This is a genomic window from Endozoicomonas sp. Z74 (assembly GCF_057680865.1).
Genome location: NZ_JBLYZI010000021.1, coordinates 1 through 57,671 on the forward strand (window position 1 = coordinate 1; position 57,671 = coordinate 57,671).

Consider the following 57,671-nt stretch of genomic DNA (forward strand, 5'->3'; position numbering starts at 1 on the left):
TGAGTGGAAACAGGGGTATGGGTTTGATGACCCGCAACCGGTTGAGTCTGGGAGGCAGGAGTCACCGGCGGTTGAACCCTTTGAGTGGAAACAGGGGTATGGGATTGATGACCCGCAACCGGTTGTGCCTGGGTGGCTGGAGTCACCGGCGGTTGAACCCTTTGAGTGGAAACAGGGGTATGGGATTGATGACCCGCAACCGGTTGAGTCTGGGTGGCTGGAGTCACCGGTGGTTGAACCCTTTGAGTGGTAACAGGGGTATGGGTTTGATGACCCGCAACCGGTTGAGTCTGGGTGGCTGGAGTCACCGGTGGTTGAACTCTTTGAGTGGAAACAGGGGTATGGGTTTGATGACCCGCAACCGGTTGAGTCTGGGAGGCAGGAGTCACCGGCGGTTGAACCCTTTGAGTGGAAACAGGGGTATGGGATTGATGACCCGCAACCGGTTGTGTTTGATGAGAACCGGCTTGCTGGCTAACCGGCTGATTTTGTTCTGTCACTGTCGTAGTTGTTGGGCTTTTGCTTAAAGGCGTTTGATCTGATTGGATCGTGGTTGGCACAGGTGGTTTAAGAGGTGTAGGAAGAGTGTTCTGTTTTAATGGATAGGGTGATCCTGTGGACTTAACCGGTTCGGTAATTATTTTAGAGTGGGTTTCAGTATTTTTCTGAGTAACTTGCTCCGTTTTATTGCCCACATTATGCGGTTCAATAGTCTGGGGGATTTTTGAATCGGCTGATGTTGCTTGAACAGTACCAAGTAATACAATGGTACTAATTGAAAGAGCTAGTTTATTTTTCTTGAATGAAGAGGTTATGGTTTGTTTCATTTCCATTTCCTGTTGATCTATTGATTTGGGACTCGGACTAAGACAGTTTTTTTTTTGAATAGTTCGTTCTCAGGAAAATTGATTGAAAGCTGGTTGGAGGAGGAGAGTTTGAAAAACTGAATTACACAATATTTTTTTATCAAAGTGTCCTTTATAAAAAATGAAGGCCGCACTGTTGTGTGCGGCCTTTTTTTAATGAAGCGTTACAGACAGAAAACGTCAGAACTTCATTTCATAGGTCAGGGCCAGGGCATGAGACTGGCTCTTTTTGCCGGTGGCTCCCATGTAGTCAAAGCTCAGGCTTTTGTCGTCTGCCAGCATGACCGAATAACCGGCGCTGTAATAGGCCGCATTTTTACCCTGGCTTCCCGTTTTGAGCACCTGCAGGCTGCTTTGACCCGCCGTACTCACCTGAAGGGGCTTGTCGTCCAGGAAGTTGTGCTGATAACCAAGACCGGCACGGAGTTCCTGTGGGTGTTGATGATCCAGCAGGGAGTAGCGGGCCTGCATGCCTGCTCTGGCCACCATGTCAGTCCGGCTCTGTTTCTCAACCTTCAAGCCATTGTTGCCTTCTTCGGTATAACCGTCCAGGTTGCTTGAAAGGTACAGCAGCTCAACATTGGGGGTGAGTACCAGGCCGGTGTTGACCTTATCCAGAGGAATGTCATAGCCAATTGAGCCGTAGGCGGTCAGTTCCTTGGATTTCGGGCTGGAGGAAAGAGCGCTCTTGCTGGTCAGATCATGACGGGTGTTGTCAAAATCCGTCCAGCCATAAGTCAGCAGGGCGTTAAGGTGCAGTTGATCCTTGTTGAAAGAAACAAAAGGACCGAAGCGGAAGTTACTGGCTTTCTGCTTGTCCTGAGAGGCGTCAAACCCTGTGTTCAGTTTCTGCATGCCCATCATCATTCCGAAGGACCAGTCACTTTCCACTTGTTTGAACAGACCCACTTCAAGACCAAAGCCATTGGTGTTGAAGCCGATGATATCGTCGGTCTGGCCCTGGTTGGACCTCAGTCCGTAAATCTGGCCGTAGGTATAGACGCCACCCTGCTGGACATGCACCTTGCCACCAGAAGCACTGGTAGAGGCCGACATTTCATCAGCGCCGATGTCATTCAGACTGACGGCTCCGTCCATCATTTTTCTACCACCGTTTATAGTATTCATCGCCATATAATGGTGACTTGTAAAGCCAATGGCGCTTTGTAGTTGAGTCTGGGCGGTAGCGTTTTGGAATGAGGTAACCTGTTTGGTAGAACCTTTTGATAAAGGCTTATGGGATTCTAGGGTGAGTTTTTTTTCTTTTTCCTTACTTAGGTACAAGCGTGCTTCTTCCTTGGCTGCCCTACGGTGAGCTTTTTGCTCTTCTTTCAACTCTTCATCACTGCTTGAGTCGAACATGAAAAAGTCATCACCTTTGACAGTGTCCTTTTGGCGTATACGCATTTCGGCGTCTTTGACCTGCTTGCGATGAGCTTTCTGCTCTTTTTTCAGCTCTTCATCACTGCTTGAGTCGAACATGAAAAAGTCATCACCTTTGACAGTGTCCTTTTGGCGTATACGCATTTCGGCGTCTCTGACCTGTTTGCGATGAGCTTTTTGTTCTTTTTTCAGCTCTTCATCACTGCTTGAGCCGAACATGAAAAAATTGTCACCTTTAACGGTGTCTTTTTGTTGCATAAGCTTAGCGCTGTTAGCCATTTTTTCAGCTTCTACATAAGCCAATCCATTTTCATAGCTGGCAATGCCGGCTGAAGCAGAAGGCTGAGGGCCAACAGGTTGCTGGGCAGGTTTAGCATTGTGAGCCGTGTTTTCAGCTTCCACATAAGCCAATCCGTTTTCATAGCTGGCAATGCCGGCTGAAGCAGAAGGCATAGGACTTACAGGTTGCTGGACAGGCTTGGCATTGTGAGTCGTGTTTTCAGCTTCCACATAAGCCAATCCGTTTTCATAGCTGGCAATGCCGGCTGAAGCAGAAGGCTGAGGGCCAGCAGGTTGCTGGGCAGGTTTAGCTTCGCGAGCCATGTTTTCAGCTTCCACATAAGCCAATCCATTTTCATAGCTGGCAATACCGGCTGAGGCAGAAGGCTGAGGGCCAGCAGGTTGCTGGACAGGCTTGGCATTGCGAGCCATGTTTTCAGCTTCCACATAAGCCAATCCATTTTCATAGCTGGCAATACCGGCTGAGGCAGAAGGCTGAGGGCCAACAGGTTGCTGGACAGGCTTGGCATTGCGAGCCATGTTTTCAGCTTCCACATAAGCCAATCCGTTTTCATAGCTGGCAATGCCGGCTGAGGCAGAAGGCTGAGGGCCAACAGGTTGCTGGACAGGCTTGGCATTGCGAGCCATGTTTTCAGCTTCCACATAAGCCAATCCGTTTTCATAGCTGCCGATACCGGTTGAAGCAGAAGGTTGACCTGCTTGAACAGTACCAATTAAAACAAAAGTACTAATTGCTGCAGCCATTGTTTTTTTCTGAAATAAAGGGTTGTTGGTTTTTTTCATTTCCATTTCCTGTTGGTTTATTTAACTGGGAACTCCGTCTCAGACAGTCGTTTTCTTATTTAGTTCTCTGTTGATGAAATGAAGGTTGAAAAAACTATTCAATTTGTTTTTTGATTGATCTTTTATTTTTTACCTGGAGATTTTTTTTTGGGGGGATCGGTTTTTATGATGATGAATTGTCCGTCAGGCGTTGTCTGCTCATTTATTGGAGAGCAAAGTTTGTTTATTGTACTTAAGTACTATTTTCCCCCTGTGTAAAAATGTCTCACATTGAAGGATGACTGGTTTTCTATTTTTAATAATGCACTATCGTGCAAAACAAAAGCTCCATCAGTTAATATGTACAGGGATGTATTGTATCCTGGGAATGCATGGAGCAATTCCCGGGGTATGTACAGGGATGTACTGTATCCTGAAAATGCACGACTACATGGATGTGGGAGATAGAGCGACGCAGGATGCCAAAGCCGGGGAGCAATTTTCAGGGTATGTCAGGGAAAGACGATATTGCTGTTGTCAGTCGTCTGGATGCACTCAACTGGCTCAGGGGCAGCAGTGAAGAATAAAAAAACGAACGAAGGGGGCTTTGATGAAAGAGTCGGTTGTACGTTGGTTTGGAGTGGGGATTTTGCTTCTGGCGGTTTCTCTTTCTGGTTTCCAGCTATGGCAGGGAGTTACGTCGACTCTCTCAGCCACCTATTTCCGGCCGGTGCACCTGTCCTGGGTAATGGTGCTGGCCTTTCTCTATTACCCCACGATCAAAAACAGTAACCATCCCCTGTACCTGGAGGGCCGGGTAGTGGATTTGTTGCTATGTACAGCGGTGGTGGCTGCTGCTTATCGAATGCTCCGTTTTGATTACAACGATATTAACTATCTGCTTTATGGTCTGGAGCCCCTGGATCTGGCTGCCGGAATTGTTCTGCTCGGGTTGATGTTGGAAGCCTGTCGACGGTCGGTTGGCTGGGTGATGGTGTTCATTGCCGCGAGCTTTCTGGCTTACAGTGCTTTTGGTGATTTGTTGCCGGGGGCCCTGGCGACCAAAACCTATAGCCTGCAAGAGTTGATTCAGTTCCAGATATTCTCCAGCAATGGGGTTTTCGGCTCTGCACTGGGCATTGCTGCCACCACTGTTTTTGTATTTGTTTTGTTTGGGGCATTTCTCGAAGTCAGTGGCGCCGGAAAGTTTTTTATTGACCTTGCTTTTGCTATTGCCGGTCGGTATCGGGGTGGGCCAGCCAAGGCGGCTGTGGTTGCTTCAGCGGGGCTGGGTTCTATTTCCGGGTCGGCTATAGCCAATACGGTCACCACCGGTGCTATCACCATCCCCATGATGAAAAAGCTGGGATATCGGCCGGAACAGGCGGCGGGCATAGAAGCGGCCGCATCCACAGGGGGGCAGATCATGCCACCCATTATGGGGGCTGGTGCTTTTGTAATGGCCCAGTTCACCGGTATTCCTTACAGCGACATTATGCTGGCTTCCATTGCTCCGGCGCTACTGTACTTTATATGCACATTGATTTATGTGCACCTGATGGCCTGCAAGTTGAATCTTCCCGTGGCCAGTCGGACCGAGGCGGTGTGGGCTGTGATGAAAAATGGCTCCCACTATCTGATGCCCCTGATGCTGATTACCACTTTGTTGATGACAGGGTACTCGCCATTGCTGGTGGGGGTTGCTGGTTGTGGAGCGATCCTGTTAACCGCTGCGTTAAGGCGGCACAGTCGAATGGGAATCCGGAAAATCATTCAGGGCATGAAAAATGGCGCCCTGCTGTCCCTGCCGATCTCTATTGCCTGTGGCTGTGCCGGTGTCATTGTCGGAGTGGTGGGGCAGACGGGAATCGGCCTTCAGTTTACTCAGTTTGTCACGGCGCTTTCCGGTGGTTATCTCTTTACCGTGATTGTTCTGATTGCCCTGGTGGCGTTGGTGCTGGGAATGGGGTTGCCCGTGACTGCAGCCTATATTGTACTGGCGGTGATGGCAGTGCCGCTGCTGGGAGAGTTCGGTCTGCCGCTTCTGACGGCACACCTTATGGTCTTCTGGTTATCCCAGACATCCAATGTAACTCCGCCGGTTGCTCTGGCTGCCTTTGCCGGAGCCGGGGTGGCCAATGCAAGCCCGGTCGGTTCGTCGGTGGAGGCTTTCAAACTGGCCGCCGGATTGTTTGTTATTCCAGTGATGATGGCGTATACGGGGCTGGTCTATACCGAAGGTGAGTGGCTGGCCCTGATAATTGCCATTGCCCGGACTCTGGCTATTATTCTGGCCATAGCGGTTGCGGTAGAAGGCTATCTTATGAAGCCTTTGTCCATGCTGGAGAGAGGGTTGGCTTTGAGTTGTGTACCGTTGCTTTTGTTTGACCCACACAGTACCAGCGTCGTTGGCATTTCAGGCGTGGTGTATGTGGTTATCAGCCAGTGGCGAGCAGGCACCAGAGGATTGATCAGGAGATAACCCGGCCTATAGGATGTGCCGATTTAAAAGGGATGCTTGTGCGGAGTCTTAAGTTGTATGTTGCAGACTTCTGGGTTAGTATTCCGGCCTCGCGATCTAGGAGGTAAGCGGTATGCGTCAGCCATTGGTAGCCGGCAACTGGAAAATGAACGGTTCTTCGGAAAGTGTCCGTGAGCTGGTTGATGGGCTCCTGACAGGGCTTGAAACTAAGGCTGAAGTGCTCGTTTTCCCGCCGTCGATTTATGTTCAGCAAGTCAGTGATCTGCTGAAGGGATCTTCTATCAGGTTTGGCGTGCAGAATGCTTCCGATAAGCTTTCTGGTGCTTACACCGGTGAGATCTCACCGCTGATGGCAAAGGATCTTGGTTGCGAATACGTGTTGATTGGTCACTCCGAGCGTCGCTCCCTTTACGGTGAATGTGATGCGGATGTGGCGGCGAAATTCTGCGCTCTGGTTGATCAGGGGTTGGTGCCGGTCCTTTGTGTCGGTGAAACCCTGGAAGAGCGTGAATCTGGCAGTACCATGAAAGTGGTGGCTGAACAGATTAATACTGTGCTGCGGGCTGCAGGTCCGGAGCGTCTGGCTAATTTTGTAATTGCCTACGAACCGGTGTGGGCTATTGGCACCGGTTTGACTGCGACCCCTGAGCAGGCGCAGGAAGTACATGCTGAAATCCGCGCGTTGTTGGCGGGTGACGATCAGGCCATGGCGGACAGGACTCGAATTCTGTATGGTGGTAGCATGAAGGCGGCAAACGCGGCAGAGCTAATGGCCCAGTCCGATGTGGATGGTGGTCTGATTGGTGGAGCCTCGCTGGTCGCTGAAGACTTTAAGGCGATTTGTCACGCTGCGGGATAGTAATGGAAACCATTATTCTTATTGTGCACGTGCTGGTGGCTGCGGCTGTGATCGGTTTGATCATGCTGCAGCAGGGCAAAGGTGCAGAGACGGGTGCCAGCTTTGGTTCTGGTGCCTCCCAGACGGTGTTTGGGAGTCAGGGGTCGGCGAACTTTCTAAGTCGTACAACGGCTATTCTGGCGACCGTGTTTTTTCTTACCAGCTTTGGTCTGGCGGTGATGGCGCGGCAGAAAGCGGACTCAGTGACAGAGGTTGGTTTGCCAACGGTTCCTGTTGAACAGGTTGTACCGGCCAATGATGCGCCTTTTTCGGTGGATTCGCTGGAAAGCACTACCGATAGTGATGCGCCTGTGTTAGAGTCGCAGCCCGTTGAAGGCAGTGCTTCAGAGTTGTCTGAAGGTGTTGAGAAGACTTCTGAATAACGCTGTTAATGTGGTTGTTGGAAGGTTTCTTTTCTGAAGTTGATTTCTTTGGGAATAGAGTTTAAGGTTCAACCTTAAACGTCAGTAGAAGTCTACTGAAGAGGGTTTGAGTCAGGTGATTTATAGCCTTGGTCAAACCCTGAATAAAAGTGTGGAAGTGGTCGCGCTTTTATAGTAAAAATACCCTCGCTGTCAGGGTTGCTGGCAGCAAAAGCCGAAGTGGTGGAATTGGTAGACACGCTGTCTTGAGGGGGCAGTGACCGTTAGGTCGTGCGGGTTCAAGTCCCGCCTTCGGCACCAAATTACTCTCATTTTGAATGACTGGAATCTTAATGTTGAGTTGATCAGTTGTTCTCAAAAAAAGCCGACATTTTGTTGGCTTTTTTTGTGTCTGCCTGTCTGGTTGTATTGCCTTTCTCTATATCTTGTCCGCTAATTCTTTAATGCGCTTTTTGTTAATCAGCCAGCAGTTCTGGTGTTTAATATTTTCAAGTTGTTCACTTGAAAGTTGGTCTTTTAGAAAGTTGTGGGAAATGGTTTGCGTTTCCAGGTCTCGAATCAGGTTTGCGATGTAGATTCCCCCCTGGATGAAATAGAGTGGAGTGATTAACGAAAGTGAGGGGAGTGCTATCAAGAATCCGAAGGCGGCGATGAGATCGAGAAAAATGATAATGATGTCTAATTCTACGTTATACCTTGCCTGTAAATGTCTGATCATAACTTCAAGCGTGCTGCTGTTCTGAATGGCTTCAATGGTTTTGTTTCTGAGTAGGGCTTTTTTTGTCTGACACGGAAAGGTGATATTAAGAAATCGGTGTGGCTCTACTTTTTTAATGCTGTACCCCTGGTGCGTTGGTCTTGTTGCGGGGCTGGTCTCTTTCTGTCTGTGTGTTGAGGGAAAAGTGATTGCAGGTATAAGTGGGTGCATTTTTGGTGCTTTGGGTGGCTTTTGGTTGGGTGTTTGACAGCAGAAAAAAAACTTTGTTCCTGGGTTGGGCGGGGCGGGGGGTTAAACCCATTGTTCGCTTTTTTTCACGGGCTGTTCAGGTTGGCTTATGAGGCTTGACCGGGCAGCATAATCTGCCACTTTTGGCATGATGGCGGACAGTGCGCCGATGGTGGTGCCCATGGCCAGTATGGCGGGGCAGAACAGGTTGGTAAGAACGGTTGCCGATGGTGCTAGTGATGCGGCTAGGTGAGCCAGAACGTCGGCGATAATTGTGCAGGCTGTTCCGGTGACAGAGCTGGCAAAATACGTGCTTTGTAGTAATTCCATAAGAGGGCTGGATACGCCTTCGGCTGGTTTTTTTAGGATTTTGTATACCGCTTTGCTGATGGCCTGAAAAACGCAATTAATTTCCTGGTTGATTTGTTCTTCGTCCAGCTTTTTTCCGCACTTGTAGAGTGCTTCGATGGTTCCGGCTGCGGCCAGGGCAAGGATGAGGATCCATGCGGGTGTGGCGTAGCCCAGGTAAACCGCAAAGTCGGCGCCGACGGTGCCGAAAGCGGCATGCCGGACAACTCTCTTTAGTACGACTTTGATGACGTCGGCCTGGGTCAGCGGGCTTGTTTTTTCCAGTTCGGTGTCGCCGGATAGTCCTTCAAAAAATTTAACCATGGCGTCAGGGGTAATGGCGCCATGAGTCTGCTCTATAAGGTTGCTGACCTGTCGGGTCAAGGCCATGATGAGAGTATCGTTGTCTCTGCTGCTCATGGGGTTGTGGTCTGTGATGGGTGGCATGGGAATATGGATGGAGTGGCTGCTGTGAAATCCGCTATCCATGGACTGGCTTGAGGTGATGATGGAAGGGTGACCGTTCTCGCGGTTGAGCGGGCGCAAGTCTGGCATGCTGACGCTGGTGTGGTCGCGCTTTGGGGCGAGTGCCTGAAGGGGGGGTAAAGCTGTTGCTCTCTTTTTTCTGGCGCGACTGTTTTTTGTTTGTGTGGTGGTTTCGTTTTCATAGGTCAGTGTTGTGCTTCTGCTTTCTGGTGTTGAGGTTACCTCCAGGTTGGCCTCCAGTTCATCCAGGGTCGGCTCGGTCTGGGTGCTGACGGTTCTTGCGGTCAGGGGTGTTTTTTCACTCTTGGTGGAGTTGGGCAGTTTTTCAGGAGTGGCCCTGTGGTAGCTGTCAAGGGATTGAGAGCGCTGGAGTTTGTCTGGCGAGCCCGGGCTAGGGTGTTCCGCTGAAGGAATTACGCACTGTAAATGACTGTATTGGTCTGAGATAAATCCTGGCATAGTCAGCGACTTCCTTATCTGCTGAATGGTTGTTTTTGCCTCCGGTCCCCGGTGGCGCCCGTCTCTGAGCTGGTTTTAATGATGCAGATATTACTGTGTCGACGGAGTGTCTTAAATAAGACAAAGGTATCGATTCAGGCTGTGGGCGACGATTGCCTTGGTTGGGGTGTTGTTGTTTTCTGGCTGGGCTGCTGGTTGACAATGGGGGAAAAGAGTGGATAATGTCTTCCGGTTGACGGAAGGTAAGTTGTTGAAATTCTTGCAGGCGTTTAGGCTGCAGGTAATCAAGAGCGTTTGCAGCGGAGATGAAATCCAGCTGTAGATGCAGTGAAAGATATCTCTTAAAGAGATTGGGGAGAAGTTGTCAGGTGAGCCATGCGGCAGTATACTGATTAACACTTTGATGCGGGGTGGAGCAGCCTGGTAGCTCGTCGGGCTCATAACCCGAAGGTCGTTGGTTCGAATCCAGCCCCCGCTACCAACCCCCTGAAAAACCCCCGTTGAGGGGTTTTTTATTAGGTAGCGTAATTTCTGTTGGATGGCTGGCTGTGGTTGGTCATCCTGCAAATACATGGGGCTTTATAGCCCTTTTTTTGTTTTTACTGCAGGTATTCAGTCGTGGCAGGTAAACAGTCGCAACTGGAGGCGATCATCGAGCCGATAGTTACATCGCTTGATTACAGTCTCTGGGGAGTGGAGTTTGTCTCCCGGGGACGACAGTCGCTGCTCAGGGTCTACATCGACTCCGAGAGCGGTATTTCCCTGGAAGACTGTGAAAAAGTAAGTCGTCAGGTCAGTGCTGTCCTGGATGTGGAAGATCCCATTACCGACGAATACACCCTGGAGGTGTCTTCGCCGGGGTTGGACAGGCCGCTGTTCAGGCTTGAGCAGTACCAGGCCATGGCGGGAGCAATGGCCAATGTCCGTCTCCGCGTACCCTTTGAAGGGCGTCGTAAATACCGGGGATTAATCAAGGGCATTGAAGACCAGGATGTTGTTATAGAGGCCGATGGCCATGAGTTCCTGCTGCCTCTCGACAGCATCGAGAAGGCTCAGGTGATACCACAGTTCGACTGAATTGTTTTCAGGCCGGGCGGACGTCCCGGTTAGCAGCCAGGGATGTGTTGGCATAGGCAAGGACTGGTTCAGCATAGGCGAGGCAGAGCATGAGTAAAGAGATTCTGTTGGTCGTAGAGTCCGTATCCAATGAGAAGGGAGTACCGCCCGGAGTGATCTTCGAGGCGCTGGAAACCGCACTGGCGACTGCGACCAAGAAACGGTATGAAACCGAAGTGGATATCCGGGTAGCGATCGACCGGGCGAGCGGCGAGTATGATACTTTCCGTTGCTGGACCGTGGTTGCTGATGAAGACTTTGAGTTCCCTGGTATGCACCTGACCCTGGATGAGGGTAAGGAAAAGGATGAGTCCCTGGAAATCGGTGGCGTGTGGGAAGAGCCAGTGGAGTCTGTTGGCTTCGGGCGCATCGCCGCGCAAACTGCCAAACAGGTGATTGTCCAGAAAGTTCGTGAAGCTGAACGGGTGCAGATGGTTGAGCTTTATCGTGACAAGATGGGCGACCTGATTTCCGGTACGGTCAAGAAGACCACCCGTGACAGTATTATTGTTGATCTGGGCAATAATGCTGAAGCCGTTTTGAAAAAAGACAGTACTCTGCCTCGTGAAAACTTCAGAGTGGGCGCTCATGTTCGTGCCCTGTTGAATGAAATCAGTGCAGAAGGGCGTGGCCCTCAGCTGATGCTGTCCAGAACGGCACCGGAGATGTTGATTGAACTGTTCCGGATTGAAGTACCCGAGATCTCTGAAGAAGTCATTGAGGTCAAGGGCGCAGCTCGTGATCCCGGTTCCCGGGCAAAGATTGCGGTGAAAACCAACGATGGCCGGATTGATCCGGTAGGTGCCTGCGTAGGTATGCGTGGTGCACGGGTGCAGGCGGTGTCTGGTGAACTCGGTAATGAGCGGGTTGATATCGTGCTGTACGACGAAAACCCGGTTCAGTACGTCATCAATGCCATGCAGCCTGCAGAGGTTGCCTCTATTGTCGTTGATGAAGACAAAGGCACCATGGACATCGCCGTCAGCGAAGACAATCTGGCCCAGGCCATTGGCCGGGGTGGGCAGAATGTACGCCTGGCCAGTGAGCTGACCGGCTGGACCCTGAACGTCATGACCGAAGAAGACGCTGCTGCCAAGCAGGAGCAGGAAGCGGGGCGTGTGGTTCAGAGCTTTATTGAAAAACTGGATATCGATACAGACCTGGCTGAGTTGCTGGTGGAGGAAGGGTTCACCTCCATGGAGGAGATCGCTTACGTTCCTCTTGAAGAGATGCTGGCAATTGATGGCATTGATGAAGAGATCGTCGAACAATTACGTACGCGGGCCAAGGATAAACTCTTGACCCAGGCCATTGCCCAGGAAGAGAAACTCGACAACGTTCAGCCTGCCGATGACCTCCTTAATATGGAGGGAATGGAGCAGCACCTGGCTTTCGAACTGGCCAGCAAGGGGGTTGTTACGATGGAAGATCTGGCGGAGCAGTCCATTGATGACCTTCTGGACATTGAAGGCATGAATGAAGAAAAGGCTGGTGAGCTGATCATGACAGCGCGTAAACCCTGGTTCGAGGAAGCGGGTAACTGAGCGGGCCACTGAGAGGAGAAGTGTTAATGGCAGAAGTAACCGTAGAGCAACTCGCGGCAGTGGTCGGCGCTCCAGTCGAGCGGTTGTTGCAACAGATGAAAGACGCCGGGTTGGATAAAAGCAACCCCAAGGAATCCGTGTCGGATGCTGAAAAGCAGCAGCTGCTGGCCCACCTGAAAAAAACTCATGGTGATGCTGGTAAAGGTTCCGAACCGACCAAGATTACGCTGAAGCGTAAAACGGTCAGCCGCATGAAGGTTGCTGGTGGTAGCTCCGGCAAGAATAAAGTGGTTAACGTAGAGGTGCGCAAGAAGCGGACTTACGTTAAGCGCGAAGCAACCGAAGATCAGCCAAAGGCGGCTGAAGGCAAAGGCGGCGAGCGTCGTGAAGCCCGTCAGGATGACCGCGGGCAGCGCCGGGATGACCGGGGCGGCCAGCGTCGTGATGATCGTGGTGGACAGCGCCGGGATGACCGTGGCTCCCGTCCAGGAAGTGATCGCAATGCACGTCCTGGTGGTGATCGTGGTCCAAGACCGGGCGGTGATCGTGGTCCAAGACCGGGTGGTGATCGTGGTCCAAGACCCGGTGGTGATCGCGGGCCAAGGCCTGCAGCTGCGCCTTCCTTTGGGGATGCACCGCCTCCTCCGCCGGCGGATGATCGCAAGAGCCGTAACAAGCGGGCCAAGGGCAAGGATCGTCGCAACGGCGATGATGAGCGTTCCCGCCGTCCCGGTGATCGTCGTGGCCGTGGTGATGGTCGTCGTGATGATCGTCGTGGTGGTCGCAAGCAGTCACGTACTATTGCTCCAGAGTCTATGGCGGCTCACGGTTTCACCAAGCCAACGGCGCCGGTGATTCGTGAGGTATCCATTCCGGAAACCATTACGGTGGCTGAGCTGGCCAACAAGATGGCGATCAAGGCCGCAGACGTCATCAAGGTGATGTTCAAGATGGGTTCCATGGTGACCATTAACCAGGTCATCGATCAGGAAACCGCCGGTATTGTGGTCGAGGAAATGGGCCACAAGTACAAGCTGACCAAGGCGGACGACATCGAAGACACCCTGGTGGATGATCAGCTGGAAGAGACGGCTTACGAAGAGAAGCCTCGTGCTCCAGTGGTCACGGTGATGGGACACGTTGACCATGGTAAGACCTCTCTTCTGGATTACATCCGCAAGAGTCGTGTCCAGGCCGGTGAAGCTGGCGGTATTACCCAGCACATTGGTGCCTATCATGTGCAGACAGACCGGGGCATGGTGTCCTTCCTGGATACTCCTGGACACGCGGCGTTTACGGCCATGCGTGCCCGTGGTGCCCAGGCAACTGACATCGTTATTCTGGTAGTGGCGGCTGACGACGGTGTGATGCCTCAGACCGAAGAAGCGGTTCAGCATGCCAAGGCTGCTGGAGTGCCGATTGTGGTCGCGGTCAACAAGATGGATAAGGAAGACGCTGATCCAGATCGCGTCAAGAATGAACTGGCAGCCCGGGACGTTATTCCAGAAGAATGGGGTGGTGACACCCAGTTCATGCCGGTTTCTGCTCTGACCGGTCAGGGTGTTGAGGAGCTGCTTGAAGCGGTGGTTCTGCAGGCTGAAGTCCTGGAACTGACAGCCCCTGATGAAGGTCCGGCCAAGGGCGTGGTAGTCGAATCCCGTCTGGATAAAGGCCGTGGTCCTGTGGCCACTGTGCTGGTCCAGGGTGGTCAGCTGAACCAGGGTGACAATATCCTGGTCGGGCAGCAGTATGGCCGTGTTCGTGCCATGCTGGATGAAAACGGCAAGCCCATTAAAACAGCGGGTCCTTCTATCCCTGTGGAAATTCTGGGTCTGGACGGTACACCCGATGCCGGTGATGAGATGCTGGTAGTGCGTGATGAGCGCAAGGCCCGTGAAATCGCCCTGTTCCGTCAGGGTAAGTTCCGGGAAGTCAAGCTTGCCCGTCAGCAGGCATCCAAGCTGGAGAATGTCTTCTCCAAGATGGGTACTGAAGAGAAGAAAGCTCTCAACATCGTACTTAAGGCCGATGTCCGAGGCTCTCTGGAAGCGCTGACTGCCTCCCTGCAGGAGCAGGGTAATGATGAAGTGGAAGTGAAGGTGATTTCCGGCGGTGTGGGTGGTATCACCGAAACCGACGCGAACCTGGCCCTGGCTTCCAACGCAGTGCTGATTGGCTTTAACGTACGAGCTGATGCTTCTGCACGCAAGGTCATCGAGGCTGAAGAGCTGGATCTGCGCTACTACAGCGTCATCTATGACATCATTGATGATGTCAAGAAGGCTCTGGGCGGTATGCTGGGCTCTGACACCCGCGAAGAGATTGTCGGTGTGGCTGAAGTACGTGATGTCTTCCGCTCTCCGAAGTTTGGCGCTGTGGCAGGCTGTATGGTGGTTGAAGGTACCGTATACCGCAATGACCGGATCCGCGTGCTGCGTGACAACGTGGTTATTTACGAAGGCGAACTGGAATCCCTGCGTCGTTACAAGGATGACGTGAATGAAGTTCGTAACGGCATGGAGTGTGGTATTGCCGTTAAGAGCTACAACGACGTTAAAGAGGGAGACAAGATCGAGGTGTACAAGACCATTGAGGTTCAGCGTACCCTCTGATGCTTCCGGTTGGTTGATGACTAAAAAAGCCCGCGGATCTGTCCGCGGGCTTTTCTGATATATACGATACTGATGTTGCCCGAATGCGCGAAAGCGGGTTCGGGTGATGCAGCTTTACGGAACAGACCTTTCCAATGGCTAAAGAATACAGTCGCACCCAGCGGGTGGCTGACCAGATCCAGCGGGAACTGGCTCAGCTGATCCAGCTGGAAATGAAAGACCCCCGTCTGGGCATGGTCACGGTCAGTGCTGTGGAGGTCAGTCGCGATCTGGCCTTTGCTGACGTGCATGTCTCCTTCCTGGGTGTGGATGACCAGGAACAGATTGATGAATCCCTGAAAGTACTGAACAAGGCGTCCGGATTTCTCCGGTCGCAGTTGGCCCGGGCCATTAAGCTTCGCTTCACACCCCAGCTCCGTTTCTACTTTGATAACAGTCTCCGCAGGGGCGCTTACCTTTCCTCTCTGATTGAGGAAGCGGTTGCTCTTGAGGCTCATGATGCCAAAAAGGAACAGAGCGAAAATGTGGATGTAAAAGACAGGGAAGCTGAGGAGTAAGTCATGGCCAGAAGAAGTCGACGTAGCCGCGGCCGCCCGGTCGACGGCATTATTGTGGTGGATAAAGTGTTTGGTGCCTCCTCCAACGAGGTGCTGCAGCGGGTCAAGCGTATTTTCAACGCGGCCAAGGCGGGCCATACGGGCAGCCTGGACCCTCTGGCGACCGGTGTGCTGCCCATCTGCCTGGGTGAGGCCACCAAGTTTTCACAGTACCTGCTGGATTCAGACAAGTCCTACCGGACGACCATGAAAATGGGGGTTCGAACCACCACAGGTGACCGGGAAGGAGAGGTGGTTGAAGAGCGCCCGGTGGCTGTAACCCGCTCGGATCTGGAGGCGGTTCTTCAGCGCTTCCGGGGTGAGATTGATCAGATTCCCAGCATGTACTCTGCCCTGAAGCACAATGGCAAGCCGCTCTATGAATATGCCCGTGAGGGGATTGAGGTGGAGCGTCCTTCCCGGACCATTACCATTCACCGTCTTGAGTTGATGGATTTTGATGGTGATGAGTGTGTGCTGGAAGTGGACTGCAGCAAGGGCACTTATATCCGAACCCTGGTTGAGGATATTGGTGAGGCTCTGGGATGCCTGGGGCATGTTGCGGAACTTAAGCGGCTTAAGGCCGGTCCTTATACTGAGCATCAGGCTTACTCCCTGGACGAGCTTGCCGCTATGCGGGATGAGGGGCGTGAGGCGGCTCTGGAGTCCGCTCAGGCTGAAGAGTTTGCGGCTCTGGCATCCATCGCTGATGACCTGGGGCGTGACAATATGGATGATGAACAGTTGTCCCGTTTCCGGGAGCTGGCCAGAATGCGTAACAAGGCCGGAGACCGGGTGATTGATGGATTGTTGCTGCCACTGGACAGTGCGGTCAGTGACTGGCCTCAGGTCAGACTGGGCGAGGCCAGCAGTTTTTATATCTCCCAGGGCAACCCTGTTCAGGTACCCCAGGCACCCACGAGTGGCCATGTCCGTATTTATGGTTGCTCCGAAGGGTCGGGTCCGGAGGTCTTCCTGGGGATTGGTGAAATCACCGATGATGGCCTGGTGGCGCCCAAACGTCTGATTAAAGGCTGATGGCAGGAAGCCGGGGTTGAAACTTATTTTGAGCGTACCTACTTGGACGTACCCCGGGCATAGTGTTAGAATTCGTCGCTTGATTCATGGCTGGCTGTAAATATGCACGGTCACGCCGGATGATGTAAATGCATATTAATGTGGAGATTTTATCATGGCTTTGACTGCCGAAAAGAAAGCTGAAATCGTTAAGGAATTTGGTCGCGCCGAAGGCGACAGTGGCTCTCCTGAAGTTCAGGTAGCTCTGCTGTCCGCTAACATTGAAGGCCTGCAGGGGCACTTCAAGGCGAACCACAAGGACCACCATTCCCGCCGTGGTCTGATTCGCATGGTAAACCAGCGCCGTAATCTGCTGGACTACCTGAAGCGTAAGGACGTAGAGCGTTACCGTTCTCTGATCAAGCGTCTGGGTCTGCGTCGCTGATCACCGGAAACGGATAAAACAGGAAGGGGTGCTTTGGCACTGCTTCCTGCAGTCAAGGCACCGCGAGTCGCATTATCTGTGGCTGGCGGTGTTTTGCTATTGAGAGGCTGATTCTGTGACGCTGCCGTATTGGGTGGCGGACAATGAGTCGGTCAGAGAGAATTGCCCATGCCTGCGGGCTGCCTGCATGGGGTGCAATCCATAATGTTTTCCCGGGGTCAGTGAAGGTCTGTCTGATTCCCCGGAGAGGCTTCTGGATTGCATCCATCTCTGTGGCAGTATGGATGCGGGTGGGGCAATGCTGGTTTGAATGAAGGAATATAACGTGAGTCTTGATTTAACAACCGTTGCTCCAAAAGCAGTAACAAAAACGTTCCAGCTGGGTGGCCAGGACATTACCCTGGAAACCGGGCGAATCGCCCGTCAGGCCAGCGGTGCCGTTCTGGCTACCATGGGTGAATTACAGGTGCTGGCCACCGTAGTGGGCGCCAAGTCCTCCAGGCCTGGCCAGGATTTCTTTCCCCTGTCTGTTCACTATCAGGAGAAAGTATACTCTGCGGGTAAAATCCCCGGTGGCTTCCTGAAACGTGAAGGTAAGGCCAGTGAAAAAGAAACCCTGACTTCCCGCCTGATTGACCGTCCGATCCGCCCCCTGTTCCCCAAAGGCTTCATGAATGAAGTCCAGGTGGTGATCACTGTCATGTCTGTGGACAAGAAGAATGATCCGGACATCCTGGGCATGATCGCCACCTCCGCTGCCCTGGCTATTTCCGGCATTCCCTTTGCCGGGCCGATCGGTGCTTCCCGCGTTGGTTTTACTGAAGAAGATGGCTACATCCTGAACCCGCCCTTTGAAAAGCTGAAGGAATCCGAGCTGGACATGGTGGTTGCCGGAACCAGTGAAGCAGTTCTTATGGTTGAGTCGGAAGCCCAGGAGCTGACCGAAGACGAAATGCTGGGTGCGGTTCTGTTTGCCCAGCAGGAATATCAGGGCGCCATCGCTGCTATCCGGGAATTTGCCGCTGAAGTGGGTAAGCCTGCCTGGGACTGGCAGCCTGAAGCCGAAAATGTAGCGGTAAAAGAAGCGGTAGCCGCTGCGTTCGAGCAGAAAATTCGTGATGCTTACCAGGTCACCATCAAGCAGGAGCGTAATGAAACCCTGTCTGCTCTGCGCGCTGAAGCAGAAGAGGTTCTGGCCGGTGAAGAGGAAGGAAAGTTTGCCGCTGATGATGTCGCTGTAGCCTTCAGCAGGCTGGAGAAAGCCGTGGTCCGGGGCAATATCATCAATGGCAAGCCGCGTATTGATGGCCGTGACAGTAAGAAGGTTCGCCCGATCACCGTTGAAGTGGGCATGCTGAAGAAGACTCACGGTTCTGCCCTGTTTACCCGTGGTGAGACCCAGGCTATTGTAACCACCACCCTGGGTACAGCCCGTGATGCGCAGTTCATTGATGCCCTGGAAGGGGAATCCCGCGACCCATTCATGCTGCACTATAACTTCCCCTCCTATTCCGTAGGAGAGTGTGGTCGTATGGGCCCTCCAGGACGCCGTGAAATTGGTCATGGTCGTCTGGCCCGTCGCGGTATTCAGGCGGTTCTGCCCAACGATGAGGAGTTTCCCTACACCATCCGTGTGGTATCCGAAATCACTGAATCCAATGGCTCCAGCTCCATGGCTTCTGTCTGTGGTTCCTCTCTGTCCCTGATGGACGCAGGTGTTCCCCTGAAAGCGCCGGTGGCGGGTATCGCCATGGGTCTGGTAAAGGAGGGTGATCAGTTTGCGGTTCTGACCGACATTCTGGGTGATGAAGATCACCTGGGTGATATGGACTTCAAGGTAGCAGGAACCGCGGAAGGTATCACTGCTCTGCAGATGGATATCAAGATTGCCGGTATCACCGAAGAGATCATGGATATCGCCCTTGAGCAGGCGCTCCAGGCCCGTCTGCACATTCTTGCAGAAATGAACAAGGTCATTGCCCAGTCCCGCAGTGAGTTGTCGCCTAATGCGCCCATGACCATGACCCTGAAGATTGATCAGGACAAGATTCGTGATGTCATTGGCAAGGGCGGCGCGACCATCCGTTCCATCTGTGAAGAGACCGGTGCCTCCGTTGATATCGCCGATGATGGTACCGTCAAGATTTATGCGGAAACCAGCGAGTCCTGCCAGGCCGCTTATGACCGCGTCTACGGTGTGACCGCTGAGGCGGAGATTGGCAAGATTTACGAAGGAACCGTTACCCGTATCGTCGAGTTCGGTGCATTTGTGAACATTCTGCCCGGTCAGGATGGTCTGGTTCACATTTCCCAGATCGCCGATCACCGGGTTGAGAATGTGGGTGATTACCTGAAGATGGGTCAGAAGCTGGAAGTCGTGGTTCTGGATCTGGACAACCGTGGTCGTATCAAGCTGAGCTTGAAGGAAGTGGCCCGGATCAAGGAACAGCAGGCTGCTGCCACCGCTGAGTAATTCAGCGCTTTTCAGCACCTGAGCCTGCGCGGCAGCCCATGCCGTGTTTAATCAATAGAAAAGACAGTCGGCAATTTATTTGTCGCCTGTCTTTTTTTTTGGCCGTTTGCATGACATTATCGATAGCGCTTTCAGCCCTGACCCTGTAGAGGATTCAATGAATCAATGGGGTTAGATTGATAGGGATATCTGGATACCTTCGGGATGAAGGTTGCATAAAAGGCGAACGATATAATGTCTGATTCTGTTCTGTGTCATTTCCACCAGAAACCGGCCGAGTGGGTTTGTGATGGCTGCCTGAAGCAATACGGCAGTTGCTGTGTCCCGACGCCTCCGGAAAATGCCGGCAACCCCCTCTGTGTGCTCTGCGAGGCAGAGTTGAGGTTTGTGGGAGCTGCCAATAAGGCAACTCCGTTCTGGTTGAAAATCAATGACTTTTTTCTCTACCCCCTGAACCCGGGCTCTTTAGGCTTTCTTCTGGCATGTTCAGCGCTGACAGTAGCCACTCCTTATACAGGAATCGCCGCACTTCCCCTGTCGATTCTGTTGCTCTGTGCCATGACCAAGTACTCCCTTCAGGTCATTGAGCGGGTCAGTGAAGGGGAATGGGCTCCGCCGACCTTGCTTGAAGGGTTTTCCGGTGAAGGGTTCAGTCTGTTTTTTAAACAGATGGGAATCTTTATTTTGATGGGCTTCATGCTCTTTTTTGTCAGTAAACTGAACTCTCTGGTGTTGCTGCTTGGAGCTGGCGCCTTCTTTCTGCTGGCGTTGCCCGCTTCGATGATGGTTCTTGCCCGTGAACGCTCTGTTTTTGCCGCAGTGAGCCCCTTTCGGCTGACCTTTGTGATTGCTTCCATTGGCTGGCCCTATCTGCTGCTGTACTTTTTCCTGATGATTCTCTATGGCGCGCCGGGGTATTTCTTTGGCAGCCAGCAGGGCTCCGAGCCCAGTGGTTTTTTTATGGGGGCTTCCCTGCTGTTGACGGGGTATTTTTCCCTGGTTATGTGCTCGATGATGGGCTATTGCCTGTTTCAATATCAGGATGCATTGGGGTATGTGGCAGATATTGACCAGGATTCCCGCCCCACAGAAAAAGAGTATTCTGTTCAAAAGGCGCTGGCTGACAGTACTGTGTTATTACGGGAGGGGCGTGAAGCGGAGGCGCTCACAAGACTCCGCGCAGTGCTGGCAGAACAGCCTGAAAATGCAGAACTGCTTCGTCGCTACCATCAGTTGCTGGTGATGGCAGGGGAGGAAGCAGAGCTGCTGGCGTTTACCCGAAAGTACAGTCGGCGCCTATTGATTCTGGGTAAGGATTATGATGCGGCCGACGCTTATCTGGCCGTTCGCCAGAAAGTGGCTTCTTATCTGCCTGAGGAGCCTGGAGACCGTTATCGACTGGCCCGGGCTTTGAGTAAGACCGGTAAGCCCCGTGAAGCCATCCGGCTGCTGCACAATATGCATCGCCTTTTTCCCGGCTATCAGGGGTTGCCTGAAGCTTATCTGCTGGCGGCCAGGGTTTTCAGTGAAGGGCTGGATGATGATAGCCGTGCCCTCCAGCTGCTGGGGTATCTCTGTCGACGGTTTCCGGAGCACAAGCTGATACCCGAAATCAAAGAGCTTCAGGAGGTGTTGGGAACTATGGCCCACGCCTGAGGAGGCATGGCGATCGTCTATACCGGTTCGGTTGCTGTAACGGAAGTCAGTAGGTTCTCCAGTTTGCGGTGTTGTTCCGGGCTGTTGTTGCGAAGCCGGTCTGAGAGCTGTTGTATTAACTGCAGGGTCCTGGCGGTTGGGGTTGAGTGCTGAAGAGTTTGTTCCGCAAGCAATCTGGCTGCTTCCAGTGAATGATTTTTCAGGAGCCGTTGCAGCCAGTACTCGGTTACCCTGCCGCTGCCTAACAGTTTCAGGCTCTTTTTCTGACCCTGTTTTTGGCAATAATACCGGGTCGTTCTTTCAACCAGTTGGTTTTCTTCAGGGCCATCGGGCAGCTGGATAATTCGAAGCACCAATTGATGATACGACTTGTCAGGGGTGTGCCGTATCAATTGAAAATACCTTGAGAGCAGTGCAGGTGACCTGGGCTCCTGTTGCAGAAGGCGAAGACAGAGGCTCAGGGCCCGTTCCTGGTGAAGGCCTTCCATCAGCTGGTCGAGCCGTTCCAGCTGGCTATGGGGCTTCCTGTCATCTTCCTCTGTGGCTTCTTTTATCGAGTTGAGTGGTCTGACCTGTTTTATACACAGTACGATCAATAACCCGCTGATCAATCCCCCCATATGCGCCCAGTAATTCACGTTGCCGCCGCTGAATATCTGGCCAATGACTTCTTTTCCCAGCCATAAAGGAAAGATCAGCAGGGCGGGAGCCCTGGTGTAATTGAAATAGGGTCCTATCCAGTAAAAGAAGCGAATTCTGGTCATGCCATAGGCTGCCAGATAGGCGCCCATCAGGCCAGAGATGGCCCCGGAGGCGCCCACGCCGAACCCCTGTTCCCCAGACTGGACCAGCCAGTATAATCCGGTGGCGGCTAAACCGGTGAGTAGATAGGTAAGCAGGTAGTCCCTGGCGCCGAGTAAAGGCTCCAGGGCGAAGCCAAAGAGGGCAAGGAAGACCATGTTGCCCAGAAGGTGTCCCAGGTCTCCATGGAGAAACATAGAGATAAAGGCGTCAAGAAACTGGGGGATGGCCGGGTTGAATCCGTATTCCACATAGCTGAGGCTGTCCCTCTGGGCTTCAATCTCCTTACGTTTCTGCTGTTGTTCTCTGGTAACCCCGTCTTGTTCAGGAAGCTGCTGGTGAAGGTGGTTTTCGAAATCAAAATCGTGCAGCAGCTGAACCATCATCTGATTCTCACCGGCTTCCGTCCCGATTGAAACTTGCCGCCACTGCTCCGGTGCGTTTTTTCTCATATGCTCTATATAAAGCGGCCGCTCCAGTTCCCAGAGACCTGTTTCCTGGTATTCCGTTATCAGTTGATTCAGTCGCTGGCTGTCACCAATCTGGTAACTGAAATAGACAACACAGTTAATGATGATTAATAGCAGCGTGATAACAGGGGCTGACTTCCAGCTGGGCTTTTTTACAACAGGTACAATCAGCATAAGCTTTCCTTGCCGGTTACTTTAAAGCGTTTTTTTCCACAGATGTAATGCATTGCCTTTCGAGGTGCTGGAATGTTTCATGCAGCTCGTCTGTAAATTCCTGGGGGGATTCGCCTCCCTGAAAGGGGTCGCCAATAATCACATCGCAGTTAAAAGGCACCAGCATTTTTCCTCCCCTGGGAAGTGCACGACCGAGGCCGCGCAGGATAACAGGGATGATTGGGGTATCCGGGCGCTCCCGGTGGAGGTGATACAGACCTTTTTTTAATTGACTGAGCTGCTCTGGCTGGCCGCGGCTTCCTTCCGGGAACAGAATTAATATATCTCCCTGATCAATGGCCTTGCAGCAATCCTCAAACAAAGTGTCTCTTTTTTGTCCACTTTTCCTGTCCAGAGGGATAATGCCTAAAACGTTCAGGGAAAACCATGCCAGCAGGCGGTTTTTAAGAAAGTAGTCTGCGGCAGCAACGGGTCGAATCCGGCCTGTTGTTGCAGTGGGATAAAGGCTTATCAAAACCGCGGTGTCCAGGTGGCTGTTATGGTTGGCGGCCAGAATGGCAGGACCCTGGACAGGAAGTTTCTGGCGGTTGCGTACATTCAGGCCTAATCCGAGCCAGATAAAAGGCTTGATGACCAGAATCACCAACAGTTGCTTCAACCGGTTATTCATCATTAAAACTTCAAGTAGTAGAGATAATGAAAGAACAGTGGCGCGGTGTAAATTAAGCTATCCAGACGGTCCAGAATGCCCCCGTGGCCGGGGATAAGTTGGCCGGTGTCCTTTATTTGAAGGTCGCGTTTAACCGCGGAAATTACCACGTCGCCAATGAATCCGCTGACTCCAATCAAAGCTCCGGCGATCAGTCCCTGAAAATAATTAAGAGGGGTCAGCCATGGCGCTAGAAGGCTGGCAAGCACCATGACAGCAATCAGGCCGCCCAGAAGGCCTTCCGTTGTTTTATTGGGGCTGACTTTGGGAATAATGGGGTTTCTGCCAAACAGTTTTCCACAGATGTACTGGCAAACGTCGTTCAGTTGGGTGAGAAAGAGAAGGTATAAAACCAGCCCGATGCTTCCAGCCTGGATATTGGTGGTGGGAAGCACCAGAAGGTAAGCAATATGACTGAGACAGAAAATCGTCAGCATGACCCCCCAGTGCAAAATCCCGGCGGCCCGGATAAATCCTCGGGTTTCACCAATAGCGACCATTCCCGCCGGCAGGCAGAGAAAGACATACACAGGAATGAAGATAATAAACATTCCATACCAGTCCACTGCGACCCATAAAAATTGAAACGGGATCGTCAGGTAAGCCAGCATGACAATGCGTCGGTCAGCCTGGCGGGTAGAGACAATCGAAAGAAATTCTCGCAGGGCAATAAAGCTGAGAAGGGCGAAAAATACGATAGCTGCCTTATGGCTGAGCAATAATACTGCAAATAAAATCCCGATCATCCACCACCAGGAACGAATCCGCTGCTTAAGCTCTGTAAAATCCTGGCCCGGCCGGGTTTGTTGTATCAGGAAAGAGATGACAGAGGCTGTTATCAACAGAGCCAGGACAGCCTGCATGGCAATGAAAGAATATTGAGGTGGGGCAATATCAAACAGCATCTGTTTTTTCCTGTGGTCGGGTTTCCAGGAAACGGTAGGCTTTGACACTGCGCCTTATGACGGTAATCAGGCAGCCCAGATTGATGATGATCAGAGCGATAAAGAGAGCCTGGGGTAGAGATCCGATTCCGGTGATGACACAGGCCAGGGTCAGCAGTGCCATTCGGTGCTGTTTGGCCATGGGGCCTGAAAATTCAACCGGGGCGCCCAGGGAGGCTGCCAGAGTACGGACATAAGCGGTCATGACGGCCAGTAAGCCGGCCAGCCATCCCAGCTCAATCGCCCAGTTAAGGTGACCTGCAGCATACCCTGTGGCAATCAGGAGCAGCGGGTCTGCGATTCGGTCGGGTATGTCGTTGAATAGCTCTCCGGAGCTTGTTCCTTTTCCCCCTTCTACAGCGACCATGCCATCAAACAGATTGCACAGTAGTCGACACTGGATGAATACTGCCGACAGCAGTGCCAGCCAAGGTAGCTGATTTGAATACGTTAAGAGGCAAAAGGCACCCAGTGCGGCAAACACAACACTGGCAATGGAGATCTGGTTAGGAGTGACGGCCTTGCTCGATAACCAGCAGGCGATGGACTGAGCGGCTTTGGCATTGCGAACCTGCAAAGGCCTTCGAGCCTGTTTATCAGGCGTCATTGTTCAACTCCTGTTGTAATACTCGATGGCTGGTATATAGACAGAACAGCAGGGCGATGGCAGTGGGCGGTGTTACCGTGAGAAGGAGGTTTGGCGTGCCCAGTTGATGGTGCATGACCGTTAACCCTGAAGCTGTTGCTGAAACAGTCAGCAGGCATGGCATTATCAGTCTTGCCCGATAGGAGTTGAACAGGGGGGATAATCGCTCCACCAGGGTTACCAGGAGCAATGTAATTATAAAGCTGGCAATGCCCTGGCTGAGGCTGGCCGACAGGCGAACGGGCAGTGGAGCGTCCCCATTGACCAGATACGTCCAGCTGCCCCAGAGAGCCAGAGCAGACAGTGCACTTATCCCTTTGAAAGTGTTTTGACTCAATCCCCTGAGCATACTTAATCTGTCGTTTTTATAATGTGGCGTTAAGTCTTAAGGATTCTGATTGCTATTGCAAGAGGTTTCAGGAGGGGGGGGGAGGGAAAGGTTGTCGGCAACCCTTTCAGGCTGCCGACGGGATTTGGAAGAACGGTTTATTCGTCCAGGAAGCTGCGCAGGTGATCGGAACGGGTTGGATGACGCAGTTTCCGCAGAGCCTTGGCTTCAATCTGACGGATACGTTCCCGGGTGACATCAAACTGCTTGCCCACCTCTTCCAAGGTGTGGTCAGTGTTCATGTCGATACCAAAGCGCATCCTCAGTACCTTTGCCTCACGGGCGGTCAGGCCGGAGAGTACGCTTTTGGTAGACTCTTTCAGGCCTTCGCCGGTGGCGCGATCAATGGGGGACTGCATGGCGCCGTCTTCAATGAAATCGCCCAGATGGGAGTCTTCATCGTCTCCAATGGGGGTCTCCATGGAGATGGGCTCTTTGGAGATCTTGAGCACTTTCCTGATTTTGTCTTCCGGCATTTCCATGCGCTGAGCCAGCTCTTCCGGAGTGGCTTCCCGGCCCATTTCCTGAAGCATCTGCCTGGAAATCCGGTTCAGCTTGTTGATGGTCTCAATCATATGAACCGGAATACGGATGGTTCTGGCCTGGTCGGCAATGGAGCGGGTAATGGCCTGACGAATCCACCAGGTGGCGTAAGTGGAGAACTTGTAGCCACGACGGTATTCGAACTTGTCCACAGCCTTCATCAGGCCAATGTTGCCTTCCTGAATCAGGTCAAGGAACTGAAGCCCCCGGTTGGTGTACTTCTTGGCAATGGAGATCACCAGGCGGAGGTTGGCCTCAACCATTTCTTTCTTGGCGCGGCGGGCCCGGGCTTCACCCAGAGACATCTTGCGGTTGATGTCTTTTATCTGGACCAGGGTCAGGTCAAACTCTTTTTCAATGTTGGCGAGTTTTTTCTGGGCGCGGACAATTTCTTCCCGGTAGCCCTGCATGGCTTCCCCGTAGCCTGCACTGCCTGCGGCCTGCTCTTCCACCCAGCCCAGGTTGACTTCGTTACCCGGGAAGGTTTTCAGGAAAATCTTGCGGGGCATTTTGGACTTACGAACGCACAGCTGCATGACCGCTCTTTCGTTATTACGAATGCGCTCTACAGAGTTGCGGATTCGGAACACCAGCATGTCAAACATACGGGGGATGAGCTTGAGAGGCATGAAAGCCTCGGCCAGCTCAATGAGTGCTTCTTTGGACTCTTTGCTGCCCCGGCCGTGGGCCTTAATCACTTTGTTGGCGTTTTCCAGGGCGACCCGGAGCTGGCCAAATCGCTCTTTGGCTTCCTCTGGGTCCAGGCCACCGTCATTTTCATCTTCGTCGTCATCATCATCGGCGTCGTCTGTATCGTCGTCTGGAAGTTCGTCTTCCAGATTGACTTCAGCCGGAGGGGCTATCGCGCCTTCATCATCCGGGTCGATGTAGCCGCTGATCACATCCGTGAGACGACCTTCTTCTTCAACAATACGATCGTATTCATCCAGAACAATCTGGGCAGAACCGGGGAAGTGCGCCAGTGCCGACATGACTTCACGCCAGCCTTCTTCGATGCGCTTGGCAATCTGGATTTCGCCTTCCCGGGTGAGGAGCTCTACGGTCCCCATTTCACGCATGTACATCCGGACAGGATCGGTAGTGCGCCCTGCTTCCTGCTCAACAGCCGCGAGGGCCGCAGCAGCTTCTTCCGCTGCAGCCTCATCGGTATCGGCTTCAGCCATTAACAGGGTATCTGCATCAGGTGCCGTCTCGTAGACACTGATACCCATGTCGTTGATCATGCGGATAATATCTTCCACCTGATCCGGGTCAGAGATGTCTTCCGGAAGGTGGTCATTGACCTCGGCGTAAGTCAGGTAGCCCTGCTCCTTACCACGGGCGATAAGCTCTTTTAGCCTGGATTGTTGTTGCGAATTTGCTGACATATCAACCCTTTAACAGCGGATGGTGACGAACCGGACAAAAAAACGTAAGCAGGCGATTATAGCGTATAAAACGGGTAGAGCACCACTAAGCAAAAGCCCTGACTTCAATTGGGCGAGGCACCAGGATGCATTCCATGACGCGGGTTACCCTTCCTTGGTGTTTTCAGACCGGGTTTGAATTGAATAGGTGGCCAATAATGCAGTTCCACCGGACACAGTGAAATTCAAGTATACCTAATAATTTTTGTTGTGCAGTTATTTTTTTTCTGAATCCCTTACTGCGTGGCGCTGCTGAAGCTGCTGGAAATACTTGCGGTATTCCGCCAGGGTGTCCTGGTCCAGTTGTTCGGGCTTTTTGTTTTTCATGTTCTGGGTGATGAGTTTGAGCCGGTTGTTTTCCCGGGCTTCATTGGCTTTGCGGCGTATATTGTCCAGGGTGTCCAGAAACTCCTGCCGGTGCTCAGATGTACCATGGTCCATTTCAGCCAGTGCCTGCAGACGTATCCCTTTATCGGTGCCGTACCACTGGGCGATCAGGGCTCCTGGGCTCAGGCCGGGAGTGTGTTGAAGGGTTTTCAGAAGCTCAATCAAAAGCAGGCTGTCGCTGTCGTTTTCCAGTGTCAGTGACTCAAGAGGGTCGGTGACCTCACGGGCAAATTCCGGGTTGCACAACAGCTGACGTATTGCGTAGCCGGCGCTGGCCAGTCGGGCCGACTGTCGAGATGGTTGTCGAAAGGGCTGCCTGGAGGGTGCATAAGTCCGCTGCTCAGAAAAGTGGCCTCTGCTCTGGTGTTCAATCTGACTCTGACCGGGGTCGGGTTGATAGTAAGACTCTGGTGAGAATTCCTCGTCCGGCATCGGCGGATATTCCGGAGTGGGCTCCAGGTGCGGGTGTGGGGCCGATAACTGTCCGGGCGCCTCGTTTTGTGGGGCCGGTCTGGAGGGAGGCGGTGTGCTCTCCTCGAAATGGGCTTCCAGATAGTGTTGATCCAGTCCGGTCAGGTCCGACAGTTTTTTCAGCATCAGCTGGTGGAACAGACCTTCGGGCAGTTTTTTCAGGTAGGGTTGTGCCAGCTTTGCCAGTCGTGCCCGGCCATCCATGGTGCCAAGATCCAGCCCCTCTTTCAGTTCCCGGAATAACAGGTTGTCGAGGCTCAGTGCCTGGCTCCGGATGCGCTCCTGGAATTGAGCGGAGCCTTCCGAACGCACCATGCTGTCGGGGTCTTCGCCCTGGGGGAGAAACAGGAATCGTGCCTGGCGGCCATCTTCCATGTTGGGCAATGTTGACTCCAGGGCCCGCCAGGCGCCCCGGCGTCCGGCGTCATCCCCATCAAAGCAGAACACCACTTCCGGCACCAGCTTGAATAGCTTCTGCATATGGTCCGAGGTGGTTGCGGTGCCCAGGGTGGCCACTGAGTTGGTGATCCCCTGCTGGGTGAGCGCCACTACATCCATATAGCCTTCAACCACAAGAATGCGATCCAGTTTGCGATTGGCCTGGCGGGCTTCGTAAAGGCCGTAGAGCTCTCTTCCCTTATGGAAAACCGGTGACTCTGGTGAGTTCAGGTATTTTGGCTTTTCATCCCCAAGGACTCTGCCGCCAAAGGCAATATAGCGGCCCCGGCTGTCCCGGATGGGGAATATAATCCGGTCCCGGAAGCGGTCATAGACCCGGTTTCGGTCTTCATTTTCAACCAGCATGCCGGTTGCGATCAGCTGTTTCTCTTTTTCTGGGGAGGTGGCCAGTGCGGATTTCAGGTTATCCCAGCCCGGTGGCGCAAAGCCGATGCCAAATGCCTGGCAGGTCTTCCTGTCCAGGCCTCGCTGTTTTAAATACCGGGTGGCCCTGGTGGATTGGCTGTGCTGCTGCAGCTGGTCGGTATAGAACTGGACGGCCTGGCTTAACAGGTCGAACAGTTCGCTGTGGTCAGGGCCTCGCTGTTTTCGGCTGTTTTCTTCCCTGGGAATGTCGAGTCCCAGCTGTCCTGCCAGGGTGTCAACGGCTTCCGGGAATTCCAGGTGGTCGTGATCCATGACAAAGCCCAGAGCGTTGCCACTGGCGCCACAGCCGAAGCAGTAATAAAACTGTTTGTCAGGGCTGACGGTAAAGGAAGGTGTTTTTTCCTTGTGAAACGGGCAGCAGGCGGAATAGTTGCGACCGGTTTTTTTCAGTTTCACCCGGCTGTCGACAATGTCCACGATGTCGATCCGTGAAAGCAGGTCGTCAATAAAGTATTGGGGAATCCGTCCAGCCATAATTGGGTGCTAGTGCTCCTGGCCTGAAAGACAGCCTGAAGTTTGTAGAAGGTTTATGACCTGTGTCGGCGAGTGGTCGCTATTGGAGAAACGCCCGCCGGGGTTGATAAGAATCTTATCACCCGTAAAGGGAAGGTGTCAGCTCAGTCTGGCTTTCACTATTTTGCTGATGGCAGACATGTCTGCCCGGCCCTGTGCCTGGGGTTTGACAATGCCCATAACTTTGCCCATGTCGCCCATGCCTTTGGCGTCACTGTTGGCAATAGCCTGGTCAACCAGTTCGGTGATGGCTTGCTCTGAGAGTTGTTCCGGTAGAAACTCGGCGAGGATGCCTAGCTCCAGTTTTTCCTGGTCGGCAAGATCCGTGCGCCCGGCGGACTCGAACTGTTCAATGGCGTCGCGACGTTGCTTGGCCATTTTGTCGAGAATCGCCAGGGCACGATTATCGTCCAGAGATTTCTCATCGACTTCGACACGCTTGAGCTCGGCCAGAGCCAGTCTGATGGTACCCAGACGAGGCTTGTCGCGATTGCGCATGGATTCCTTCATGGCTTCTGTCAGTTGATCCCTGACGTTGCAATCACTCATTGGCTTGCTCCTCTCCTTTTTTCAGAAAAGATTGAGATCATCAGTCTGGTCATTGTATCAATGAGGGCTGAAGCTCCCTTTTTCTAGAGCTGAAGGCTCTTTTCTAAAGACATCTTTTCTGTGGGCATCTGTTTCTGTTAGCGAACCGCGAGCGGTCCGCTATCAATGCTCTTGCATGGGTCAGTCGATCAGCAAATCTGTCGATTGAAGGTTGACGGTGTCAACGATCAATACAGACGCTCACGACGACGCTGCTCACGCTGCAGTTTTTTAAGATGACGCTTAACAGCAGCAGCGGCCTTGCGCTTGCGAACAGTGGTAGGCTTTTCATAGTGCTCACGACGACGCACTTCAGCCAGGATACCAGCTTTTTCACAGGAGCGCTTGAAACGGCGCAGGGCTACGTCAAACGGTTCATTCTCTTTAACTTTAACAGCAGGCATGCAGAGATCACCTTCCTTTATATAACAGTTTGTTGACCATGGGCATGAACTTTCTGGTTGAACCGGGATGGCTCAAGTGAACAAAAAGTGCACGCTTGCCCCATGGCTGGTTTACAGCCGATGCTGCAGGGAAACGCGTAAAAAGCCACTCAGAAATCGGTGCTGATCGCTTTATGGACAATGAGACCCGTTTAAAACGGGTTTTCTGCACCAAAAAGCCACCAGAACGTCTCTTGAGAAGACAGATTAGTCGCGTATTTTCAAGGGCGCGAATTTTAAAGCCTATTGAAGGAAAATGCAAAATTCACAGCCTTCGGTTATTATCCGAAGCCCCGCGGAATGGGCTCATAGTGGTGAGCCGCTTTCAGGTTTCGGGGGGCGTTTGCCATGGGTTTTATCGTGGTAAAACAGTGAGATATTGAGTGTTCAGCGTCATCGAACCGGTTGTTTTCCTGAGAGAAAAGCGGTTTATGGAAGGCTCAACGGAAAAGACAACCTGCAACAGGTCTCCAACATGATAGTGCTCGGGATAGAAACTTCCTGCGATGAAACCGGCATCGCTCTTTTTGACAGTGACAAAGGGCTGCTTGCCGATGCCCTCTACAGCCAGATCGAGATGCACACGGACTACGGTGGTGTAGTGCCAGAGCTGGCCTCCAGGGATCATATCCAGAGAGTGTTGCCGCTGATCCGTGAAGTGCTGGATAAGGCGGGCCTGGAGAAACAGCAGATTGAAGCCGTGGCTTATACCCGTGGCCCCGGGCTGGTGGGGGCACTGATGGTGGGGGCCTGTGTCGGCAAGGCTTTGGCCTGGGCCTGGGGAGTGCCCTCAGTGGGGGTTCATCATATGGAAGGTCATCTTCTGGCCCCCATGCTGGAAGAGATTCCTCCTGCTTTCCCGTTTGTGGCTCTGCTGGTTTCCGGCGGCCATACCCAGCTGGTGCAGGTGGATGGCATTGGGCGTTATCGTCTGCTGGGAGAATCTGTGGACGATGCCGCCGGGGAGGCTTTTGATAAAGTGGCGGCCATGCTGGGGCTTGATTATCCTGGGGGACCGGCGATTGCCAGGCTGGCCCAGGAGGGTGCTTCGGGGCGGTTTCGCTTTCCCCGGCCTATGACCGACCGTCCTGGCCTTGACTTCAGTTTCAGTGGCCTGAAAACCTTCACGCTCAATACGGTGGCGCAATGTAAGAAAGAGTGTCGGAAAGAGAACAATGGTGAGCTTTCCGCCCAGGATCGAGCGGATATTGCCAGGGCCTTTGAAGAGGCAGTGGTGGCCACATTGACCATCAAGTGCCGTCGGGCGTTGCAACAGACCGGTATGAAGCAGCTGGTGATCGCCGGTGGCGTCAGTGCTAACCGGTCGTTGCGAGCCTCCCTTGAGGAAATGGTGGCCCGGGAGGGGGCCACCCTGAGGTATGCCCGTCCAGAGTTTTGCACCGATAATGGTGCCATGATTGCTTTTGCCGGATGTCAGCGACTTCTTGCAGGTCAGGCCGATGGGGTGGAAGTGGCCCCGGTTCCACGCTGGCCTATGGAGGACCTTGAGCCGGTGGGGTGAATCGGGGCGGGTACTGGTCTGAACTAAGCGCTTTGTAGTTACCCGTATGAGGGTTTAAGTGTGAATGTTATTTCTGTACTGACCCTGCTGGGGTTATCCTTTCTTTTGTCTGCATGCAGCTTGACCCCGGCAGTGAAAAGTCCGCTTCTTTCTGAGGAAAAAGCGGAGGCCCTCTCGCAAGCGGCCCTTGAGATGAAAAAGGAAGCCTGTCTTCAGCCATCCGCGAAGACTCAGGTTGTCAGGGTGAACCGGGGGGAAGCTGTCAAACTGGAAGCCGATCTTTCCGGAAGCCCTCACTTTGTCCCCAGGGAGCTTTATTGTGAGGGCAGGCCCATTCCCTTTCAGTGGCGGGACCCGTGGCTGAAGGCTTTTTTTGCGGCCAGTTATTTTTCCACTCCCATGGAGCAGTCCTGTTTTGTCACAAATCAACAGGGCGTGGGGTTTATTGCTTTTCGCATTCGGATTCAGGACCTGGACTATCCCCGGGAAGCGCTTACCGTCGATCCCCGTCGTGTGGTATTGACACCGGAGAACCGCCTCAGGGTGGAGAAAGAGAAACGGATGCTGGGCCAGCTGTATGAGCAAACAGCGCAAATGCCCCTGTTCAGCCAGCCATTCCGTCGCCCGCTGGACTCTAAAATAACCAGCCGTTATGGCAATGAGCGGGTGTTCAACGGTGTGCTGCCTGCTCACCATCTGGGTACGGATTTTCGTGCCTGGACAGGCACCCGGATTCCGGTGGCCAATGACGGTCAGGTTGTGTTTGCCGGTGAGCTGTATTTACTGGGTAATGCGGTTGTGGTTGACCATGGTCTGGGGGTTTTTACCCAGTATGGGCACCTGTCGGACATTCTGGTAAAAGTGGGAGACAGAGTCCGTCAGGGTTATATTGTCGGCCTCTCGGGGAGTACGGGAAGATCCACTGCCCCCCACTTGCACTGGGATGTCGTGGTGAATGGCCATCTGGTGAATGGTTTGCAGTTTGTTGATAATGGCCCGTTCTGGAAGCAAAAGTGAGAGAAAACGTGGACACTGTGGATAAAGTTCGAATTGAAGATATTGAGACCCAGGCGGTGATCGGGGTGTACGAGTTTGAGCATGAAGCGCCACAACCGCTGCTGCTGGACCTTGAGTTGACCACCGATTTCACCCGCGCGTTTATCAGTGACGATCTGAAGGATGCCCTGGATTACGATGCCATCACCCAGAGAGTGCGGCATTTCTGCGAAGCCTCCCGTTATCAGCTGCTTGAAGCCCTGGCAGGGGGGATTATTGCCCTGGTTATGGAGCACTATCCGGTGGACCGGGTCGGGGTCAGAATTCGCAAGCCAAAGGCCCTGTCCAGTGCCATGGCAACGGTCTGGAGTGAAAGAACCCGGGCCCAGATGGAAGCGGCTTTTTTCGGAAGTGATTCTCAGTAATAACTCTCAGGAACAACTCTCAGGAATAAAGAACAGTGAACCGGTATTTTATTGGTATTGGCTCCAATGATGAGGCTGACGACAATTGCCGCAGGATGATTCGTGCACTGGAAAGCCGGTTTGATGGGGTCAGGGTCAGTCAGCTGGTGCAGACCCCGGCTCATGGTGTCGATGCGCCAGACTATATGAACGCCGTTGCCTGTTTTGAGTCACAGATCCTTCCGGAAGAACTGGCTCAATGGTGCAAGCAGGTTGAGAAAACCCTGGGCAGGGATCGAAGCCAGCTGCTATGCCGTGCAGATCTGGATATTCTGCTGGTTCAGGATCATCCAGAGGGAGGCGAAACCGGCCCGGTGAACCTTGATGTTGTTCATGAGCCCTGGTTTCGTCCTCTGATGGCTGAGTTGCTGCAGAGATCTTGAAAGCCAGGGCACTGCCCCCCAACTTCCCAGGTTGTCAGTGCAGCCTGGTATTCATTTTATAGTAATGGTTTCGGACAGCAGGATATTGTCTGAGCTATTTCCGACACGAATTTCATAACGATCACCCAGGCTCCAGTCTTTTGCCTGCTCATTCCAGTAGGCCAGGTCAGCGACATTAATGGATAGTTGGACGGTCTTGCTTTCTCCGGCAGGAAGAGAGACACGCTCAAAAGCCATCAGTCGCTGTATGGGTTTATCCGCCCGATCAAACATGTCCTTAACGTAGACCTGTACGACTTCGTCCCCCTGGCGATCTCCGGTATTGGTGAGCGTAACGGACAGCTGAATGGCCTGGCCTTTTGTCAGCGATCTGGAGTCCAGGTTCAGACGATTAAAATCAAACCGGGTGTAGCTCAAACCATATCCAAAGCTCCATAGGGGAACTTTATCGAAATATCGATAGGTACGACCTTTGGTGATGTCATAATCGTTAAATGGAGGCAGGTCATCCCAGCTTTTTACAAAGGTTATGGGCAGCTTGCCGCCTGGGTTATTGTCACCAAACAGTGTATTGGCAATTGCTTCACCGCCTCGTTCACCAGGGTACCAGGCGTGAAGAATGGCTGGAATGTTGTTTTTCAGCCAGGGGCTTTCAATCGAGGAACCAGACTGTAAGACTACGACGGTGTTTGGATTGGCTTTCACAACCTGTTTCAACATGTCCGTTTGCACGGACGGCAGGCCGGGGGCGGAACGGTCGACAGACTCACGTTCATAGTCAGTGGACAAGCCCATAATGGCAATCACTGCATCCGCTTGCCTGGCAATGTTCAATTCGTCCCCTTTAAAGCTGCTCTCTTCCTGAGGCAGCTTCCAGTCAAATGCCAGTTCATGTTCTTTAGAATGACGAGGGCGCCCGGACAACAATTCCAGCGTATAGGTTTGATTGGCCTTGAAGTAGAACTCGACTTCATGAGTCTGCTGGTAATTGCGGGCGTGCGAACCCATCTTGACCACATCATTGACACGCAGCACGATACTGCTGCCTTTGTGTTTTACGCGGAGCGTGTAGCGACCTTCCTGGGGAGGGATAAGTGTGGTTGTGTAGCGCACCGCATAGGGGACGCCTTTAAGGGATTCGTGAGGCATATCCTCTTTCCAGGAATCATCGATATGCAGTGCTTTACCAGTGGTGACCGGTTCACCGAGCCCCTGTGAGTTGCTGTAAAACTCTGTCTTCCACACCCCCATGCCATGGTCGTCCAGTAGGGTGATATTATCCATGGCGATAGGAGTGAAGTTGTCACCGGCGCCTTTCCAGGGCACGTACATGATGTCCACCTCATCCCCTAAATAGTCTCTGATGCCCTGTAAGGGGGTTACAGGGTGGGTTGCTGTTCCAGAATATGTGCCGTAATTCAATCGTTCCGCATTGGGGCCTATGACGGCAACCCGCTTCAGGCTGGATTTATCCAGTGGCAAAAGAGGTTTGCCATGGACTGGCTCATTTTGAAGTAAGACCATCGATTTTTCTGCCAGCTCCAGTGCCAGGCCTTTAAAGCTGGCCAGGGTGTCAAAAGGCAGGTCTTTCCAGGGCGACAACTCTTCCGGGTCAAACATGCCCAGTTTTAAACCGATGCGCATGACATTGCGAAATGCCCTGTCCAGCTGCTTCTGGGGAACCGCTCCTGTCTTTATGGCTTGCATCAGCTCCCGTCGAAACGCCACTGTGTTGTCCATGTCCAGTGTTTCTGCATTCATGACTGCCGCAGTGGATCCTCTCGAATTATTGTAGAGAGCGTGCCCCTCCATACCGCTTTGGCCGTAGCCTTTGGTCAGCAGCAGAACCGAGCCATAATCCGCCATGACAAGGCCCTTAAAACCCCATTCATTGCGCAGGACATCACGAACCAGCCATGTATTGGTGACCGCGGGTTCGCCGTTAAGGGCATTGTAAGCCGTCATGATAATACTGGCATTGCCTTCCTGGACCACTTGCTTGTAGGCCGGGAAGTAAAATTCTCGTAACTGCTTCTCGGAAATGTCAGCATTACCCGAGAAGCGATTATGTTCTTCATTGTTTGCAATGAAGTGTTTAGCTCCCGCCGCTGTTTTAAGATAAACGGGATGATCTCCCTGCAGCCCTTTTACAAACGCTGTAGCCATCGTGCCATTGATCAGCGGGTCTTCACCATAGCCCTCCTGGGTTCGCCCCCAGCGAGGGTCGCGGGCTACATTGACAACCGGTGACCAGAACATGAGTGGTCCACGCTGTCCAGGCATGCCCCGGTTATCCCAGTAACCCTCAGGGTCGTTGTGGTATTGTGCTCGGGCTTCGTCAGAAATTGCTTCCCCCATGCGTTGAACGCCTTGTGGGGACCAGGTGGCGGCGAGGCCGATAGACTGTGGAAAAACAGTGGTCGCGTTTTTAGACGTCAAACCATGTAGAGCTTCTCCGGGGGTAAAAGACTTCAGACCGTATCGAGGTACTCCAGGATTGAACAGGGAAATCATACGGCCTTTCTCAGCAGGAGTCAGCCGTTTGGAAATGTCATCCAGGCGCTGTTCTATCGGAAGGGTATGATCAAAAAAAGGGATGTCGGGCACTGTCGTGTTTTCTGCGATAGCGTAGCTGCTGAAAACCGAGCTGCTGATTGAAAGAGCAGCTGCCAGAGAGAATAGTTTTTTTAGCAAAGCGAATCCGTGGTCTTTAAGTCTTGTCAGTAGACGTTGGTTTGGGGCAGGCTCAGAGGCACGTTATATCTCCAGCGATTTGAGCCTTGGGGATTTCTGGGTGGGTTCTGGGCTGTCACTGATGATAGAAGTCAGAGGCGCGAGGCAGAGCAATTTATCATAATGAACAAACTATCATTATAAATTCGGCGGCGCCCTCTCTCATTGAGTCAGATCACGTTTCTGGAGTCAGCCTGAGGGTTTGTTTGCAATCAGGGCTGCCAGAGCATCCACCCGAAGCTTTCGCAACTGCTCACCCACCGCTTTTCCCTTAAGCCCCTGTTTAACCAGTGTCCGGGCATGAATGGCCCGGCATGCCTGCAACCACGAAAGTGCCTGATTGACCGATGAGCTGGACAGTAGGTCATGGCACAGCTTTACGCCCTCGATGAAATCAGCAAACCGTTCCGGGCGGCGGAATGCATCGGTGTTCTCAAACAGCGTCATGACGCTTTCTGCCGTGGGGGCAGGCAACACTTCAAGAGCAGACGAAAGCTGTTGCACGGTCAACAGGGCAATTTCTGAAAACTCGTTGGGCAGACGCATCCTGGCGGTCATGGTTCGGACAAGGGTTTCCGCGGTTTCAGGTTCAGAGCCTGGGCCATGCAGTGAAGAAGAGAGCGAAGAAAACAGGCTGGCAAACCGGAGGGTGCTTCTGGCTCTGGCTGCGGCTGTTTTCTCCAAAGTCCGGTATGGGGTTCCATTGGTCTGGAAGGCCTGGATTTCCGGCATGATGACGTTCAATGCGCCGCATTGCTCCAGGGTCTTGAAATAGATCTGGGGTGACGGTTCCATCAATGCTCTCAGGGTTTCCTGCCATACCCTTTCGGCGACCAGGTAGGAGGCTTCCCCGCTGGCGACAATATCGGACATCAGTCCAAGGGTTTCATCGGCAATGACAAACCCCAGGTGATGGAGCCTGGCTGCAAAGCGGGCCACTCTCAGAATGCGAAGTGGGTCTTCCATAAAGGCAGTGGACACGTGGCGAAGGGTTTTACTGGCCAGGTCCTGCTGGCCACCGTAGGGGTCAATGATCTGCCCCTGTTCGTCTTCAGCCATGGCATTGATGGTCAGGTCACGCCTCATTAAATCCTCTTCCAGGGTGACCTCCTCTGAGGCGTGGAAAGTAAACCCGCTGTAGCCATGACCGGATTTTCGTTCGGTACGGGCCAGGGCATATTCTTCTTTGGTCTGTGGGTGAAGAAACACTGGAAAATCCCGGCCTACGGGCTGATAGCCTTGTTGTTTCATGGCCTGAGGGGTGGTTCCTGTTACCACCCAGTCCCGGTCTTTTACCGGGAGCCCCAGCAGCTTGTCCCGGACTGCACCGCCGACCAGATAGATGTTCATAAAAGATTAATTGTCCTGATGTATCGCCAGGGTGGCTGTTTTCATAGGGTATAAGAAATTCCAGGCCAAGGCTGCAGGAATGATTTTCTAATTTTTGTATGGGTATGAAAAATTATTTCTTCAGCCGCCGGTATTGGAGGTTGAAATGAAATACTTTTCTTCGGCAAACGTCATACACTATGGCTGATTGATACTGTCGTACTTTTTATAAATCAACAGTCACCCCTGAGCGCAACCGGTTTTAGGTGTCAGGGTTCAGAAACAGGTCAGAAGTCGGGGAGAACATCATGAGATGCCATGAGTGGGTCAATGAGGCCGTTGGCAAGATCGAAGCGGATTTTCAGCGCAGTGCGGATACCCATTTGATCAAGCTGGATCTGCCCTCCCTGGCGGGGGTTGATGTTTACCTTAAGGATGAGAGCACCCATCCAACCGGAAGTCTGAAGCATCGCCTGGCACGCTCCCTGTTTCTCTATGCGCTCTGCAATGGCTGGGTGAACAAGGGAACCACGATTATTGAGTCCTCTTCTGGCAGTACCGCGGTGTCTGAGGCCTATTTTGCCCGGCTGCTGGGCCTGCCGTTTATCGCGGTAATGCCAAGATCCACTTCGGTCCGAAAAATCCGGCAGATTGAATTTTACGGCGGCCAGTGCCACCTGGTGAATTGCTCCAGTGAGATCTATGCGGAGTCCCACCGCCTGGCTAAAGAGTTGAACGGTCATTATATGGATCAGTTCACCTATGCTGAGCGGGCCACGGACTGGCGGGGCAACAATAATATTGCCGATTCCATTTTCCGCCAGATGAGGGCTGAGCCTCACCCGGTGCCCAGCTGGGTGGTGATGAGCCCCGGAACAGGGGGCACCTCCGCCACGATTGGTCGCTATATCCGCTATCAGAAATTGAACTGCAAACTGTGTGTGGTGGATCCGGATCACTCGGTGTTTATGGATTACTACCAGAGCGGTGACAGCAGCCTGACCATTGACCAGGGATCCCGAATCGAGGGCATCGGCCGGCCAAGGGTGGAGCCCTCGTTTATCCCCGGAGTCATTGATGAAATGCGTCGTATTCCCGATGCGGCAGCGATTGCAACCATCCATTGGCTGGAAACCATTCTTGGCAGAAAGGCCGGGCCGAGCACCGGTACCAATCTTTACGGTGCCCTGCAAATTGCCTCGGGAATGAAAAGCCGGGGAGAAACCGGTTCGGTGGTGACGCTGCTGTGTGACAGCGGTGAGCGCTACCTGGATACCTGCTACAACCCGGACTGGATTGAGGCTCAGGTGGGGAATGTGGCTCAATGGCAGGAAAAACTGGCCGAGCTGAGTAGAACAGGGGTTCTAACTTATTGAGGCGCTCGAGAGCAATCGGCTCTATGCAAACGACAAAGGTGTTGGGTTGCGGTCAACTTTGTAATTCAATGATAGAATTCTGCTGCGCGACGGAAAAGACTGACCCGTTCATTCTATTCTGTCGAGATGGACATTCTTTTGCCGCTATCTGATGCAACAGATAGCGGTTGTTGTAAGAACAAAAACAGGAAACAGGAGGGCCAGCCCGCCTGGTTTCCGGAATAAGGAGACGGGCATGTTCCAGGCCATTGATGCATTCACTCCCGCCTTTGTCAGCCAGAGCCCTGAGGCGCTCTGGCAGCACATTTCCCCACACTATGCTGTCGATGAAAACCCGTGGCTGCAACAGCTGCTTGAGATTATGGAACCGGACTCCGCCCAGTATCCTGTTATTGCCAGTCGTGCATCCTCCCTGATTGAGGCGGTGCGGGCCAGTGACAATGCCATTCATATGATTGACGCTTTGCTGTTGCAGTACAGCCTGGATACCCGGGAGGGGATTCTGCTGATGTGCCTGGCCGAGGCCCTGATGAGAATACCGGATGCGAAGACTGCGGATGCTCTGATCCGGGACAAGCTCAGCGTTGCTGACTGGAAAAAGCACCTGAGTCAGAGTGACTCACTGCTGGTCAATGCTTCGACCTGGGGGTTGCTGCTGACGGGCAAGGTGGTCTCCCTGGATGCCAGCGAGGATGGCTCTTCCAGCGGGATTATCGGGCGGCTGGTGAATCGTCTGGGGGAGCCCGTGATCCGACAGGCCGTGAATCAGGCCATGAAAGTCATGGGGCGCCACTTTGTACTGGGCCGAACCATTGAGGAAGCCCTGAAAAACGGCCAGAAGCCCCGGGAAAAAGGCTATACCTACTCCTTTGACATGCTGGGGGAGTCTGCATTAACCGGGTCGGATGCCCGGAAATACCACCAGGAATATCTTGAGGCAATCCGGTCGGTGGCCGCTGAGCCCGATCCCGGGAACGGTACCCGGCCCGGTATTTCAATCAAACTGTCCGCATTGCATCCCCGCTATGAAACGGCCCAGAAGAAGCGGGTTATGAAGGAACTGGTGCCTTCGGTTCTGGAGCTGATTCGGGAGGCCCGTGAAGGTAATGTGGCCGTTACCATGGATGCGGAAGAGCAGGACCGCCATGAGCTGTTTCTGGAGGTGTTTGAGAAGCTCTACCGCCATCCCGACTGCCAGGGTTGGGGAGGCTTTGGGCTGGTGGTCCAGGCCTATGGCAAACGGGCGTTGCCGACGTTGTGCTGGTTGTCAGCTCTGGCCCGGGAACAGGGTGACCTCATTCCTGTGCGACTGGTGAAAGGCGCCTATTGGGACAGTGAGATCAAGCTCTGCCAGCAGCAGGGGCTGGAAGGTTATCCCGTCTATACCCGGAAAGAAGCTACCGACGTCGCTTATTTGATCTGCGCCCGTTTTCTGCTGGGGCAGGGTGGGCAGGGGAAAATTTACCCCCAGTTTGCCAGCCACAATGCCCATACTGTGGCCAGCGTGTTGATCATGGCAGAGCAGGAAGGGCGGGAAGACTATGAATTCCAGAGACTCCATGGCATGGGGGATGCTCTGTACAACCGGGTACTGGAAAAAGAGCAGCAAACGGTCCGGATCTATGCCCCCGTGGGCAGTCACAAAGACCTGCTGCCCTACCTGGTTCGGCGGCTGCTGGAAAATGGGGCCAACTCTTCCTTTGTTCACCGGCTGGTGGATGCCAGGACACCGGTGGCGGACCTGGTTCATCACCCGGCAGAGATCCTTGAGGGGCACAGTAGCCTGGGGAATGACCGGATCCCCCTTCCCCCTTCCATCTTTGGGGGTGGTCGAAAAAACTCATCAGGGATCAACCTGGATATTGACTGCCAGTGGCAGGCCTTCCATGCAAAAGTAAAGGGCTTTATGGGGCGCAGCTGGCACAAAGGGCCGGTGATTAATGGCCAGCAGGTGGCCACAGACAGGGTGTTTGAAGTGGTCTGTCCCTATCAGGCCAGTGAAACCGCTGGCAGTCTGCACTGGGCCGGTGAACCGGAAATCGAGCAGGCTTTGGCAGTGGCGACTTCCGCATTTGTCTCCTGGAACAGCACTGCCGTGGAAGTGCGGGCCAAAGGGCTGGAGTCCCTGGCGGACTTGCTGGAAACACATCGGGAAGAACTGGTAGCCCTGTGTCATCGTGAGGCGGGGAAAACCCTCCATGACGCTATTGATGAGGTTCGGGAAGCGGTGGACTTCTGCCGTTATTATGCGGGGCAGGCCCGGGAACGTTTTTCCCGGCCACTGGTGATGCCTGGCCCTACCGGAGAGTCCAATGAACTCTGGCTGTCCGGTCGTGGGGTGTTTCTCTGCATCAGTCCCTGGAACTTTCCCCTGGCCATTTTCCTTGGGCAGGTTTCCGCAGCACTGGCAGCCGGGAATACGGTGATTGCCAAACCGGCAGAACAGACCAGCCTGATTGCCGCCAGGGCGGTTGAGTTAATGCTGGAGGCAGGAATTCCTGCCGGTGCGATTCAGTTGCTGCCGGGCAGCGGTTCGGAAATTGGCAACCGGCTGCTGTTGGACTCCCGGATTGCCGGAGTGGCGTTTACCGGCTCTACCGAAACGGCCCGGGTGATCAATCAGGCCCTGGCCAGCAGGTCTGGAGCCATAGTGCCGCTGATTGCCGAGACCGGTGGGCAGAACGCCATGATTGTGGACTCCACGGCGTTGCCGGAACAGGTGGTTCGGGATGTAGTGATGTCCGCCTTTGGCAGTGCTGGCCAGCGCTGCTCTGCACTCAGGGTGCTCTATCTTCAGGAGGATATTGCCGGGCGGGTGCTGGAGTTGCTTGAAGGGGCCATGGCTGAGCTGTTCGTTGGTGATCCCAGTTTGCATAAAACGGATCTCGGGCCTGTGGTTGATGAAAAAGCCCGTTCCGGCCTGCAGGCTCATATTCAGCGCATGAAACAGGAAGGAAAGTTGCTGGCGGAGTGTGAGTTATCCGGAGCCTGTCGTGATGGCTATTTTGTTGCGCCGGTAGCCTTTGAAATTGATCATATCGGTGTACTGGAGAAGGAACAGTTTGGCCCGATTCTCCATGTGATTCGTTACCGGGCTGATGAGCTGGAAGCCGTTATCGACCAGATCAACAACACCGGCTATGGCCTGACCCTGGGGGTTCACAGCCGTAATGAAGTGACGGCTCAGTTCATTCAGGAGCGGGTAAAAGCGGGTAATGTTTATATCAACCGGAACCAGATCGGTGCTGTGGTCGGCGTGCAGCCCTTCGGTGGCCAGGGCCTGTCCGGCACAGGGCCAAAAGCGGGAGGCCCCAACTACCTGACCCGGTTTGCCACTGAGCGAACCATCACTGTCAATACGACGGCTGTCGGCGGCAATGCCACTTTGCTGTCGTTGGGGAATGGGTGATTGCCCGGGAGCAGGTTTTTCCCGAAGGAAGTAAGGTTACGCCTTCCAGGCGGGGGGCGTAGCCAGAAGCTGCTGATTAATCTCAAGGGCAAACAGGGCGGGGAGATCAAGGTAGGTGAGTGGCTTTTGGGTATGGATGGATTTCCAGAATGCCTCTTCCAATCTTTTCTGGCTGTTTTCATTCAGAAGGTCAAAGGCCTGTTCGAAGGCAGTGGGGGTCAGGGCTTTTTGAATCTCCGGAGAGAGCGCCTGATACAGTTCCTCTGCCGTTTTCGGGTAGTCTTTCTGGGGGCGGGTGTGAATGGTTCGTTGTATGAATTGTTCTCTCAACGGCTGTTTCACATCATTGGTCAGTAATTCCAACAGCATGCCAACCGGTTTCATCAGCCGCTCCGCCATTCTTTTCGACCAGGGCTTGTAACTGGGTATGGATTCAAAGGTTCCTGATGACGGGTTGAATCGTATCCCTTCGTTAGCCAGACGCTGGTTGATTTCCGCCGCCGTAAGCGCAGGGTTCCACTCCAGCTGATGGTCCGACTTCAGGGTGGCAATACGTTGCCGGTCACTTCCGAGCTCATTGCAGCAGTAGAGTTCATAGGTGTGAGAGAGGTCTCCTGCAGGTTGGCTTTCAAGAATCCGATTCATGCAATCAGGGCGCCCCTGTCGATCCCTTTCAGCGCTGTTCAGGAAGGTTTTTGCGGGCATTCTGGGGGCTTCTCCCGCCACTGACCTGGCCAGAACCGCCAGCGCTCTGGCAGTGTCGTTGCGGGTGATATCCACCACTTTCAGAGAGCGTCCAGCGGCTTCTGCTTTTTTCATCAGGCTTAAGACATCGTCAGCATCTGACAGCGCTGAGTCGAAGATAATAGTGCCGGACAGTCGCCCCTTGATCATTCCGTCCAGCAGGTTGAAAGCCATATTGGATGCTTGTTTATGTACCGCATGGTGGGAGAGGGTGGAGGATTTTCTCAGTGCTTTTTTCGCATTGTCTGAGCTGATAATACTGTCCGTCACCGCCCCCTGGCCTTCAGCCGTCTGATAAGTGGCTTCAATGTGACTGGTTTTTCCGGCACCAAACCCTCCCTTGTAGGCGACCACCTGGTGAGTGGTATCGGCTTTCATCTGTTCCATCGCTTTGATATACGTTACTTCCGTGTACTTCCTGGCCATGGACTGGGCTTCCGGAATCCAGCTGTCCGGCTTTTCCAGCCATTTCCAGAAAGCCCCATTGGACATCCCGGTTTGTGGAGCTGGGTGAGTGTACACCTCCCAGGAAGTCAGGCCTGCGCCGCTTTTCTCACTGGCCTGCAGCAGGGCGGTTCGGATAAAAAAACTGTGTTTCAGCGCTTTGCGTGGTTTTCCCGGTTCTCCATGGTCCAGGTTTTTCAGTTGTGTGAGCAGGGAAAGGAGTTGCTCCGGACGGTATTGCCTGAGCAATTGCTCTGACATTTGATCAATTTGATGGATTTCCCGAGCACCAGCCTCAAAGAGGAATGCCCCTGTATCAAAATGGTCACTGGCCCCAGGTAAAGCCGTTTCTGACAGCACTGCACAGGCCATGGACTCCAGAGTGGCCCTGTTGTGTTCTGGAGAGGGCAGGTGGGTACTGCCTTCTTGTTTGAGGGGTGGCTTGCTGGAAGATACTTTGCCTGCTTTACGGGTATGGAGCAGTGGTTTGTCGCTTTCCGGAGAAGGGGCGGCGGGCGGACGTGTTTTCCCTGCCGCTTTTGGCCGGACAGGTTTCTTTTCATCCTTCGGTTGTGGAGTCGTGTGTGCAGGACGGCCTGGCCGGTCAGTCGGTTCCAATCCTCTCTCCACTGGGGTGGTGACAATTCGGTAGGGGGTTGAGCGGTTTATCGGCCAGTAGAAAGGTTATTCAACGGCTAGCAGCCTGACTGGATAGGGGGGAAGGCTTTCCAGGCCGGGCTTTCTGGTTTACTGTGGGTATCAGCCGTGTGCAATAACAATTTTTGATCCATTGCCGTTCAGCCTTCCAGGGAAGGGAGGCTGTAGAAAAACAAGAATAGGAAGGGGAATGATTATGATGGAAAACTCCGTTGCCATTATTGGCACCTTTGGGGCCTACCTGGTGATTCTGTTATTGATCGGGTATTCAGCCTGGAAGCGCACTGGCGGATCAGAAGACTATTTTCTGGGAGGGCGGGCACTGGGCCCCTGGCCTGCAGCCCTCAGTGCCGGCGCTTCTGATATGAGTGGCTGGCTGTTACTGGGGCTTCCCGGGTACGCTTTTGCTGCCGGTTTTGAAGCATTCTGGCTGGCCGGTGGCTTGTTAGTGGGCACCTGGCTGAACTGGTTGCTGATGGCGCGACGCCTGAGAGTTTATAGCGTCAAGGCGGGTAATGCGTTGACCCTGCCGGAATTTTTTACCAACCGGTTTCGGGATAATTCCCGGATGCTGCAGGTGGTGTCGGCCTTTTTTATTCTGCTGTTTTTCCTTTTCTACACCAGCTCTGGCCTGGTGGCCGGTGGCAAGTTGTTTGAAACGGTCTTTGGCCTGGACTATTCATGGGCGGTGATGGCCGGAGCTTTATGCATTATTTCCTATACCCTGTTTGGTGGTTTCCTGGCGGTGTCCTGGACGGATCTGGTTCAGGGGCTGTTAATGGCGGCGGCGCTGGTGGTGGTACCCGTTATTGCTTTGCAGGGAGCGCCTGCGGATGCTTCGCTCATGGATCAGCTGGGGGCCATTAATCCCGAGTTACTTGACCCCTGGACCGATGCCAACGGCCAGGCCCTGAGCTGGATTGCCATTGTTTCTCTGGCGGCCTGGGGACTGGGGTACTTTGGGCAGCCCCATATTCTGGCTCGTTTTGCCGGTATTCGCTCTGAGTCCGATGTGCCTACAGCAAGACGGATTGCGGTGACCTGGAGTGGTCTTTCCATGGCGGGTGCCATTATGGCGGGGTTGGTGGGTCTGCTGTACATCAGTGGCCAGAATGTTGCCCTTGGTGATGGGGAAACCATTTTCATGGTGCTGGTGAACGCCATGTTCCATCCGGTGGTGGCTGGTATCCTGCTGGCTGCGATCCTGGCAGCCATCATGAGTACCGCAGATTCCCAGTTGCTGGTTTCATCGTCGGCCCTGGCTGAAGACTTGTATAAGGCAGTGTTCTGCAAAGATGCCAGCTCGTCAGAAGTGATGATGGTCGGGCGAATTTCCGTGGTGGTGATCGCCCTGGCGGCGATGTTTCTGGCCATGACGCCGGACAGTTCTGTACTGGGATTGGTGTCTTATGCCTGGGCGGGCTTCGGAGCGGCATTTGGACCGGCTCTGATGTTCAGCCTGTTCTGGAAGCGGATGAACCGTAATGGCGCTTTGGCGGGCATTATTGTGGGCGGCGTTACCGTGGTGGTTTGGAAGCAAATGACCGGCGGTATTTTTGAACTGTATGAAATTGTGCCCGGTATGCTGTTTGCCTCCATCGTTATCGTTGTGGTCAGCCTGATCTCTTCAAGCCCTGATGAAGCCATTTCAGCGGAGTTTGAGGAGGTGCGCCAGGCTTTGGCGTGAACGGACTCCAGCTAGCTGAAACTACTCGTTCCCATGCTTGTGTATGGGAACGTTCTATGAAACGACGGTGGTGCCGGTAAGAGGAGTCGAACCCCCGACCTTCTCATTACGAATGTAGATTTCCCATCTTTTCAGCACTACGGTACACTACACGACATAATATAATTAATGCCTGAAGCCCTTGATATACGGGGCTTTTGTAGGTGATAACCGATATTTGTGTATTAGCCCTATGGTTTCCCGTTTCTGTTTACAGGGGGTACCACGGGGGTACCGGAGTAGTGACCATGAGTAAGAACCTAACCGATACGGCTGTAAAAAAGCTGGAGTCTGGCAGGCTGTCAGACGGTTCAATATCTGGCCTTTACGTACTGGCCAGAGGTACCGGAAAGTTTTTCTACCTGAAGTACAAAGCAGATGGACAAAGCAAAACTCTATCCATAGGCAAGTGGGGCGATATAACCACAGCAGAAGCCCGTAAGCAGGCCATAGAGCTTAGAGGCCGGATAGTTAAGGGCATTGACCCACAGGCAGAGAAGCAAGCCAGAAAGGTCGCTATTGAGCGCCAGAAGCAGAGCACATTGAGAGCATTCCTTCATGGTGGATACAAGGAAGTAACACCAGAGAAGACAGCCAAGACAGTCATATACAACGTTGAACTCCAGTTTGCTGATTACCTTGATAAACCCATGAGCAGTATTACAGCTATCAGCCTGGAGAAGTGGAAGCGTGCCTACCCTGGAAAACCATCGGGAGCCAATCGCTACCTTGAGTCATTACGCGGAGTACTGACAAAGGCTTTAAAGGCTGGTCTGATAGACCGTCACCCTATGTCCGACGTGAAGCAACTAAAGATAGACAAGAACCAAGCCTACAAATACCTATCTGAAGACGCAGAATCAAGACTAATGGCCGCCATAGAAGCCCATAGCGGAGACTTTGAGGGCAAGGTAGTACGGTTGGATAGGTCAGAGCAAAGGCCTCTTGTAGAGCCTCAGAAGGCTTATATAAAGGCTATGGTAATGCTTGCCATTAAAACGGGGCTGAGAAGAGGTGAGATATACAAATTAAAGGTTTCTGACGTTGACCTGGACAACCGGATCATCACTGTTAGAGGTTCAGCCGCCAAGTCTGGCCAGACAAGACGAATACCACTGAACGACACAGCCCATACAATGCTATCGGCATGGATAAAAAAGACTTGCCCAACTGATCTTGTATTTCCTTCACCTGTTACCGGTAGGATGTTCGACAAAGACGGGCTGAATAAGGTTGTCGCCAGGATCGGAGATAAGGCTGGCATAGCCGGGTTGAGCTGGCACTGGTTTCGCCACACGTTCGGCACCAGGCTCGCACACAACAGGGTTGACCTTGTGACAATCAAGAACCTGATGGGGCATTCATCACTGGACGTTACGGCCAGATACCTGCATACCAACGATGAACTGAAGAAGCAGGCGGTGGCGGGGATATGATCAAATCGGAATATGTTTCTATTCTGAGAGCGTCGTCGCTTTCTGGCGCGTGTGTTGACGACATAGTTCAGGCGATTTTAGAAGAAAGGATCGGGGCTTTTATTTATATCCCCAGAGAAGCAATACCTGACTGCCCTACAAGGCCATGCAATCCTTACCAGCCATGCAATCCTGAAGCGTGCGGCACTGTTGAGTATGACACCATTGGTGGCCACTACGAGCTAATCCCTGATGCCGTTTATGAAGTATACAAGGCTGAAGGCTCGTATTATCACATCGACTCTTCTTGCATCATGTCTTTTGATGTCCCCGCTTACTGGGATGGGACAGACGTAAGCGTTGATGACGTTAGGGTAAAAAGGTCTGATATAGAGCAGCCAGAAGAGGATAGCCAGGCGATACCTCCGAACCTGGTTAAGCTAATGATGGAGCGAATAGCACACGACAACGAGCTTCAATGGCGCAATGGAAGACCCAGCTGTAATGGAATACAGGACTTGCTACTAGAACTAAAATCAAAAACCACTCAGACAGGATTATCAAGCGATAGAGCAAGAAAGAAACTAAGTGAGTTTTGGGACTCCCATAAGTAGCCGTTAAACTCCCAGACACCACCAAAACACCCCGCCACAATAGCCCTCACACCAGCACACACCACAGGGGGCAGCATGACAAGCACCAATCCAACCACCATCCCCAGACTGTCTGTCAGCACCAGTGAGGCAGCCTTTAAGCTTCATGTGGCAGAAGGCGATCTGCATAAATCCAGAGTAGACGGAAAGCTTCGAGGGGTACCAGCACCCCCATTTTTCAGGATCGGTCGGTCAGTCCGTTACAAGGTAAGCGACCTGCGTCTATGGCTTGAACGTCAACCGACATTTACCACCAATGCAGAAGCAGAGGCAGCACAATGAGCCAGGTTATTCAGTTTCCAGAGAAGCGAGAAATCACATTTAACGACTTCTGTCGGAGGGTTACGACAAAGCTTCAGGAATTGGGGCTTGCATATGTAGACGATGATGGACAGGTAGGCGTAGAGGCTGATGCAACCGCTTTTGCTAGCGCGGTTCTGAAAGAAATTATCGGCCATGACGACATGGTGAAGGCAATGAACATTAACCCGCTGATAACGTCGGCTCTGCTATTCGCTACCGCTGGGGCACTGGCACACCTTGACGGTTTCGAGAACGCTATAGAAGGCTGTTATGACGACCTGATGGGCGATCAGGGAACAGTCCATTAATCCAGCCATATAGACGCGTCCAGATTTGGGCGCACCTATTTAGACAACTGACTTCTTTTTTTTGTGGTGTTAATAGCTTCAGGCTATGGATGGTCTAATCCTGATAGAAATCCTTTGTTTGTGTATAACGCATAGTTAACTTAAAGTTTTCACGCCGTAACACATACAGGGGAATTTATGTCGAAGGATGTAATGCTTGCCGTGCGAATGCCTGAAGAACTCAGGGCGGCCTTCCAGAAGGCTTGTTATGAGAATGACAGGCACGCTGCACAGGTTATCAGGGAGTTCGTGAAGCGCTATATAGCGGAGCATGGACAGGAAAGCTTGAAGCTTAAATAACGGAGTGAACCCACCCGACCAGAGTTTGGCGACCAGATCGGGCAGGCAGTCACCACAAACGAGGAAGTCAGTAATGACCCCGGAAGTATACACAATGCGCTTGATTGACGTAAGCACCCTATCACCCCGCCAGCTTTCAGAACTGGCCGGCGCGGTATCCAAACCAGTCTTTGAAGGGCTTTTGAAAGCTTGGAGGGCTGGACAATGATTGTAGCCCCATCCCATTACCGCAACATGAAGCGGAAATTCTACCCAGCAGACTGGCCAGCAGAGGCTTTCAATTTCTGGGTTAATCATTGCTGGTCAACCAGTAAAGAACCCACCTGGGAACAATGGCTTGATTACAAGGCCAAGGTCGAACGCTTCAAAGGCGCAAGATCAGCGCGCAAGGCCAGCAGAATGGCGGCGCATCGTGAAGGGTTGGCAAAGCTTTATAGGGCGGTGAAGTGATGACGCAGCGTGAATTTATTAAGGTGTGCTTGCTAGCGCTTCTTGATGCCAGTGTTTCTTATCGGTTTATTTCGACAAACAAAAACAAGCCTGATAAAGAGCGGGAAGAATGGCTAAACAAAGCCAGAAAAGCTGATGAGGCGGCAGAAATACTCGAAGAAATTCTGAAGAATGGGGAGCGTGATGAGTAGCAGACAAAGCATTGACGTAGGTCGAGCCGCATTAAGCGAGGCTTTAAGCATGGTTTCAGCCGCGCCTGAATCAGACCTTTCAAGGCGTGAAAGAATGTCAATCAATCCAACAACCGATAGAGCGTCAAGCCGAAAAGAAAAAAAGGCGGCCAATGAATCGGTAGAATACATTAGGCCAGAGTATTCAGACATCGATGAGGCTGAAATACCAGCGGACGCAGGAAACCCGGCATATGGTGGTACGTCTGATTTTTTTCCTTATGAAAACATCACAGATGGATATGATAAAAAAATAAACTGGACGGTAAAAAAATATATCCCTGAATCGTCATTCGGCGTTATTTATGGGGCTTCAGAGTCATTTAAATCATTCCATGCTATTAGCTGGGCATCGTCTATAGCGTCTGGCAGAGAATGGAATGGGAACAGGTGCGTAAAGTCTCCGGTTTTGTACGTTGCAGCAGAAGGCGGTCTAGGGGTAAAGCGTCGCGCGCTCGGGTGGCAGATTACATACAACAACAGAAAACAAGTTGATTGGCTTTATTCAATAAGCGTACCGGTATTCATTGGTAGCTATGAACAAGTATCAATGCTGATTAATACGGTGATTAGAATTCAGGATGAAACGGGCGAAAAGGTGTCGGCGGTATTTGTTGATACGTTGGCTAGGTGCTTCGGTGGGGCTGATGAGAACAGAACAGCCGACATGAATCTATTTGTTGCTGGATGCGACAAGATAAAGGCAGCAACAGGGGCTTCTGTGATCGTTGTTCATCACACCGGGAAGGATGAGAAAAAGGATGCACGCGGATCCTCAGCCCTGAGAGGTGCTTGTGATTTTGAATACCGCGTAGATAGACCTGATAAAGGGATGTATTACACCCTTTCATGCACAAAGGCAAAAGACAGTGAGCCTCAACCAACGCAGGCGTTCGACATGGCTACGCGCTTTCTGATGCACGATGAAGACGGGGATGAAGTTACTACCCTTGTTCCATCGACAACGGGCAAGGAGCCGCCAGAGATTGAGGACGACAAGCCAGTGAAGCTAACAGGGAACCAGGAGGCGGTTCTACAGGCTATCAGGTCAAGGGCAGCAAGCGGAGAGCCAACGAACAGACAAGTTATTCTTGATGACTTCAAGGCTCAGGGTGGTAAGCAGAAGAACTTCGGGAGAACGCTTAACCAACTGATAGAAAGGGAGCTGGTTAGCCAGGACGAGGACGACGCTCTACGCCTGATTTCACAGGAGTAATCGTGCCTCGCCTCGCAAGGTTGTGTAAGGAAAACCAGTGGAGAGGTGTTAAAGAGAAAGCGCCTCAATCGATAAATCCCTTACACAGATTGCAGAGGTGAGGCTACCAAGCAACAGCCCCCCCCCCACCATTTTGTATAATAGGTTTTATGGGTGGGGTGACATCTAAGATCATAGAGCAGTACAAACCATGAACAACGTTCAAGAACTGACACAAATCGCCGCCAGACTGGAAGAACGAGCCAGGATGCATGAAATAGCATATGAGGCATTCGATAGCGGTTCCCACCTGGCGATGATGGACGTGGACAGGGAGTTGTCCAGGAGAATCAAGGCGGTGGTCGAACGACTGGGAGAGGATGAGGAAAAAGAGATATTCACAAAAGATGAATAACCATTCATAATAGCGACTCACTACTTGGTGATTGATATACAGCCCCGCCGGTTTCGGATGGGGTTTTTTTTTGTCTGGAGATTGAGGAAAAATAGATGGTCGGAAAATCTGACCATCCATGCGTTTAAGGCTTGATGGTTCCAGACTGGAATCATGCGCCAGCCTGCACAGAACAGCACTATCCCCAGACAATCCTTCCAGATTTCACACACCGCGCGACAACCATTCATAAAACTGCATATCTATAGCAATAACTTGCATAAATACCCGCTTAAGCGTATAAGAAAGCCTGAGTAATTTAGTCAGGTATTAGTTATGAGTGAACAGACAGTAGAAGAGCTTCAGAAATCAGTTAGCGCGCTTGAGGCGAAGCGTGACGAGCTATTGTCTGAACTCAAAACAGCCAGGGCAAAAGTTACCGAGCTATCTGGAGAAAATGAAACCCTGCGGGTAAGCATTGACGACAGAGACCGCCAGTCAGCAGAAGACACAAAGACGAAAGCACTTGATTCACTGATCGAGAATCATGTTATGCCTCAGTCTGCCGTCGTTACTAAAGCAGCACTGGCCATGACATTGCGTGTCAACAAAGCCGAAGACGGGGCTTATACCGTCGAATACTTCTCTCCAGCAGGCGAGAAACTGGAAAACCGCGATGATTGGGAAAAGTCCATTAAAGAGAACCCGGACTTTGCAGCAGTGATTATCAGAAGCCGCGCTTCTGGTGGTCAGGCCCCAACGAGCGGAACTGGTCAGCGGCCAGCCAGCCAACAGCAACAAAACAACTATGGGCTTAAATAATGGCAGGCGTTGACTCACTGCAAAACGTAATCATTCCAGATAATTGGCTGGAATATTCCGCTGAGGATATCGCAGAGAAAACCGCGTTCTTTGATTCTGGGGCGCTGGTAAAAAACAACATCATTCAGCAGGGCGCGTCTGGTACTGCGAACCTGTATGAAGTTCCCTATTGGAAGGATCTACAAGGGGCAGAGCTTGACCCCAACTATTCCAGCGGAAAGCATGACAGTAAGGCGACACCAAAGCAGGTAACGGCGGAAACCATGCAAGGGCGCATCATTCGAGCCAACCAGGCTTGGAGCGCCGCGGATCTGGCCAGCGAACTGGCAGGAAGCGACCCTATGCAGCGCATCGCCCAAAGAACGGATTCTTATTGGCGGCGACACCTTGAGCACAGAGTTATTGCAATGCTGAAGGGTATCTATCTTTCCAATAAGCAAACGTCAGCCAATGGCGGAAACGATGGAGACATGATCCACACCGGCACAGCAACGACTATAGATGACGTGGTGGAAGCCGGGTACACAATGGGAGACATGGCGGCCGATCTTACAACAATGGTTGTTCATTCTGACGTTGCCAAGCAGTTCAGGAAGAACCGGGAAATCGAATACCTGCGTCCCTCTGACGACAGTATGACAGTACCTACTGTCTCAGGTATGCGCCTTATCGTGTCTGACCTGATGCCTAAGGATGGAGCGAATTATATTTCCGCTCTGATTGCTCCAGGCGCGTTCGGTTACGGTATGGGCAATCCCAAGAACCCGGTAGAGACCCAACGTGATGCACTCGGCGGTGACGGTGGCGGCGTAGAAACCCTTGTCACCAGGAAAACATTCTCTATTCATCCACTGGGGTGGACATGGAAAAACACGACTGTGACAGGAGAATCCCCAACGCTGGCAGAACTGGCGCTTCCTGCTAACTGGGGGCGGAAATTCTCCCGGAAGAATGTACCGGTAGCGTTCCTCGCGGCTCCAGCAACGGGAAAGCCATAGGCCCGAGCTTTGACAGCAGCTTTGACTCAAGCTTCTGTTAGGGCGATTAAGGGCATAACAGAAGGGGGTTCAGGCCCCCTTTTCTATATCTGGGGGTAGTAATGAATCAGCCGACACTTAGAGATCTTAAAAACCTTCTGAGATGCCAGGAGGATCGGTGGGCATTCTTCCAGGGGCAGAAAAACAGAGGCAGTCAGGCCAGAGTATTCAGGCTGAAAGCCATTGAAACCAAGAAGCGTATTCTGGCCATGACGATAAACGGAGAGCAGCAATGAGTTTTACCCTTGCCGACATGAAAAGAGAGCTGGCTCAGGCTGAAAAGCTGGCGGCAAGACTGCGAGCCAATAAAAACCTTGAGGGAGCCAAGGAATACAAGGCGAAGGCTAACGACTTGCGCCTTCAGGTTGAATTACGAGAAATTGAAGAACGCTACGGGGTGACAGAATGAGAGAGAGAAAAGCATTAAGCGTTCAGGATATCAAGTTTATTGACTGGTATCAGGTGGGTGGTTTCGGTGATGCCAGAGAAGCAGCCCAAAAGGCTGGTATTGAAGCTTCTGATACTTCCGTATGGCGCATGATGAAGCGCAGGGCGATAGCTGAAGAGATAACAACAAGGAAGCGCAATAACAGCCCTGAGGAGGCTGTATACAGGCTGAAAATGCTGAAGCTTCAGGAGATTGTAGATGACCCAGAAAGCAAGCCAAGCGATGTTATCAGCGCAATTAAGACCATGAGCCATATTGACGGGGATATGAAACGTGAGCGTGAAGAAAAGCAGGCAGAAGCGCCAACAATCAGCTTCACAAGCCATACCGCTAAGTGAGCCACAGATATCATTCCTGAAGTCTGAGTCAAGATTCCCGGCTTTTGTTGCCGGGTATGGTGCTGGTAAAACCCACGCCGCCATTGCCAGAATCCTTTTAAAGATGCAGGAGAACCCTGGATCAAATGCCGCCTACTATTTACCAACGTATGATCTGGTAAATATGACGGTAAAGGCGAAGATTCCTGAGATGCTGACAGAGTGGGGCATCGGATTTAAAACAAGGTCCACACCGACCCCGGTTATTTCTGTAGAAGGGCTTGGAGATATTCACCTACGTTCACTTGATCGGCCAGAGCGCGTAGTGGCGTACGAGGTAGCACATTCTGTTATTGATGAGCTGGACACCTTGCCGCTACTGAAGGCGGAAATAATATGGAGAATGGTTGTAGCCAGGAACCGGCAGCCAATCACCAACGGACATAACACGGTTGCAGTTGCCACCACTCCCGATCATGGGACTGGTGGATTTATGTATGATCGTTGGGTGCTGAATAAAACAGATCAGTTTGAGCTGATACAAGCCCCGACCTATTCCAACCCTGTTATGACTCAGGATTACATTGATAACCTGAAGTCCAGCGTGCCAAGGCACAGACACGGTGCTTTCATTGAGGGCAACATCGAAGCTATCAACCATGATCTTGTCTACGTGGAGTACGACCCACTGTTAAACGGATCAGGTGAGCTTCTGGAAGAGTTTGACCACTTGCATATAGGGATGGACTTTAATATTACCCAGTGTGCAGCCGTGGTCATGGTTGAGCGTAACGGCCAGTTCCACTGTATTGATGAAATTACAGATGGATATAACACCGATGATATCTGTCAAAGGCTGTTGTCCAGGTATGCAGCCTATCTGAATAGAGAAACGGTCTACAGGCATAATCTGCCAAACATTCACCGGAAGGGTATTACCGTCTACCCAGATGCAGCAGGACGACAGCGCAAAACAAGTAGTGATACGACAGATATTAGAATTATCGAGAAGTACGGCTTTGATGTTCAGGTGGAAAACAGAAACCCAGCCATTCTGGACAGGGTGAATACTGTAAATAGAGCCTTCTGTGATGGACACGGAGAAAGACGGCTATATGTGAATCAAGAGCGATGCCCAACCCTTCACAGGGCATTGGTGAGCCAGGGCTTTAAGAATATGCTTCCAGACAAGGAAAGCGGCCTGGATCATGTTCTGGACAGCTTGGGGTATGGCTGTATGCAAATACTTCCCATTGAGAACTACGTAACAGGCTTCCATATAGGGTTTGCTACGTAGATGAGAGGCTGTTTACGGTATTGAGAATCATTATTAATAAGAATATTGAGGGCTACCTTACCGGGCGGCCTTTTTTGTTGCTCGAAATCATGGTAGGCCGCGTGGTTACTGAGCTGTAGGGAACTTCCGCAGGCTGTGTAAGTTGGAGTTTGAGTTATGCCCTCCACAAAGATATACCCGACTGTTTTACTCGGAAATGCCGGCGCCTGGATCCAGAAATAATCCTTACTGCCGGTAAATCATCTTACCGGTATTAAAAACCATTGTTATCCACAACGTGTGGAAAAGTGAGGTTTATTGAGGAAAAGGGGTACCACGGGGGTACCGGGCTTACTGGTCAACTACTGCAATTATTGTAAGTCATTGATTTTACTGGTGCCGGTAAGAGGAGTCGAACCTCCGACCTTCTCATTACGAATGAGCTGCTCTACCAACTGAGCTATACCGGCAAGCGTGGAGACTTTATATCACAGATGGCCGCAGGTGCAAGCTGGATGGTAGAGGGGAGAAGGCTGACGGTGGGGTATTCACCGCCTTTTTCTGAAAGGTCTGCTCAGAAGAGCCGATGGGTTTCCACTGGAAACCCCATGCCCATAGCAAAAGGAAAGGCATTAATCCTGCGTCACCCGGTTAACCTCTTCCAGACTGGTGACCCCTTCCAGGGCTTTCAACAGGCCTGACTGCCTCAGGTTGTTGAACCCTTCTTTCTGGGACTGTTCGGAAATTTCCAGGGAGTTGCCCTCTTCCATGATGATCTGCTGCATTCCCGGGGTGATGGACACCACCTCGTAAATACCCACCCGGCCCTTATAACCCTTGTTGCAGCTGTCGCAACCTTTGGGGCCGAAGATCTCGGCATTGGCGGCCTGCTCTTCAGTGAAGCCTTCTTCCAGCAGAGTCTCTTTGGGGATATCTATTTTCACTTTACAGTTATTGCACAGTCTTCGGGCCAGGCGCTGGGCGATGATCAGGCTGACCGAGGTGGCGATGTTAAAAGCGGGTACCCCCATGTTCTGCAAACGGGTCAGGGTTTCTGCCGCACTGTTGGTGTGCAGGGTCGACATGACCATATGGCCGGTCTGGGCCGCCTTGATGGCAATGTTGGCGGTTTCCAGGTCCCGGATCTCCCCCACCATGATGATGTCCGGGTCCTGACGCAGAAACGCCCGGAGCGCCTGGCTGAAGTCCATCCCCTGTTTTGGATTGACGTTCACCTGGTTGATCCCCTCCAGGTTGATTTCCACCGGGTCTTCAGCGGTGGAAATGTTTCTTTCCGGGGTGTTCAGGATATTCAGGCCGGTGTAGAGGGACACGGTTTTACCGGAACCGGTGGGACCGGTCACCAGAATCATGCCCTGGGGCTGGTGCAGGGCCTCCATATACATGGCCTTCTGCTCTTCTTCGTAACCCAGGGCGTCAATGCCCATTTTGGCGCTGGAAGGATCGAGTATTCGGAGGACAATTTTTTCCCCCCACAGGGTGGGCAGGGTGTTCACCCGGAAGTCGATGGCCTTGGATTTCGACAGCTTCATTTTGATCCGGCCATCCTGAGGCTTTCTCCGCTCGGAAATGTCCATGGCGGACATAATCTTCAGGCGGGAGGCGATTCTGGGGGCCAGGGCTGAGGGGGGACGGGTGACTTCATGAAGGACGCCATCAGTCCGGAAGCGAACCCGGTAGGATTTTTCATAGGGTTCGAAGTGAAGATCCGAAGCGCCTCCCTTGATGGCAGACAGCAGCATCTTATTCACGAACTTCACCACCGGGGTGTCATCTTCACCGCCGGCCTGAACATCGTCTCCCCCCTCTTCGGCAGCACCGACTTCAAGCTCCTCCAGGTTGCCGAATTCATCATCGTCCAGGCCGGACAGGGCATCTCCGGAATCATCCAGAGCCCGGTCAATCAGTTTCTCCAGGGCTTCTGGCTCAGCCAGTACTGTATCCACGCTGAGCCCCGTGGTGAAGCGGACTTCGTCAATACCCTGATGATCCGATGGGTCAGAAATCGCCACATAGAGTTTGGCTCCCCGTTTGCTCAGGGGCAGCAGATTGTGTTTGCGGATCAGTTTTTCCTGAACGGCGTCGGTGGGGACATGGTCCTTGTCAAAGGCACTCAGGTCGATCACCGGCAGGCCAAACTCTTCGGCGGTGGCCAGCAGAAGATTTTTCGGAGCCACCAGTTTTTCATCGAGGAGGTATCGGGAAAGGGATTTACGTGCTTTGGACGCTTTGGCTTCGGCGTCGTGAATGGCATCTTCGTCAAGCAGCTGGTCGGCCAGCAGGCGGGCGGCCAGCCCATTCAGTGGTTTGTTTGCCATAACCCGTGTCGGTCCATGAATTTTAACATTGATTGTTAATTACTATATCAGCATCCCCGTTCGATAGTTAAGGGAGAGACCGTTAACTGAGACGCGGCTGACGCTTTTGCTTTGCTATATACCCAAAGGATTTGGAGTTGCTACGCAGCCACAAAGTAGCAGCTTCAAAGGCGACGGGTATAGGCATCTTTTCCCAACAGG

Annotated in this window: 51 protein-coding genes and 3 tRNA genes; 37 read left to right on the plus strand and 17 right to left on the minus strand. The window is 52.6% G+C overall.

The window, feature by feature from the left end:
• A partial coding sequence (locus ACNRUY_RS08310; protein WP_488111190.1) for a hypothetical protein occupies positions 1 to 253 on the plus strand: 253 nt, incomplete at its 5' end.
• Positions 254 to 310: 57 nt separating this feature from the next.
• Positions 311 to 478 carry a hypothetical protein gene (locus ACNRUY_RS08315; protein ID WP_488111191.1) on the plus strand — a complete coding sequence of 56 codons (168 nt, stop codon included), beginning with the start codon at positions 311 to 313 and terminating at the stop codon, positions 476 to 478.
• A 568-nt stretch (positions 479 to 1,046) separates the two neighbouring features.
• On the opposite strand, the gene ACNRUY_RS08320 is transcribed toward ACNRUY_RS08315, so the two are convergent.
• Positions 1,047 to 3,293, minus strand: a complete 2,247-nt coding sequence (locus tag ACNRUY_RS08320; RefSeq protein WP_488111192.1) for an autotransporter domain-containing protein — start codon at positions 3,291 to 3,293, stop codon at positions 1,047 to 1,049.
• 628 nt (positions 3,294 to 3,921) lie between these two features.
• On the opposite strand from ACNRUY_RS08320, the gene ACNRUY_RS08325 reads away from it, so the two are divergent.
• The 4 genes from ACNRUY_RS08325 (at position 3,922) to ACNRUY_RS08340 (ending at position 7,374) form a co-directional block, all read left to right on the plus strand.
• Positions 3,922 to 5,793, plus strand: a complete 1,872-nt coding sequence (locus tag ACNRUY_RS08325; protein ID WP_488111193.1) for a TRAP transporter permease — start codon at positions 3,922 to 3,924, stop codon at positions 5,791 to 5,793.
• A 112-nt stretch (positions 5,794 to 5,905) separates the two neighbouring features.
• On the plus strand, positions 5,906 to 6,652 hold the full coding sequence (gene tpiA, locus ACNRUY_RS08330) for a triose-phosphate isomerase (RefSeq protein WP_488111194.1): 747 nt from the start codon (positions 5,906 to 5,908) through the stop codon (positions 6,650 to 6,652).
• Between the two features lie 2 nt (positions 6,653 to 6,654).
• Complete coding sequence (secG, locus tag ACNRUY_RS08335) at positions 6,655 to 7,074, plus strand: preprotein translocase subunit SecG (RefSeq protein ID WP_488111195.1); 420 nt, start codon at positions 6,655 to 6,657, stop codon at positions 7,072 to 7,074.
• 213 nt (positions 7,075 to 7,287) lie between these two features.
• Positions 7,288 to 7,374: transfer RNA gene (locus tag ACNRUY_RS08340), tRNA-Leu, on the plus strand.
• A gap of 118 nt (positions 7,375 to 7,492) precedes the next feature.
• On the opposite strand, the gene ACNRUY_RS08345 is transcribed toward ACNRUY_RS08340, so the two are convergent.
• Both ACNRUY_RS08345 and ACNRUY_RS08350 read right to left on the minus strand, forming a co-directional pair.
• Entirely contained in the window at positions 7,493 to 8,002 is a 510-nt protein-coding gene (locus ACNRUY_RS08345) for a hypothetical protein (protein WP_488111196.1), read from the minus strand.
• Positions 8,003 to 8,083: 81 nt separating this feature from the next.
• Positions 8,084 to 9,313 carry a hypothetical protein gene (locus ACNRUY_RS08350; protein ID WP_488111197.1) on the minus strand — a complete coding sequence of 410 codons (1,230 nt, stop codon included), beginning with the start codon at positions 9,311 to 9,313 and terminating at the stop codon, positions 8,084 to 8,086.
• A 404-nt stretch (positions 9,314 to 9,717) separates the two neighbouring features.
• Between ACNRUY_RS08350 and ACNRUY_RS08355 the strand changes: the two genes are divergently transcribed.
• The 9 genes from ACNRUY_RS08355 to ACNRUY_RS08395 all read left to right on the plus strand — a co-directional run bounded on the left by ACNRUY_RS08355 (position 9,718) and on the right by ACNRUY_RS08395 (position 20,772).
• Positions 9,718 to 9,794 (plus strand) — tRNA-Met (locus ACNRUY_RS08355).
• Positions 9,795 to 9,931: 137 nt separating this feature from the next.
• Positions 9,932 to 10,390 carry a ribosome maturation factor RimP gene (gene rimP / locus ACNRUY_RS08360; protein WP_488111198.1) on the plus strand — a complete coding sequence of 153 codons (459 nt, stop codon included), beginning with the start codon at positions 9,932 to 9,934 and terminating at the stop codon, positions 10,388 to 10,390.
• A gap of 89 nt (positions 10,391 to 10,479) precedes the next feature.
• On the plus strand, positions 10,480 to 11,973 hold the full coding sequence (gene nusA / locus ACNRUY_RS08365) for a transcription termination factor NusA (protein WP_488111199.1): 1,494 nt from the start codon (positions 10,480 to 10,482) through the stop codon (positions 11,971 to 11,973).
• Positions 11,974 to 11,999: 26 nt separating this feature from the next.
• A complete protein-coding gene (infB, locus tag ACNRUY_RS08370) occupies positions 12,000 to 14,585 on the plus strand; it encodes a translation initiation factor IF-2 (protein WP_488111200.1) in 2,586 nt (861 codons plus the stop codon).
• Positions 14,586 to 14,719: 134 nt separating this feature from the next.
• Positions 14,720 to 15,142: a 30S ribosome-binding factor RbfA gene (gene rbfA, locus ACNRUY_RS08375; RefSeq protein WP_488111201.1), complete on the plus strand. Its 423-nt coding sequence runs from the start codon at positions 14,720 to 14,722 to the stop codon at positions 15,140 to 15,142.
• 3 nt (positions 15,143 to 15,145) lie between these two features.
• Positions 15,146 to 16,219, plus strand: coding sequence for a tRNA pseudouridine(55) synthase TruB (gene truB, locus ACNRUY_RS08380; protein ID WP_488111202.1), 1,074 nt, complete (start codon positions 15,146 to 15,148; stop codon positions 16,217 to 16,219).
• Positions 16,220 to 16,373: 154 nt separating this feature from the next.
• Complete coding sequence (gene rpsO, locus ACNRUY_RS08385) at positions 16,374 to 16,643, plus strand: 30S ribosomal protein S15 (protein ID WP_488111203.1); 270 nt, start codon at positions 16,374 to 16,376, stop codon at positions 16,641 to 16,643.
• 325 nt (positions 16,644 to 16,968) lie between these two features.
• Positions 16,969 to 19,116 (plus strand): polyribonucleotide nucleotidyltransferase, encoded by a 2,148-nt coding sequence (gene pnp / locus ACNRUY_RS08390; RefSeq protein WP_488111204.1) that lies wholly within the window; start codon positions 16,969 to 16,971, stop codon positions 19,114 to 19,116.
• Between the two features lie 234 nt (positions 19,117 to 19,350).
• Entirely contained in the window at positions 19,351 to 20,772 is a 1,422-nt protein-coding gene (locus ACNRUY_RS08395) for a hypothetical protein (protein WP_488111205.1), read from the plus strand.
• 17 nt (positions 20,773 to 20,789) lie between these two features.
• On the opposite strand, the gene ACNRUY_RS08400 is transcribed toward ACNRUY_RS08395, so the two are convergent.
• The 9 genes from ACNRUY_RS08400 to rpsU all read right to left on the minus strand — a co-directional run bounded on the left by ACNRUY_RS08400 (position 20,790) and on the right by rpsU (position 30,122).
• Positions 20,790 to 22,217, minus strand: a complete 1,428-nt coding sequence (locus ACNRUY_RS08400; RefSeq protein ID WP_488111206.1) for a rhomboid family intramembrane serine protease — start codon at positions 22,215 to 22,217, stop codon at positions 20,790 to 20,792.
• Positions 22,218 to 22,233: 16 nt separating this feature from the next.
• Positions 22,234 to 22,875, minus strand: coding sequence for a lysophospholipid acyltransferase family protein (locus ACNRUY_RS08405; protein ID WP_488111207.1), 642 nt, complete (start codon positions 22,873 to 22,875; stop codon positions 22,234 to 22,236).
• A 14-nt stretch (positions 22,876 to 22,889) separates the two neighbouring features.
• Complete coding sequence (locus ACNRUY_RS08410; protein WP_488111208.1) at positions 22,890 to 23,831, minus strand: phosphatidate cytidylyltransferase; 942 nt, start codon at positions 23,829 to 23,831, stop codon at positions 22,890 to 22,892.
• The gene (locus tag ACNRUY_RS08415) at positions 23,821 to 24,477 is read right to left on the minus strand and encodes a CDP-alcohol phosphatidyltransferase family protein (protein WP_488111209.1); all 657 of its coding nucleotides are present in this window, start codon (positions 24,475 to 24,477) and stop codon (positions 23,821 to 23,823) included. Before ACNRUY_RS08415 ends, ACNRUY_RS08410 begins: the two co-directional genes overlap by 11 nt.
• Entirely contained in the window at positions 24,467 to 24,853 is a 387-nt protein-coding gene (locus tag ACNRUY_RS08420) for a hypothetical protein (RefSeq protein ID WP_488111210.1), read from the minus strand. The genes ACNRUY_RS08415 and ACNRUY_RS08420 overlap by 11 nt, the downstream gene beginning before the upstream one ends.
• A 149-nt stretch (positions 24,854 to 25,002) precedes the next feature.
• Positions 25,003 to 26,835 (minus strand): RNA polymerase sigma factor RpoD, encoded by a 1,833-nt coding sequence (gene rpoD, locus ACNRUY_RS08425; RefSeq protein ID WP_488111211.1) that lies wholly within the window; start codon positions 26,833 to 26,835, stop codon positions 25,003 to 25,005.
• Positions 26,836 to 27,090: 255 nt separating this feature from the next.
• Positions 27,091 to 29,091, minus strand: a complete 2,001-nt coding sequence (gene dnaG, locus ACNRUY_RS08430; RefSeq protein ID WP_488111212.1) for a DNA primase — start codon at positions 29,089 to 29,091, stop codon at positions 27,091 to 27,093.
• Positions 29,092 to 29,229: 138 nt separating this feature from the next.
• Positions 29,230 to 29,679 (minus strand): GatB/YqeY domain-containing protein, encoded by a 450-nt coding sequence (locus tag ACNRUY_RS08435; protein ID WP_488111213.1) that lies wholly within the window; start codon positions 29,677 to 29,679, stop codon positions 29,230 to 29,232.
• A gap of 227 nt (positions 29,680 to 29,906) precedes the next feature.
• A complete protein-coding gene (gene rpsU / locus ACNRUY_RS08440) occupies positions 29,907 to 30,122 on the minus strand; it encodes a 30S ribosomal protein S21 (RefSeq protein WP_020582360.1) in 216 nt (71 codons plus the stop codon).
• A 514-nt stretch (positions 30,123 to 30,636) separates the two neighbouring features.
• On the opposite strand from rpsU, the gene tsaD reads away from it, so the two are divergent.
• From tsaD to ACNRUY_RS08460, 4 genes are read left to right on the plus strand one after another with little or no spacing between them, the layout of a single operon-like run.
• On the plus strand, positions 30,637 to 31,683 hold the full coding sequence (gene tsaD / locus ACNRUY_RS08445) for a tRNA (adenosine(37)-N6)-threonylcarbamoyltransferase complex transferase subunit TsaD (RefSeq protein WP_488111257.1): 1,047 nt from the start codon (positions 30,637 to 30,639) through the stop codon (positions 31,681 to 31,683).
• 60 nt (positions 31,684 to 31,743) lie between these two features.
• Positions 31,744 to 32,700 (plus strand): M23 family metallopeptidase, encoded by a 957-nt coding sequence (locus tag ACNRUY_RS08450; protein WP_488111214.1) that lies wholly within the window; start codon positions 31,744 to 31,746, stop codon positions 32,698 to 32,700.
• Positions 32,697 to 33,104, plus strand: coding sequence for a dihydroneopterin aldolase (folB, locus tag ACNRUY_RS08455; RefSeq protein ID WP_488111215.1), 408 nt, complete (start codon positions 32,697 to 32,699; stop codon positions 33,102 to 33,104). Before ACNRUY_RS08450 ends, folB begins: the two co-directional genes overlap by 4 nt.
• A 35-nt stretch (positions 33,105 to 33,139) precedes the next feature.
• Complete coding sequence (locus ACNRUY_RS08460; RefSeq protein ID WP_488111216.1) at positions 33,140 to 33,526, plus strand: 2-amino-4-hydroxy-6-hydroxymethyldihydropteridine diphosphokinase; 387 nt, start codon at positions 33,140 to 33,142, stop codon at positions 33,524 to 33,526.
• 51 nt (positions 33,527 to 33,577) lie between these two features.
• On the opposite strand, the gene ACNRUY_RS08465 is transcribed toward ACNRUY_RS08460, so the two are convergent.
• A complete protein-coding gene (locus ACNRUY_RS08465) occupies positions 33,578 to 36,133 on the minus strand; it encodes a glycoside hydrolase family 3 C-terminal domain-containing protein (RefSeq protein ID WP_488111217.1) in 2,556 nt (851 codons plus the stop codon).
• Positions 36,134 to 36,448: 315 nt separating this feature from the next.
• Positions 36,449 to 37,609 (minus strand): tRNA nucleotidyltransferase/poly(A) polymerase-related protein, encoded by a 1,161-nt coding sequence (locus ACNRUY_RS08470; RefSeq protein WP_488111218.1) that lies wholly within the window; start codon positions 37,607 to 37,609, stop codon positions 36,449 to 36,451.
• 287 nt (positions 37,610 to 37,896) lie between these two features.
• Between ACNRUY_RS08470 and ACNRUY_RS08475 the strand changes: the two genes are divergently transcribed.
• Together ACNRUY_RS08475 and putA are read left to right on the plus strand one after the other, a co-directional pair.
• Positions 37,897 to 38,964: a PLP-dependent cysteine synthase family protein gene (locus ACNRUY_RS08475; protein WP_488111219.1), complete on the plus strand. Its 1,068-nt coding sequence runs from the start codon at positions 37,897 to 37,899 to the stop codon at positions 38,962 to 38,964.
• 235 nt (positions 38,965 to 39,199) lie between these two features.
• A complete protein-coding gene (putA, locus tag ACNRUY_RS08480; RefSeq protein ID WP_488111220.1) occupies positions 39,200 to 42,373 on the plus strand; it encodes a bifunctional proline dehydrogenase/L-glutamate gamma-semialdehyde dehydrogenase PutA in 3,174 nt (1,057 codons plus the stop codon).
• A 36-nt stretch (positions 42,374 to 42,409) separates the two neighbouring features.
• Here the strand turns inward: putA and ACNRUY_RS08485 are convergent, their stop codons facing one another.
• The gene (locus ACNRUY_RS08485; protein ID WP_488111221.1) at positions 42,410 to 44,179 is read right to left on the minus strand and encodes a zeta toxin family protein; all 1,770 of its coding nucleotides are present in this window, start codon (positions 44,177 to 44,179) and stop codon (positions 42,410 to 42,412) included.
• Between the two features lie 235 nt (positions 44,180 to 44,414).
• Between ACNRUY_RS08485 and putP the strand changes: the two genes are divergently transcribed.
• The 16 genes from putP (at position 44,415) to ACNRUY_RS08565 (ending at position 55,152) form a co-directional block, all read left to right on the plus strand.
• Positions 44,415 to 45,905 (plus strand): sodium/proline symporter PutP, encoded by a 1,491-nt coding sequence (putP, locus tag ACNRUY_RS08490; RefSeq protein WP_488111222.1) that lies wholly within the window; start codon positions 44,415 to 44,417, stop codon positions 45,903 to 45,905.
• Between the two features lie 287 nt (positions 45,906 to 46,192).
• Entirely contained in the window at positions 46,193 to 47,380 is a 1,188-nt protein-coding gene (locus ACNRUY_RS08495) for a site-specific integrase (protein ID WP_488111223.1), read from the plus strand.
• On the plus strand, positions 47,377 to 47,973 hold the full coding sequence (locus ACNRUY_RS08500; RefSeq protein ID WP_488111224.1) for a hypothetical protein: 597 nt from the start codon (positions 47,377 to 47,379) through the stop codon (positions 47,971 to 47,973). The genes ACNRUY_RS08495 and ACNRUY_RS08500 overlap by 4 nt, the downstream gene beginning before the upstream one ends.
• Positions 47,974 to 48,048: 75 nt before the next feature.
• The gene (locus ACNRUY_RS08505; RefSeq protein ID WP_488111225.1) at positions 48,049 to 48,294 is read left to right on the plus strand and encodes a helix-turn-helix domain-containing protein; all 246 of its coding nucleotides are present in this window, start codon (positions 48,049 to 48,051) and stop codon (positions 48,292 to 48,294) included.
• A complete protein-coding gene (locus ACNRUY_RS08510) occupies positions 48,291 to 48,623 on the plus strand; it encodes a hypothetical protein (protein WP_488111226.1) in 333 nt (110 codons plus the stop codon). Before ACNRUY_RS08505 ends, ACNRUY_RS08510 begins: the two co-directional genes overlap by 4 nt.
• Positions 48,624 to 48,800: 177 nt before the next feature.
• Complete coding sequence (locus tag ACNRUY_RS08515) at positions 48,801 to 48,962, plus strand: hypothetical protein (protein WP_488111227.1); 162 nt, start codon at positions 48,801 to 48,803, stop codon at positions 48,960 to 48,962.
• A gap of 204 nt (positions 48,963 to 49,166) precedes the next feature.
• Positions 49,167 to 49,412, plus strand: a complete 246-nt coding sequence (locus tag ACNRUY_RS08520; RefSeq protein WP_488111228.1) for a hypothetical protein — start codon at positions 49,167 to 49,169, stop codon at positions 49,410 to 49,412.
• On the plus strand, positions 49,412 to 49,603 hold the full coding sequence (locus ACNRUY_RS08525; protein ID WP_488111229.1) for a hypothetical protein: 192 nt from the start codon (positions 49,412 to 49,414) through the stop codon (positions 49,601 to 49,603). The genes ACNRUY_RS08520 and ACNRUY_RS08525 overlap by 1 nt, the downstream gene beginning before the upstream one ends.
• On the plus strand, positions 49,596 to 50,858 hold the full coding sequence (locus ACNRUY_RS08530; protein ID WP_488111230.1) for a helicase RepA family protein: 1,263 nt from the start codon (positions 49,596 to 49,598) through the stop codon (positions 50,856 to 50,858). The genes ACNRUY_RS08525 and ACNRUY_RS08530 overlap by 8 nt, the downstream gene beginning before the upstream one ends.
• A gap of 190 nt (positions 50,859 to 51,048) precedes the next feature.
• Positions 51,049 to 51,252, plus strand: coding sequence for a hypothetical protein (locus tag ACNRUY_RS08535; protein ID WP_488111231.1), 204 nt, complete (start codon positions 51,049 to 51,051; stop codon positions 51,250 to 51,252).
• A gap of 315 nt (positions 51,253 to 51,567) precedes the next feature.
• On the plus strand, positions 51,568 to 52,053 hold the full coding sequence (locus ACNRUY_RS08540; protein ID WP_488111232.1) for a hypothetical protein: 486 nt from the start codon (positions 51,568 to 51,570) through the stop codon (positions 52,051 to 52,053).
• Positions 52,053 to 53,051, plus strand: coding sequence for a hypothetical protein (locus ACNRUY_RS08545; protein WP_488111233.1), 999 nt, complete (start codon positions 52,053 to 52,055; stop codon positions 53,049 to 53,051). Before ACNRUY_RS08540 ends, ACNRUY_RS08545 begins: the two co-directional genes overlap by 1 nt.
• 101 nt (positions 53,052 to 53,152) lie before the next feature.
• Positions 53,153 to 53,326: a hypothetical protein gene (locus ACNRUY_RS08550; RefSeq protein ID WP_488111234.1), complete on the plus strand. Its 174-nt coding sequence runs from the start codon at positions 53,153 to 53,155 to the stop codon at positions 53,324 to 53,326.
• Positions 53,323 to 53,499: a hypothetical protein gene (locus ACNRUY_RS08555; RefSeq protein WP_488111235.1), complete on the plus strand. Its 177-nt coding sequence runs from the start codon at positions 53,323 to 53,325 to the stop codon at positions 53,497 to 53,499. Before ACNRUY_RS08550 ends, ACNRUY_RS08555 begins: the two co-directional genes overlap by 4 nt.
• The gene (locus ACNRUY_RS08560; RefSeq protein WP_488111236.1) at positions 53,496 to 53,876 is read left to right on the plus strand and encodes a hypothetical protein; all 381 of its coding nucleotides are present in this window, start codon (positions 53,496 to 53,498) and stop codon (positions 53,874 to 53,876) included. The genes ACNRUY_RS08555 and ACNRUY_RS08560 overlap by 4 nt, the downstream gene beginning before the upstream one ends.
• Positions 53,812 to 55,152, plus strand: coding sequence for a hypothetical protein (locus ACNRUY_RS08565; protein ID WP_488111237.1), 1,341 nt, complete (start codon positions 53,812 to 53,814; stop codon positions 55,150 to 55,152). The genes ACNRUY_RS08560 and ACNRUY_RS08565 overlap by 65 nt, the downstream gene beginning before the upstream one ends.
• 373 nt (positions 55,153 to 55,525) lie before the next feature.
• Here ACNRUY_RS08565 and ACNRUY_RS08570 read toward each other — a convergent pair.
• Positions 55,526 to 55,601 (minus strand) — tRNA-Thr (locus tag ACNRUY_RS08570).
• A gap of 162 nt (positions 55,602 to 55,763) precedes the next feature.
• Complete coding sequence (gene pilB / locus ACNRUY_RS08575; protein WP_488111238.1) at positions 55,764 to 57,470, minus strand: type IV-A pilus assembly ATPase PilB; 1,707 nt, start codon at positions 57,468 to 57,470, stop codon at positions 55,764 to 55,766.
• Between the last annotated feature and the right edge of the window lie 201 nt (positions 57,471 to 57,671).

What these genes read in the sequence shown, in the direction of transcription:
- rpoD (WP_488111211.1), bottom strand. Translation starts at nt 26,835, where the DNA reads ATGTCAGCAAATTCGCAACAACAATCCAGGCTAAAAGAGCTTATCGCC.
- ACNRUY_RS08410 (WP_488111208.1), bottom strand. Translation starts at nt 23,831, where the DNA reads ATGCTGTTTGATATTGCCCCACCTCAATATTCTTTCATTGCCATGCAG.
- ACNRUY_RS08545 (WP_488111233.1), top strand. Translation starts at nt 52,053, where the DNA reads ATGGCAGGCGTTGACTCACTGCAAAACGTAATCATTCCAGATAATTGG.
- ACNRUY_RS08505 (WP_488111225.1), top strand. Translation starts at nt 48,049, where the DNA reads ATGACAAGCACCAATCCAACCACCATCCCCAGACTGTCTGTCAGCACC.
- ACNRUY_RS08495 (WP_488111223.1), top strand. Translation starts at nt 46,193, where the DNA reads ATGAGTAAGAACCTAACCGATACGGCTGTAAAAAAGCTGGAGTCTGGC.
- pilB (WP_488111238.1), bottom strand. Translation starts at nt 57,470, where the DNA reads ATGGCAAACAAACCACTGAATGGGCTGGCCGCCCGCCTGCTGGCCGAC.
- ACNRUY_RS08435 (WP_488111213.1), bottom strand. Translation starts at nt 29,679, where the DNA reads ATGAGTGATTGCAACGTCAGGGATCAACTGACAGAAGCCATGAAGGAA.
- ACNRUY_RS08345 (WP_488111196.1), bottom strand. Translation starts at nt 8,002, where the DNA reads ATGCACCCACTTATACCTGCAATCACTTTTCCCTCAACACACAGACAG.
- ACNRUY_RS08320 (WP_488111192.1), bottom strand. Translation starts at nt 3,293, where the DNA reads ATGGCTGCAGCAATTAGTACTTTTGTTTTAATTGGTACTGTTCAAGCA.
- dnaG (WP_488111212.1), bottom strand. Translation starts at nt 29,091, where the DNA reads ATGGCTGGACGGATTCCCCAATACTTTATTGACGACCTGCTTTCACGG.
- ACNRUY_RS08535 (WP_488111231.1), top strand. Translation starts at nt 51,049, where the DNA reads ATGAACAACGTTCAAGAACTGACACAAATCGCCGCCAGACTGGAAGAA.
- ACNRUY_RS08525 (WP_488111229.1), top strand. Translation starts at nt 49,412, where the DNA reads ATGACGCAGCGTGAATTTATTAAGGTGTGCTTGCTAGCGCTTCTTGAT.
- ACNRUY_RS08540 (WP_488111232.1), top strand. Translation starts at nt 51,568, where the DNA reads ATGAGTGAACAGACAGTAGAAGAGCTTCAGAAATCAGTTAGCGCGCTT.
- ACNRUY_RS08515 (WP_488111227.1), top strand. Translation starts at nt 48,801, where the DNA reads ATGTCGAAGGATGTAATGCTTGCCGTGCGAATGCCTGAAGAACTCAGG.
- rpsO (WP_488111203.1), top strand. Translation starts at nt 16,374, where the DNA reads ATGGCTTTGACTGCCGAAAAGAAAGCTGAAATCGTTAAGGAATTTGGT.
- ACNRUY_RS08555 (WP_488111235.1), top strand. Translation starts at nt 53,323, where the DNA reads ATGAGTTTTACCCTTGCCGACATGAAAAGAGAGCTGGCTCAGGCTGAA.
- ACNRUY_RS08550 (WP_488111234.1), top strand. Translation starts at nt 53,153, where the DNA reads ATGAATCAGCCGACACTTAGAGATCTTAAAAACCTTCTGAGATGCCAG.
- ACNRUY_RS08400 (WP_488111206.1), bottom strand. Translation starts at nt 22,217, where the DNA reads ATGCTGATTGTACCTGTTGTAAAAAAGCCCAGCTGGAAGTCAGCCCCT.
- ACNRUY_RS08415 (WP_488111209.1), bottom strand. Translation starts at nt 24,477, where the DNA reads ATGACGCCTGATAAACAGGCTCGAAGGCCTTTGCAGGTTCGCAATGCC.
- putP (WP_488111222.1), top strand. Translation starts at nt 44,415, where the DNA reads ATGATGGAAAACTCCGTTGCCATTATTGGCACCTTTGGGGCCTACCTG.
- putA (WP_488111220.1), top strand. Translation starts at nt 39,200, where the DNA reads ATGTTCCAGGCCATTGATGCATTCACTCCCGCCTTTGTCAGCCAGAGC.
- ACNRUY_RS08500 (WP_488111224.1), top strand. Translation starts at nt 47,377, where the DNA reads ATGATCAAATCGGAATATGTTTCTATTCTGAGAGCGTCGTCGCTTTCT.
- ACNRUY_RS08470 (WP_488111218.1), bottom strand. Translation starts at nt 37,609, where the DNA reads ATGAACATCTATCTGGTCGGCGGTGCAGTCCGGGACAAGCTGCTGGGG.
- ACNRUY_RS08325 (WP_488111193.1), top strand. Translation starts at nt 3,922, where the DNA reads ATGAAAGAGTCGGTTGTACGTTGGTTTGGAGTGGGGATTTTGCTTCTG.
- truB (WP_488111202.1), top strand. Translation starts at nt 15,146, where the DNA reads ATGGCCAGAAGAAGTCGACGTAGCCGCGGCCGCCCGGTCGACGGCATT.
- tsaD (WP_488111257.1), top strand. Translation starts at nt 30,637, where the DNA reads ATGATAGTGCTCGGGATAGAAACTTCCTGCGATGAAACCGGCATCGCT.
- ACNRUY_RS08530 (WP_488111230.1), top strand. Translation starts at nt 49,596, where the DNA reads ATGAGTAGCAGACAAAGCATTGACGTAGGTCGAGCCGCATTAAGCGAG.
- tpiA (WP_488111194.1), top strand. Translation starts at nt 5,906, where the DNA reads ATGCGTCAGCCATTGGTAGCCGGCAACTGGAAAATGAACGGTTCTTCG.
- rpsU (WP_020582360.1), bottom strand. Translation starts at nt 30,122, where the DNA reads ATGCCTGCTGTTAAAGTTAAAGAGAATGAACCGTTTGACGTAGCCCTG.
- nusA (WP_488111199.1), top strand. Translation starts at nt 10,480, where the DNA reads ATGAGTAAAGAGATTCTGTTGGTCGTAGAGTCCGTATCCAATGAGAAG.
- ACNRUY_RS08510 (WP_488111226.1), top strand. Translation starts at nt 48,291, where the DNA reads ATGAGCCAGGTTATTCAGTTTCCAGAGAAGCGAGAAATCACATTTAAC.
- ACNRUY_RS08475 (WP_488111219.1), top strand. Translation starts at nt 37,897, where the DNA reads ATGAGATGCCATGAGTGGGTCAATGAGGCCGTTGGCAAGATCGAAGCG.
- ACNRUY_RS08350 (WP_488111197.1), bottom strand. Translation starts at nt 9,313, where the DNA reads ATGCCAGGATTTATCTCAGACCAATACAGTCATTTACAGTGCGTAATT.
- ACNRUY_RS08395 (WP_488111205.1), top strand. Translation starts at nt 19,351, where the DNA reads ATGTCTGATTCTGTTCTGTGTCATTTCCACCAGAAACCGGCCGAGTGG.
- ACNRUY_RS08560 (WP_488111236.1), top strand. Translation starts at nt 53,496, where the DNA reads ATGAGAGAGAGAAAAGCATTAAGCGTTCAGGATATCAAGTTTATTGAC.
- rbfA (WP_488111201.1), top strand. Translation starts at nt 14,720, where the DNA reads ATGGCTAAAGAATACAGTCGCACCCAGCGGGTGGCTGACCAGATCCAG.
- infB (WP_488111200.1), top strand. Translation starts at nt 12,000, where the DNA reads ATGGCAGAAGTAACCGTAGAGCAACTCGCGGCAGTGGTCGGCGCTCCA.
- secG (WP_488111195.1), top strand. Translation starts at nt 6,655, where the DNA reads ATGGAAACCATTATTCTTATTGTGCACGTGCTGGTGGCTGCGGCTGTG.
- ACNRUY_RS08520 (WP_488111228.1), top strand. Translation starts at nt 49,167, where the DNA reads ATGATTGTAGCCCCATCCCATTACCGCAACATGAAGCGGAAATTCTAC.